Annotated in this window: 43 protein-coding genes; 26 read left to right on the forward strand and 17 right to left on the reverse strand. The window is 40.1% G+C overall.

Annotation, left to right across the window (positions count from 1 at the left end):
• The first annotated feature begins 261 nt into the window (after positions 1–261).
• Together rimO and ACT2CV_RS08530 are read left to right on the forward strand one after the other, a co-directional pair.
• On the forward strand, positions 262–1,593 hold the full coding sequence (gene rimO, locus ACT2CV_RS08525) for a 30S ribosomal protein S12 methylthiotransferase RimO (RefSeq protein WP_464973389.1): 1,332 nt from the start codon (positions 262–264) through the stop codon (positions 1,591–1,593).
• Between the two features lie 20 nt (positions 1,594–1,613).
• Positions 1,614–3,629, forward strand: a complete 2,016-nt coding sequence (locus tag ACT2CV_RS08530) for a UDP-glucose:protein N-beta-glucosyltransferase (protein ID WP_464973390.1) — start codon at positions 1,614–1,616, stop codon at positions 3,627–3,629.
• Between the two features lie 38 nt (positions 3,630–3,667).
• On the opposite strand, the gene ilvY is transcribed toward ACT2CV_RS08530, so the two are convergent.
• Entirely contained in the window at positions 3,668–4,558 is an 891-nt protein-coding gene (ilvY, locus tag ACT2CV_RS08535; protein ID WP_464973391.1) for an HTH-type transcriptional activator IlvY, read from the reverse strand.
• A gap of 146 nt (positions 4,559–4,704) precedes the next feature.
• On the opposite strand from ilvY, the gene ilvC reads away from it, so the two are divergent.
• Complete coding sequence (gene ilvC, locus ACT2CV_RS08540; protein ID WP_464973392.1) at positions 4,705–6,186, forward strand: ketol-acid reductoisomerase; 1,482 nt, start codon at positions 4,705–4,707, stop codon at positions 6,184–6,186.
• 74 nt (positions 6,187–6,260) lie between these two features.
• Here the strand turns inward: ilvC and ACT2CV_RS08545 are convergent, their stop codons facing one another.
• From ACT2CV_RS08545 to mobA, 4 genes are all read right to left on the reverse strand, one after another.
• Positions 6,261–7,913 carry an LTA synthase family protein gene (locus ACT2CV_RS08545; RefSeq protein ID WP_464973393.1) on the reverse strand — a complete coding sequence of 551 codons (1,653 nt, stop codon included), beginning with the start codon at positions 7,911–7,913 and terminating at the stop codon, positions 6,261–6,263.
• 64 nt (positions 7,914–7,977) lie between these two features.
• Positions 7,978–10,338, reverse strand: a complete 2,361-nt coding sequence (gene lptD, locus ACT2CV_RS08550) for an LPS assembly protein LptD (RefSeq protein WP_464973394.1) — start codon at positions 10,336–10,338, stop codon at positions 7,978–7,980.
• 62 nt (positions 10,339–10,400) lie between these two features.
• A complete protein-coding gene (locus ACT2CV_RS08555) occupies positions 10,401–10,955 on the reverse strand; it encodes a DNA-3-methyladenine glycosylase I (RefSeq protein WP_464973395.1) in 555 nt (184 codons plus the stop codon).
• Positions 10,942–11,523, reverse strand: a complete 582-nt coding sequence (mobA, locus tag ACT2CV_RS08560) for a molybdenum cofactor guanylyltransferase MobA (RefSeq protein ID WP_464973396.1) — start codon at positions 11,521–11,523, stop codon at positions 10,942–10,944. The genes ACT2CV_RS08555 and mobA overlap by 14 nt, the downstream gene beginning before the upstream one ends.
• Positions 11,524–11,599: 76 nt before the next feature.
• On the opposite strand from mobA, the gene ACT2CV_RS08565 reads away from it, so the two are divergent.
• The 6 genes from ACT2CV_RS08565 (at position 11,600) to rfaC (ending at position 15,975) form a co-directional block, all read left to right on the forward strand.
• Positions 11,600–11,869, forward strand: coding sequence for a YihD family protein (locus ACT2CV_RS08565; RefSeq protein WP_464973397.1), 270 nt, complete (start codon positions 11,600–11,602; stop codon positions 11,867–11,869).
• A gap of 13 nt (positions 11,870–11,882) precedes the next feature.
• Positions 11,883–12,497, forward strand: coding sequence for a thiol:disulfide interchange protein DsbA (dsbA, locus tag ACT2CV_RS08570; protein WP_464973398.1), 615 nt, complete (start codon positions 11,883–11,885; stop codon positions 12,495–12,497).
• 16 nt (positions 12,498–12,513) lie between these two features.
• The gene (locus ACT2CV_RS08575; protein ID WP_464973399.1) at positions 12,514–12,843 is read left to right on the forward strand and encodes a MaoP family protein; all 330 of its coding nucleotides are present in this window, start codon (positions 12,514–12,516) and stop codon (positions 12,841–12,843) included.
• Positions 12,844–12,957: 114 nt separating this feature from the next.
• Positions 12,958–13,884, forward strand: a complete 927-nt coding sequence (gene rfaD, locus ACT2CV_RS08580) for an ADP-glyceromanno-heptose 6-epimerase (protein ID WP_464973400.1) — start codon at positions 12,958–12,960, stop codon at positions 13,882–13,884.
• A gap of 74 nt (positions 13,885–13,958) precedes the next feature.
• Positions 13,959–15,014, forward strand: coding sequence for a lipopolysaccharide heptosyltransferase II (gene waaF, locus ACT2CV_RS08585; RefSeq protein ID WP_464973401.1), 1,056 nt, complete (start codon positions 13,959–13,961; stop codon positions 15,012–15,014).
• On the forward strand, positions 14,995–15,975 hold the full coding sequence (rfaC, locus tag ACT2CV_RS08590) for a lipopolysaccharide heptosyltransferase RfaC (RefSeq protein WP_464973402.1): 981 nt from the start codon (positions 14,995–14,997) through the stop codon (positions 15,973–15,975). The genes waaF and rfaC overlap by 20 nt, the downstream gene beginning before the upstream one ends.
• Positions 15,976–15,989: 14 nt before the next feature.
• On the opposite strand, the gene murQ is transcribed toward rfaC, so the two are convergent.
• Both murQ and ACT2CV_RS08600 read right to left on the reverse strand, forming a co-directional pair.
• On the reverse strand, positions 15,990–16,910 hold the full coding sequence (murQ, locus tag ACT2CV_RS08595) for an N-acetylmuramic acid 6-phosphate etherase (RefSeq protein WP_464973403.1): 921 nt from the start codon (positions 16,908–16,910) through the stop codon (positions 15,990–15,992).
• 5 nt (positions 16,911–16,915) lie between these two features.
• Positions 16,916–18,022: an anhydro-N-acetylmuramic acid kinase gene (locus tag ACT2CV_RS08600; protein WP_464973404.1), complete on the reverse strand. Its 1,107-nt coding sequence runs from the start codon at positions 18,020–18,022 to the stop codon at positions 16,916–16,918.
• 174 nt (positions 18,023–18,196) lie between these two features.
• Between ACT2CV_RS08600 and ACT2CV_RS08605 the strand changes: the two genes are divergently transcribed.
• From ACT2CV_RS08605 to pckA, 3 genes are all read left to right on the forward strand, one after another.
• Entirely contained in the window at positions 18,197–19,069 is an 873-nt protein-coding gene (locus ACT2CV_RS08605) for an alpha/beta hydrolase fold domain-containing protein (protein WP_464973405.1), read from the forward strand.
• 90 nt (positions 19,070–19,159) lie between these two features.
• A complete protein-coding gene (gene glmU / locus ACT2CV_RS08610) occupies positions 19,160–20,527 on the forward strand; it encodes a bifunctional UDP-N-acetylglucosamine diphosphorylase/glucosamine-1-phosphate N-acetyltransferase GlmU (protein WP_464973406.1) in 1,368 nt (455 codons plus the stop codon).
• A gap of 195 nt (positions 20,528–20,722) precedes the next feature.
• The gene (pckA, locus tag ACT2CV_RS08615; RefSeq protein ID WP_464973407.1) at positions 20,723–22,339 is read left to right on the forward strand and encodes a phosphoenolpyruvate carboxykinase (ATP); all 1,617 of its coding nucleotides are present in this window, start codon (positions 20,723–20,725) and stop codon (positions 22,337–22,339) included.
• Between the two features lie 86 nt (positions 22,340–22,425).
• Here the strand turns inward: pckA and mazG are convergent, their stop codons facing one another.
• Together mazG and glpX are read right to left on the reverse strand one after the other, a co-directional pair.
• Complete coding sequence (mazG, locus tag ACT2CV_RS08620; protein WP_464973408.1) at positions 22,426–23,229, reverse strand: nucleoside triphosphate pyrophosphohydrolase; 804 nt, start codon at positions 23,227–23,229, stop codon at positions 22,426–22,428.
• A 92-nt stretch (positions 23,230–23,321) separates the two neighbouring features.
• Positions 23,322–24,335, reverse strand: coding sequence for a class II fructose-bisphosphatase (glpX, locus tag ACT2CV_RS08625; RefSeq protein WP_464973975.1), 1,014 nt, complete (start codon positions 24,333–24,335; stop codon positions 23,322–23,324).
• Between the two features lie 174 nt (positions 24,336–24,509).
• On the opposite strand from glpX, the gene ACT2CV_RS08630 reads away from it, so the two are divergent.
• Positions 24,510–24,728, forward strand: a complete 219-nt coding sequence (locus tag ACT2CV_RS08630) for a cell division protein ZapB (RefSeq protein WP_464973409.1) — start codon at positions 24,510–24,512, stop codon at positions 24,726–24,728.
• Positions 24,729–24,775: 47 nt separating this feature from the next.
• Here ACT2CV_RS08630 and ACT2CV_RS08635 read toward each other — a convergent pair whose 3' ends face one another.
• Positions 24,776–25,156: a CrcB family protein gene (locus ACT2CV_RS08635; protein WP_464973410.1), complete on the reverse strand. Its 381-nt coding sequence runs from the start codon at positions 25,154–25,156 to the stop codon at positions 24,776–24,778.
• A complete protein-coding gene (locus ACT2CV_RS08640; protein WP_464973411.1) occupies positions 25,156–25,980 on the reverse strand; it encodes a Cof-type HAD-IIB family hydrolase in 825 nt (274 codons plus the stop codon). The genes ACT2CV_RS08635 and ACT2CV_RS08640 overlap by 1 nt, the downstream gene beginning before the upstream one ends.
• Before the next feature lie 157 nt (positions 25,981–26,137).
• Here ACT2CV_RS08640 and ilvG point away from each other — a divergent pair, with 157 nt between their 5' ends.
• The 12 genes from ilvG to dusA all read left to right on the forward strand — a co-directional run bounded on the left by ilvG (position 26,138) and on the right by dusA (position 50,372).
• The gene (gene ilvG, locus ACT2CV_RS08645) at positions 26,138–27,796 is read left to right on the forward strand and encodes an acetolactate synthase 2 catalytic subunit (RefSeq protein ID WP_464973412.1); all 1,659 of its coding nucleotides are present in this window, start codon (positions 26,138–26,140) and stop codon (positions 27,794–27,796) included.
• Between the two features lie 28 nt (positions 27,797–27,824).
• A complete protein-coding gene (gene ilvM, locus ACT2CV_RS08650) occupies positions 27,825–28,061 on the forward strand; it encodes an acetolactate synthase 2 small subunit (RefSeq protein WP_464973413.1) in 237 nt (78 codons plus the stop codon).
• Positions 28,062–28,102: 41 nt separating this feature from the next.
• Positions 28,103–29,938 (forward strand): dihydroxy-acid dehydratase, encoded by a 1,836-nt coding sequence (ilvD, locus tag ACT2CV_RS08655; protein ID WP_464973414.1) that lies wholly within the window; start codon positions 28,103–28,105, stop codon positions 29,936–29,938.
• A 213-nt stretch (positions 29,939–30,151) separates the two neighbouring features.
• Positions 30,152–30,973 carry a ZIP family metal transporter gene (locus ACT2CV_RS08660; protein WP_464973415.1) on the forward strand — a complete coding sequence of 274 codons (822 nt, stop codon included), beginning with the start codon at positions 30,152–30,154 and terminating at the stop codon, positions 30,971–30,973.
• 52 nt (positions 30,974–31,025) lie between these two features.
• Positions 31,026–32,570 (forward strand): threonine ammonia-lyase, biosynthetic, encoded by a 1,545-nt coding sequence (gene ilvA / locus ACT2CV_RS08665; protein ID WP_464973416.1) that lies wholly within the window; start codon positions 31,026–31,028, stop codon positions 32,568–32,570.
• Between the two features lie 555 nt (positions 32,571–33,125).
• Complete coding sequence (locus tag ACT2CV_RS08670) at positions 33,126–38,345, forward strand: YadA-like family protein (protein ID WP_464973417.1); 5,220 nt, start codon at positions 33,126–33,128, stop codon at positions 38,343–38,345.
• A gap of 595 nt (positions 38,346–38,940) precedes the next feature.
• Positions 38,941–44,934, forward strand: coding sequence for an ESPR-type extended signal peptide-containing protein (locus ACT2CV_RS08675; RefSeq protein WP_464973418.1), 5,994 nt, complete (start codon positions 38,941–38,943; stop codon positions 44,932–44,934).
• 370 nt (positions 44,935–45,304) lie between these two features.
• Positions 45,305–46,222 carry an ESPR domain-containing protein gene (locus ACT2CV_RS08680; protein ID WP_464973419.1) on the forward strand — a complete coding sequence of 306 codons (918 nt, stop codon included), beginning with the start codon at positions 45,305–45,307 and terminating at the stop codon, positions 46,220–46,222.
• Positions 46,131–47,087, forward strand: a complete 957-nt coding sequence (locus tag ACT2CV_RS08685; RefSeq protein ID WP_464973420.1) for a hypothetical protein — start codon at positions 46,131–46,133, stop codon at positions 47,085–47,087. Before ACT2CV_RS08680 ends, ACT2CV_RS08685 begins: the two co-directional genes overlap by 92 nt.
• Before the next feature lie 8 nt (positions 47,088–47,095).
• Positions 47,096–47,992, forward strand: a complete 897-nt coding sequence (locus ACT2CV_RS08690) for a hypothetical protein (protein ID WP_464973421.1) — start codon at positions 47,096–47,098, stop codon at positions 47,990–47,992.
• Positions 47,941–49,275, forward strand: coding sequence for a YadA-like family protein (locus ACT2CV_RS08695; RefSeq protein WP_464973976.1), 1,335 nt, complete (start codon positions 47,941–47,943; stop codon positions 49,273–49,275). The genes ACT2CV_RS08690 and ACT2CV_RS08695 overlap by 52 nt, the downstream gene beginning before the upstream one ends.
• A 122-nt stretch (positions 49,276–49,397) precedes the next feature.
• Entirely contained in the window at positions 49,398–50,372 is a 975-nt protein-coding gene (gene dusA, locus ACT2CV_RS08700) for a tRNA dihydrouridine(20/20a) synthase DusA (RefSeq protein ID WP_464973977.1), read from the forward strand.
• A gap of 49 nt (positions 50,373–50,421) precedes the next feature.
• On the opposite strand, the gene ACT2CV_RS08705 is transcribed toward dusA, so the two are convergent.
• The 5 genes from ACT2CV_RS08705 to pssA are packed head-to-tail and all read right to left on the reverse strand — an operon-like array spanning position 50,422 to position 56,221.
• Positions 50,422–51,717, reverse strand: coding sequence for a heme biosynthesis HemY N-terminal domain-containing protein (locus tag ACT2CV_RS08705; protein ID WP_464973422.1), 1,296 nt, complete (start codon positions 51,715–51,717; stop codon positions 50,422–50,424).
• 3 nt (positions 51,718–51,720) lie between these two features.
• The gene (locus tag ACT2CV_RS08710; protein WP_464973423.1) at positions 51,721–53,157 is read right to left on the reverse strand and encodes a uroporphyrinogen-III C-methyltransferase; all 1,437 of its coding nucleotides are present in this window, start codon (positions 53,155–53,157) and stop codon (positions 51,721–51,723) included.
• 20 nt (positions 53,158–53,177) lie between these two features.
• Positions 53,178–53,927 carry a uroporphyrinogen-III synthase gene (locus ACT2CV_RS08715; RefSeq protein ID WP_464973424.1) on the reverse strand — a complete coding sequence of 250 codons (750 nt, stop codon included), beginning with the start codon at positions 53,925–53,927 and terminating at the stop codon, positions 53,178–53,180.
• Between the two features lie 3 nt (positions 53,928–53,930).
• Positions 53,931–54,860 carry a hydroxymethylbilane synthase gene (gene hemC, locus ACT2CV_RS08720; protein ID WP_464973425.1) on the reverse strand — a complete coding sequence of 310 codons (930 nt, stop codon included), beginning with the start codon at positions 54,858–54,860 and terminating at the stop codon, positions 53,931–53,933.
• A gap of 2 nt (positions 54,861–54,862) precedes the next feature.
• Positions 54,863–56,221, reverse strand: coding sequence for a CDP-diacylglycerol--serine O-phosphatidyltransferase (pssA, locus tag ACT2CV_RS08725; protein WP_464973426.1), 1,359 nt, complete (start codon positions 56,219–56,221; stop codon positions 54,863–54,865).
• Between the two features lie 170 nt (positions 56,222–56,391).
• Between pssA and ACT2CV_RS08730 the strand changes: the two genes are divergently transcribed.
• Positions 56,392–57,408, forward strand: coding sequence for a TrmH family RNA methyltransferase (locus ACT2CV_RS08730; RefSeq protein ID WP_464973427.1), 1,017 nt, complete (start codon positions 56,392–56,394; stop codon positions 57,406–57,408).
• Position 57,409: 1 nt separating this feature from the next.
• On the opposite strand, the gene ACT2CV_RS08735 is transcribed toward ACT2CV_RS08730, so the two are convergent.
• A complete protein-coding gene (locus ACT2CV_RS08735) occupies positions 57,410–57,670 on the reverse strand; it encodes a YfhL family 4Fe-4S dicluster ferredoxin (protein ID WP_464973428.1) in 261 nt (86 codons plus the stop codon).
• Between the last annotated feature and the right edge of the window lies 1 nt (position 57,671).

The following is a 57,671-nucleotide window of genomic DNA, read 5'->3' on the forward strand; positions in this document are numbered from 1 at the left end:
ACCATGTTTATCGCAGTTCGCCAATGTCACGCAAAGCTTATCAAGGTCGTATAGGTATTCGTTATTCTTGGTAATAACCACAATTGCAAAAGCCATCATAATTATGATGGCTTTTTTATCGTCTTACAAAAACTGGCTATCACTAAAGTACGGTGTTTTTTATTAGAATTTACCTTTCTTTTACAATCAATTCATCGCCTTTGTTGCATAAATTTTGTAGAATAAGCCATTAATTTTATAGGTGATTATTTGAGATTTTTTATGAGTGCTACCCCAAATATTGGTTTTATCAGCCTTGGCTGCCCTAAGAATTTAGTTGACTCAGAACGCATTTTGACCGAGTTGAGAGCTGACGGTTACAACATTATTCCAAGCTACGAAGGTGCGGATTTAGTGATCGTCAATACCTGTGGTTTTATTGATAGTGCGGTGCAAGAGTCGTTAGAAGCTATTGGCGAAGCGTTGGAAAGTAATGGTAAAGTGATTGTAACTGGTTGTTTGGGGGCAAAAGAGAACCAAATTCGTGAAGTTCACCCAAAAGTATTGGAAATTACCGGTCCACACAGCTATGAAGCGGTGATGAAACACGTTCATAAATATGTGCCGAAGCCTGAGTACAATCCGTATGTCAGCCTTGTGCCAAAACAAGGGGTAAAACTCACGCCAAAACATTATGCCTATTTGAAAATTTCGGAAGGCTGCGATCACCGTTGTACGTTCTGCATTATTCCATCAATGCGTGGCGATTTAGACAGCCGTTCGATTGTGCAAATTTTGGACGAAGCGAAACGCCTTGTGGACGCTGGCGTGAAAGAAATTTTGGTGGTGTCGCAAGATACGTCCGCTTACGGTTTGGATAAAAAGAAAGAAAATGCGACGAAAACTGTGTTCTGGAACGGAATGCCAATTAAAAATGACTTGATGACCTTGTGCGAACAGCTTGGCTCAATGGGTGTTTGGGTGCGTTTGCATTATGTGTATCCGTATCCGCACGTCGATAAACTAATTCCGTTAATGGCGGCAGGCAAAATTTTGCCGTATTTGGATATTCCGCTACAACACGCTAGCCCGAAAATTCTCAAAGCGATGAAACGCCCAGGCTCGATTGATCGCACATTAGAACGGATTAAACAGTGGCGTGAAATTTGTCCTGAGCTGACTTTGCGTTCAACCTTTATTGTCGGCTTCCCGGGCGAAACGGAAGAAGATTTCCAAATGTTGCTCGATTTCTTGCAAGAAGCCCAATTAGATCGCGTGGGTTGTTTTAAGTTCAGTGCTGTTGATGGTGCAGTGGCAACCGATATGCCAGATCAGGTGCCAGAAGACGTGAAAGAAGAACGCTTCCACCGCTTTATGCAAGTGCAACAACAAATTTCCGCCAATCGCCTACAACAAAAGGTGGGCAAAATGCTACAAGTTATCGTCGATGAAATTGACGAAGAAGGCATTATTGGTCGATCTATGGCAGATGCACCAGAGATTGATGGAATGGTTTATATTGAGAATTTATCCAATCAAGATGTAACCGTTGGACAAATTATTTCCGTCACAATTACCCACGCAGATGAATATGATCTGTGGGGAACTTGTTAAGTAAAAATTAAGGAAACATTATGTCAGAAGAAAAGAAAGCAGCTAGTGTTACTCGTTTTGAACAAGCTGTCAAAAATAAAGAATATGAAACTGCTTGTAATGAGTTGCTCGATATCTTGGGAAAATTAGATAGTAATTTTGGTACGCTTGAAAATATCGAATGTGATTTTCCTGCAGCTTTAGATAATTTATATCAGGATAAAATTATCCATTTCTGTACTCGAATGGCAGTAGGGGTAACAGAATTATTCACTGATCCAGGATTAACTATTTCTGATTCCGGTGTTCAGCGGTTCTTGGTACTTCAACGTTGGATGGCAATGATATTTGCTAGCTCACCTTATGTGAATGCTGATCATATTTTGCAAACCTATAATCGTAGTGAAGACAAAAAGAATCCTAATGAGGACTTTTTAGTTGATTCTAAAGAAGATTTGAAAAAATTCTGTATCTTATATTTACCAGAATCTAAAGTAACACTTAATTTAGATGGACTGTGGGGTATAGACCAAAAACTTTGTGCTTCTCTTTGCTTTGCATTGCAATCTGCTCGCTTTATCGGAACAGATGAGGCTTTTTCAAAGCGCGGTACTATTTTGCAATGGTTTCCAGAAAAATTGGCCCAATTAGAAAATTTAGACGGTATTCCATCTAATATTTCGCACGATGTGTATATGCATTGCAGTTATGATGTTGCAGAAAATAAACATGCAGTTAAGCGTCCATTGAACCAAGTAATACGCCGTCATTTAATTGATCTTGGTTGGAAGGACAGAGATGTATCAGAAATTGGTTATAAAAATGGTAAGCCTGTGATGGCCGTCATGCTTGAGCATTTCCATTCGGCGCATTCTATTTACCGCACCCATTCCACATCAATTATTGCTGCGCGCGAGCATTTTTATATCGTGGGTTTAGGGCATCCTAATGTAGATGAAGCAGGACGTAATGTTTTTGATGAGTTCTACAATTTCACAGAAAATAGTGTTTTTGATCGTGTAGTTAAAATTAAAGAGATTTGTGATGAATTCAAACCTGCTGTTTTCTATATGCCAAGTATTGGTATGGATCTCAATACGATTTTTGCAAGTAATACGCGCCTTGCTCCAATTCAAGTTGTGGCATTAGGGCATCCAGGCACCACACATTCTGATTTTATTGAATATGTGATTGTAGAAGATGATTATGTAGGTTCTGAAAGCTGCTTTAGCGAGAAATTACTTCGTTTACCAAAAGATGCGCTGCCTTATGTGCCATCAGCACTTGCACCAGCGAGCGTAGAATATCGTTTACGTGAAAATCCTGAGGTTGTTCAAATCGGTATTGCGTCAACGACAATGAAGCTTAACCCCTATTTCTTAGCAGCTTGTAAAGCGATTCGTGATCGTGCAAAAGTGAATGTGCATTTCCACTTCGCATTAGGGCAATCCACAGGGGTTACACATCCTTATGTGGAACGTTTTATTAAGAGTTATTTGGGCGATTCTGCAACTGCCCACCCACATACGCCTTATGATCAATATCTGCGAATCTTACATCAATGCGATATGATGATTAATCCATTCCCATTCGGCAATACCAACGGTATTATTGATATGGTGACATTAGGTTTAGTGGGTGTGTGTAAGACGGGGCCTGAAGTACACGAGCATATTGATGAAGGCCTATTCAAACGTTTAGGTTTACCTGAGTGGCTAATTGCTAATACGGTTGATGAATATGTAGAACAAGCCATTCGTTTAGCCGAAAATCACCAAGAACGCTTAGCGCTTCGTCGCCATATTATTGAAAATAATGGTTTACAGAGCTTATTTACTGGCGATCCAAGCCCAATGGGTAAGGTGTTATTAGAAAAATTAATCGAATGGGCAAAGAGCAATAAGGTGAAACTGGAGGTTGCTCAAACCAAAAGTGAAGCAAAAACTGCCGCTAAGAAAGTGACGAAGAAACCGGCTAAAAAAGCAGAGGAGAAATCGTCGTCAGACAAAGCGGAGCCAAAAAAACGAGCACCAAGAAAAACAAAAAAAGAAGCATAATTAGGAGGGACCTATAAGGTCCCTTTTTTTAAACTTATTTATTTTTCACCGCACTTTAATGTGTGCCAAAAGGCTTGAATGATCGGCAGATCAAGGAGTCTTCGTTGTACACATACACCTAACTCAAAAGGTTCAATTGGGACATCCAAATCCAAAGAGGATACTTGTGTATTCATTGGACTATTTTTGATGACTACATCTGGCAATAATGCCACTCCACAACCGAGCGCAACCATTGGAACGATGCCTTCATGTCCACTTACTGTGGCGTAAATCTGAGGGTGTTTAATTTTTTTATGCTGAAACCATTGATCAATACGCTGACGTGCAGGTCCTTCTACTGGCAGAATGAAAGGAATTTGTTGCCAATTAATTGGATTCTGTTGCAGTAGTTGTGTTGCTGTACAAGCAATTCTTGGAGCAATTAAGGAAAGAGAAATGCTGTCAATGTATTGAAATTCAATTGAACTTGGTAAGCTGAGTGGGCGACCTGATAAAGCCAAATCGGCCTGCTGACTTTGTATGATCGAAACTGCCATTGCGGGATCGCCTGTGGTAAGTTGAATTTCCACTTTGGGATAACGCAAACGGAATTTTTCTAAGATTTGTGGTAAATGAGAATAAGCGGCGGTTACAGAACAAAATAATTTAATTTCCCCTGATAACTCTTCAGAATTTGACCGCACTTGTTGTTTAAATTGTTGCCAGTCTGTCCAATGTTGTTGGGCAAAACGTAAAAACTTCTCGCCTGTTTCTGTGAGCGCTACTTGTCGATTGTCACGCAGAAATAGCGCTTGTCCAATTTCTTCTTCCATACGTTGCACTTGACGTGAAAGGGTGGAGGCAGACATATGATTTTGTGCGGCACTTTTACTGAAATTTTTGCATTGGCTGAGATGAATAAAAAGTTGTAGGTCTTGAAAGTTCATATTATGGGTTACTTATGTTGCAAATTTTGCAATATTCTATTTCAAAAATATCAATTTACGCAACATAAGAGCGCGGTATAATCAAATACACATACAAAGTATGCAGACACAATATTATTCTTAAACTCATTTAGAAGGAAAATGACATGGCAAATTATTTCAACACCTTAAATTTACGCCAACAATTAGATCAATTAGGTCGTTGTCGTTTTATGGAACGCACTGAATTTGCGGATGGTTGCGCTTATTTAAAAGGTAAAAAGATCGTGATCGTTGGTTGCGGTGCGCAAGGTTTAAACCAAGGTTTAAACATGCGTGATAGCGGTTTAGATATCGCTTATGCTTTACGTCCAGAAGCCATTGCTGAAAAACGCGCTTCTTTTACTCGTGCCACAGAGAATGGATTTAAAGTAGGCACTTACGAAGAATTAATCCCAAGTGCAGATTTAGTGATTAACCTAACACCAGATAAACAGCACAGCAAAGTGGTTGCCGATGTGATGCCATTAATTAAGAAAGGCGCTGCTTTAGGTTATTCTCATGGTTTAAATATTGTTGAAGTGGGTGAACAAATTCGCCCAGATATTACCGTAGTCATGGTGGCACCAAAATGTCCAGGGACAGAAGTGCGTGAAGAATATAAACGTGGTTTTGGTGTACCAACCTTAATTGCGGTTCACCCAGAAAACGATCCACAAGGCGAAGGCTTAGCCATTGCAAAAGCTTGGGCTTCAGCAACAGGTGGTGATCGTGCAGGTGTATTAGAATCTTCTTTCGTTGCCGAAGTGAAATCTGACTTAATGGGTGAACAAACCATTCTTTGTGGTATGTTACAAGCAGGTTCAATTATTTGTTATGACAAATTAATCGCTGATGGCAAGGATCCCGCTTATGCTGGTAAATTAATCCAATATGGTTGGGAAGCCATTACTGAAGCCTTAAAACAAGGTGGTATCACGTTAATGATGGACCGCTTATCTAACTCTGCAAAATTACGTGCTTTTGAATTAGCAGAACAAATTAAAGAAAGCTTGGCATTCTTATTTGTTAAACATATGGATGAAATCATTAATGGCGAATTTTCTCGTGTGATGATTGAAGACTGGAATAATGGCGATAAAAACTTATTAGCATGGCGTGAAGCAACAGGTCAAACAGCCTTTGAAAATGCACCAAAAGCGGATGGTATCAAAATTTCTGAGCAAGAATATTTTGACAACGGTGTATTAATGGTAGCATTAGTGAAAGCGGGTGTTGAGTTAGCTTTTGATACCATGGTTTCAGCAGGTATTTATGAAGAGTCAGCTTATTATGAGTCTTTACATGAATTGCCATTAATTGCGAATACCATTGCACGTAAACGTTTATATGAAATGAACGTGGTGATTTCTGATACAGCAGAATATGGTAACTATTTATTTGCTAATGTGGCGACCCCAATTTTAGCAAAAGAAATTGTTCCACAATTACAGCGTGGTGATTTAGGTGAACCAACACCAACAGCAGAAATTGATAACATTACTTTACGCGATGTTAATGATGCTATTCGAAATCATCCAATTGAGATTATCGGTCAAGAATTACGTGGTTATATGACAGATATGAAACGTATTTCTTCTCAAGGTTAATGATAACTTAATGAAAAGCCAGCTTAATTAAGCTGGCTTTTTTTGTTTTAAAACTTCTTGAAATTACACCGCACTTATTGCGTGATTTTCAGTTTAGCATATAAGTAATGACGATAATTTGCTAATAGCTGAGCATCTTCACAATCTTGCAATTTGCCTCCACTGAGTTTACGCATGGCAATATTAGCTTGCATAAATGCATCTGCTGCTAGTCCTGCGGCTTCTAAAATAACCCCTGATACTTGAGCGAGATCGAGGAAATCTTGTTGTTGTGTAAACTGATGTTTTAAATTACTGCGCAAAGCGAATTGAGTGACGTAATTAGGGTTTACATAATTCCAAACATAGCCCGGTTCTGCACCTGAAATCTGGATTTGGTGATCGCCAAAATAACCCAATACATAGGCATTTTCACGTTGTTTTAAATATTGATTAAATTCTTCAATCACTTCATTTAAGTTAACAATACGCTGGATATAATCATTCAATTCGCTTAGCCCTTTGGCACTAAAGCCATTTTCTGCCAATTGGAAATAATCATCACAATCAGAACGATAAGGACCATGCTCTTTCATAGTGAGCACATAGAGGAAGATCGGTTGATTGACTTGTTCTAGTGCGTTGTGTTTTTTCTCTAAAATCATTTTTGCGTAATGGCTCATTTCATCACTACCAATATGCCATAGATTTTTACCAATTGGCGCCGGGTAACCTAAATCTTGTGGCTGAAGCATAAGATCAAAGCCAAGATGATCATAGGCCGCTTTTGCGTTGTAATTGCCTTTTGTAAAAGGCGATAATGCCACACAAAAATAACCATTTTGTTTTAGATTTTGAATAAAACTCGTTTTGAGATGAGGAACTACCGAATAAAATACCGCACTTGCCATCGCACCGAAATCTGTAGAAGGAACGCCAGATAAAAAGGCAAATTCTGATTTCCAAGTGGCCCCGCCTAAGGTATGTACGCGCAAGGGACTGAGGAATAAGGTATCTTCCTGTTTCTCATACATGGTAATTGGCGGAATTTGATGTTTGGCAATAGCTAAACTGTGCGGATTGAGCGTTGACTCTTGCAACCATACAACAATATCAGGCTTTGTTTGCTCATCAGATAAGAGAGGATAATGTTCAACTTGTTGCATTTGTTGTTTAAATGCCTCGCCGTTTCCTTCATAGGCGGGTGTTTTAAAAAAGACACCACGACAAGACATGGGTAAATTTAAAAAGACATCGCGACCATCATCTGGCAATGAATCTAACCAAACTGCAGTAGCATCAGGGTTTTTACTGTAATGGAACATAATGGCAAAACTGAGTACGGTTAATATTGCTCCCGCAATCTGCCAGCCATAGCCTAAACTGACTTCGTTAGACCAACCGAATATGCCGTAAGCAAGGATGGCTAACAGGGCAAATACAGCGAGAATAGCAGTGCGATAATGCAGTAACGTTTCCCAATTTCGCCAATCGAATACTAAAAAGAAGTCTGAAATGAGTAATGGTTGTTTGTAATAATGAATTTTCAGACGATGGAATAACATCAGCACAACAAATAGCACCGAAGCAAAATTAATACTGCGCTGCCATTGTCCTGTTATTCCTAACATTATGCCAACGAAGAAAAGGAATAATGCGCTCGCAAATAAATATGTCCATTTATAATGCGAATTATAGATGAAGATGAGTGCGGTTAAAAAAAATGCGCCAAGTAAAATATATGCCATATTATTGTCCCTAATGAAAAATTGGCGAAAAATAACCGCACTTTTAAGGTGCGGTTTATCTTATTTATAAATCAAATGGTTTTACATAAGGCAGCATGCCTTTGTTAAGCATTTCTACGATACCACTATGATGATCATTGCGACCTAAACCGCGTAACTCAACGTTAAAGTGGATGCTATTATCATACAGGGTTGATTTTTTATCTGAATATCGACGCTTGTCTGTTTCATTTACTAAATAACGACGAACGCCCACTCCAGCTGCCCAACAGCAAGTGTTGTATTGTAACCCAACATATTGTTCCACTGGTTTGCTGAGTGCAATATCATGGTAGTAACGACCAACCGCCGCCCATTGATCATTGAGTTCCCAAGCAACAGTTGCACCAATTTGCTGAATATCCTGATTGTAGCGATTGACCGCCGCAGTTAAGTTTTGGTCGATATATTCCTTGCTTGCATAACGATAATTCAACTGGATTAGATTGTTACCTGAAGGGTTATATTCTAAGGTTGAATTCACTAACGAAGCAGCATTTAAACGTGTATCATATTGATAACTACCGCGCCAATTCCATTGATCATTAATTTTCCAGCTACTTTCTAATGCCCAAGAAGAAGCGCGCCCTGTGGTACTATTTTGTGAATTGCCATCCACGCGAGAATCATTTAAGTAAATGATTTGTCCTAAGGAAAGATTAAAACGTTCTTCGCCTTTTTCATCGTAGAAACGTGTTGTGCCACCAAGGGTAAATTGGTTTGCGGAAGCAATTCGGTCAAGTCCACTATATCGACGATCTCTAAATAAAGAGAAATAGTCTTGTTGTAATAGCGCAGAGTCATAACCTAAACCAAGGTAATTTGAACTGCGCTTAGAACCGATGTTACTCTGATCTTTATAAGGACGATATAGGTATTGAATTCGTGGTTCAATTGTTTGGGTATAGCCATCTAAGAAAGTTTTTTGTGTTGCTAATAAGCTATGCAAATCAATTTTTAATTGAGGGATGACACGTGTAACAGAAGATTGAGTATCTGCATCAATGCCTTTACCTGCTTTTTGTGAATAATGAGTTGCATAGAGTTTGGTTTCAATATCCAAGCTACCATATTTGTTCGCTAATGGAATATTTAAGGTTGGCTCTAAGTGATAACGCCAAGCAGTTGGCATGTCAGAACTATCATTGTCAAAATGAACGGCTTGCGCAAAGAGTTTAAAGTCCATTAAACCATTGGCTAAGTCGTTTTTATAATAGTTAAAATCAATTTGTGGTAAGGCACGATAAGGTCCAACTTGCAGATCATCAAACACTTGGAACTGTTTCGCTGAAATTGCTAAGTTCCAGTTTGGTTGATAATAAGCTAAACGAGCTGTTTGGTCTGCATAACCATCGGTGCTACTACCATAGCTTGAATCAAAGTCAGAGAAATAATGTTTATCACTCACTTTGGTGTAATTAATATTGAGGCGCCAATCACTGCCTAATCTTGCGTTATGTGCCCAGTAGAATAAATGGCGACTCTTATTGTCGTTGTATTCGCTATAACGATCTTTGCCTAAATATTCATTAGCGATTTTGCCTTCACCTAATACAGTTAAATAGCGGAATTCACTGTTTAACTGCCAGCCACGACGCGACATATATTTCGGTGTGAAAGTGGCATCATAGTTTGGTGCAATATTCCAATAAATCGGTTGAGCATACCAATAACCATCTCGGCCTGATGTACCGAAATCTGGCATTAACAATCCTGAACGGCGACGATCGCCAATTGGCAATTGTAAATAAGGGGTATAGAAAATAGGAACGCCAGCTACTTTAAAGCGTGCATGCCACATTTCTGCATATTCTTCTTTGATATGTTGTTTAATTTCATTGGCTTCAATTTGCCAAGAATTATCATCAGGCAAGCAAGAAGTAAAAGTCGCATTTTTTAATAGACGATAATCGCCACGCATTTCTGAGCTTTGTGCTGAACCATGACCTTGACGACCCACAAATTGATATTGTGCATTTTCAATATCAGTATCTTTACTATTTAAGTGGATTTTTGCATTATCGCCAGATAAATTGATTTGCTCATCTTTGTAATCAAATTGACCACGCGCATAAGCATAACGTTGCGCTTGCTCGCCTGTGCCAGATTGCGTCACTTCAATTTCATTGGCTTTCAAATGACGATTGCCCTGTTTAAGATCGACATCCCCTGCATATAATGCACGCACTGGGTTAATGATATCTGCGCTATCGGCTTCAATATAAACAGGTTGCTGATTCGGATCGCCAGTTACCTGTTCGCCTGAAAATTGAGGTACTCCCGCTAAGCAACGAAGACGTAAGTCTTCAATATTCGCCGCACTATTGGCACTGTAAAGTGCGGTTAAAAGTGATAGCGAAAGTAATGTGTAAGAATGCTTTTTCATGAGTGAACTATTCAGTTGTGGAAATTGGATTGATTATACAAGAAAATTGGCGTAAAGGTCAGCTATTTATGCTTACAAAAACAATCATCAAGATGATCATTCACTAAGCCGGCAGCTTGCATAAATGCATAACAAGTGGTTTCGCCAACAAACTTGAAGCCTTTTTTCTTCAATGCTTTTGACATTTGACTTGAAATTGCAGTTTTAGTTGGCACTGTTGATAGATGAGGAACGGCATTGCATTGCGGTTGATGATTGACGAAAGACCAAATAAAATCACTGAAATTTTCACCGCACTTTTGCATTGCAACATAGGCTTTAGCGTTGTTGACAATGGCTTCCAATTTGGCTCTGTGTCGTATTAAGCCTGCGTTTTGCATGCATAAATCAATGTCTTCTTCTTGCATTTGAGCGATTTTCTCTGGGGCAAAATTGAAAAACGCCTCACGATAGACCGAGCGTTTTTTGAGAACCGTAATCCAAGATAACCCCGCTTGCTGCCCTTCAAGGCAAAGTTGTTCAAATAATTTTTGACTATCAAATTCAGGTACGCCCCATTCATTGTCATGATAGGCAATGTAAATAGGCAGATCGCCAACCCAATCACAGCGTTTCATTCATTTCCTCTAATTCTTGTAAGGTGTTGAAATTACGAAATGCGTGTTTTTGTTCTGCAAAAGGTACAGCAATGGCATTGTGTTGGCGCATAAATTGCAGCATACGGCGCTCGCCTTGAGTCAAGTAATCAGCCAAAGGTTGTGCCAGCTGATGAGAAAGCAAACAAAATGTGGGATGTTCGCGTTCTCCGTCAGTAGCATAAGCGGCTAAAACTGCGTTGTTTTGCACCGCACTTTTTAATTTTTCCAGCAGATCTAAGGGTAAAAAAGGACAGTCGCAAGGCACAAATAACAAATAATCCGTTTCTGCTTGGCTTAAAGCGGTTTGAATACCACTTAATGGTCCTTGAAAATCCGCTAATTGATCCGCAAAAACGGGAAAACCAAATTGGGCATATTCTTCTTGGCTGCGATTCGCATTAATGGAAATATGAGAGGTTTGTTGGGATAAGCGTTCAATAATATGCTGAATTAAAGGCTTTCCTTGTAAAAGTTGTAAGCCTTTATCAGCACCTTGCATACGTCGCGCTAATCCACCTGCTAAAATTACGGCACTAATTGTCATCATTGTTTGTCATTCGTCCTTAATTCAAGTATCATTCTGCCCTAGCTAATTTGTCAGGCTTTATATTAAGGAAAAGATTATGAAATGTCATCGTTTGAATGAGGTTTTGGAACTTTTACAACCATATTGGTCTAAGAAAGACCCTGAAATGAGTTTAATGCAAATTTTGCAATCTATTGCAGATGAAGCAGGATTTGATAAACCCCTTACAGAGTTATCGGATGAAATCATTATTTATCAATTGAAAATGCGTGATGCGGATAAATTTGAACCCATCCCAGGCATTAAAAAAGATTACGAAGATGATTTTAAAACTGCGTTATTAAAAGCGCGTGGTATTTTGAAATAATTTAGGAACACAGATGAAAAAATTTCTTATTACTTTAATTGCGGCTGCCGCTGCAGCAACTTTCCAAGCACAAGCAGCTGATTTAACGGAAGGTAAACAATATATTGTTTTACAACAAGAACGCTCAGCACAACCTGAAGTGGTTGAGTTTTTCTCATTTTATTGCCCACATTGCTATTCCTTTGAAATGCAATACAAAATCCCAGCACAAGTGAAAGAGGGTTTACCAGAAGGGACTGCTTTCCAACAATATCATGTCAATTTCTTAGGTCGTCAGTCTGAAAACTTAACGCGTGCTTGGGCATTAGCCATGGCGTTAGGCGCAGAAGAAAAAGTGAAAGCGGCATTATTTGAAGCGGCTCAAGCAGATAAGCTAGGCTCAATGGACGATATTCGTCAGAAATTTATTGATAATGGCATTACAGCGGAACAATTTGATGGTGGGATCAATAGTTTTGCAGTAAACGCTTTAGTGAAAAAACAAGAGAATTTAGCGCAGCAATTTGCGGTGCGTTCTGTACCTGATTTTTATGTTAATGGCAAATTCCGCGTAAATGCGGAAGGTTTATCACATGATGATTTTATTAATGATTATGTGAATACAGTAAAAGAATTATTGAAAAAATAACTTAAGGAAACAAATTATGGCTGAAAGTTTTAGCGTTGAACGTCGCTTCTTTGACGACAAAAATTACCCGCGTGGCTTTGCGCGTCATGGCGATTACACGATTAAAGAAGCGCAAGCTTTAGAACAATATGGTCAAGCGTTCAAAGCATTAGATTCAGGTGAACGTAAACCAGCAACGGCAGAAGAAAAAGCCTTTGTGGCATTCTGTCGTGGTGAGCGTGCTGCAGAAACTTTTTTTGAAAAAACGTGGAATAAATACCGCACGCGTGTGAATACCACCAAACGAGTTTATACGCTGTCGGGTGTGGTAAGCGATAGCTTAGACGATTTCAACGCAAATGATTAAAAAATAAGGCTTGAATATTCAAGCCTTTTTATTTTAAAGTGCGGTGAAAACTTGGGTAGTTTTGGCAAAAATAGATTACAATAGACAACAATTTCTAACACAAGAGGGCAGATTATGATTATCGTAACAGGTGGTGCAGGATTTATCGGTAGTAATATCGTAAAAGCATTAAATGATTTAGGCCGTAAAGATATTTTAGTGGTGGATAATCTGAAAGATGGCACTAAATTCATTAATTTAGTGGATTTAGATATTGCGGATTATTGTGATAAAGAGGATTTCATTGCACAGATTATTGCCGGCGATGAGTTTGGCGAAATTGATGCAGTTTTCCATGAAGGCGCTTGCTCTGCGACAACGGAATGGGATGGCAAATACATTATGCACAATAACTACGAATATTCGAAAGAGTTGTTGCATTATTGCTTAGATCGTGAAATTCCGTTTTTCTATGCTTCAAGTGCAGCGACCTATGGTGATAAAACCGAATTTGTGGAAGAGCGTCAATTTGAAGGCCCATTAAATGTGTACGGCTATTCAAAATTCTTATTTGATGAATATGTGCGTGCCCTTTTACCTGAAATCAGCTCGCCAGTTTGTGGTTTCAAATATTTCAATGTATATGGCCCGCGTGAGCAGCATAAAGGTTCCATGGCAAGTGTGGCTTTCCATTTGAATAACCAAATTTTAAAAGGCGAAAATCCAAAATTATTTGCCGGTTCAGAGCATTTTTTGCGTGATTTTGTCTATGTTGGTGATGTGGCAAAAGTGAATATCTGGGCATGGCAAGCAGGTATTTCGGGCATTTATAATTTAGGTACAGGCAAAGCGGAAAGCTTCCGCGATGTTGCTGAAGCAGTGATTAAACATCATGGCAAAGGCGAAATTGAAACCATTCCATTCCCAGAACATTTGAAATCACGCTATCAAGAATATACGCAAGCGAATTTAGGCAAATTGCGTGCAGCGGGTTATAGCGATAAGTTTAAATCTGTTGCTGAAGGCGTGGCGGAATATATGGCGTGGTTAAATCGTAAATAATTCCTACCATTGTTATGAAAGTGCGGTTAAAATTAATGAAATTTTGACCGCACTTTATTTTTGTAGGTAGAAAAATGAATATTTTAATTATTGCGCCATCTTGGGTGGGCGATATGATGATGTCGCACAGCTTATATCAAACCCTGAAAGTTCAATATCCTGATTGTGAAATTGACGTGCTAGCACCCAATTGGTGTAAGCCTTTATTGGCGCGTATGCCTGAAGTGCGAAATGCCTTAACAATGCCCATTGGACATGGTGCTTTTGCTTTGGCTGAACGTTATAAAATTGGTAAATCTTTGCGTCATCAATATGATATGGCGATTATTTTGCCAAATTCTTTAAAATCAGCATTTATTCCTTTTTTTGCCAAAATTGCCTTAAGACGAGGCTGGAAAGGGGAAAGTCGCTACTTCTTTTTGAATGATTTGCGTGCCAATAAAAATGACTATCCCATGATGGTGCAACGTTATGTGGCGCTTGGCTACGAAAAAGGGCAAATTCCAACTGCACAGGATTTACCTATTCCAACACCTTACTTGACCATTGAGGAAAGTGCGGTGCAAAAAACGAAAGAAAAATTTGCTGCACAATTTCATCTAGCCGAACATCGTTCAGCGATTGGTTTCTGTCCTGGTGCTGAATTTGGTCCTGCCAAACGTTATCCTCATTATCATTATGCCAAACTTGCAGCGATGTTAATTGAGCAAGGCTATAGTATTCGTTTATTCGGTTCGGCGAAAGATGTTGAAGTGGGCGAGCAAATCCGCCAAAGTTTGCCTGAAAATCTCCAACGCTATTGTGTTAATTTAGCGGGTCAAACAGAACTTAATCAAGCGGTTGATCTCATTAGTGATTGTGTAGCGATGGTGACTAATGACAGCGGTTTAATGCATATTGCCGCTGCATTAGGTCGTCCACTGGTGGCGTTGTATGGTCCAACAAGTCCGCAATATACGCCACCATTGTCAGAAAAAGCCGTCATTATCCGTTTGATTGAGGGTGGATTAATTAAAATTCGCAAGGGCGAGGACAGCAAAGAAGGTTATCATCAAAGCCTGATTGATATTCAGCCTGAAATGGTGATGGAAAAATTGCAGGAATTACTGAATGAGAGTGCTGATCGTTAAAACCTCATCCATGGGCGATGTGCTACATTGTTTACCTACGTTAACGGACGCGCAGCAAGCCATTCCCAATATTCAATTTGATTGGGTGGTGGAAGAAGCTTTTGCGGAAATTCCACGCTGGCATGCAGCGGTGAATCAAGTAATTCCTGTGGCAATTCGTCGCTGGCGTAAGCAATTATTGAATGCAACGACTTGGCAACAATGGAAACAGTATCGACAATTATTGCAGCAAAATCAATATGATGCAGTGATTGATGCACAGGGGTTAATGAAAAGTGCTTTGTTGGTGACGCGTTTAGCTAAGGGCAAAAAGTATGGTTATGATCGTCATTGTGCAAGAGAGCCTTTGGCGGCGTATTTTTATGATCAAACTTATCACATTCCTTATCAGCAACACGCGGTAGAGCGTATTCGCCAACTGTTTGCGCAAAGCCTCGGTTACCCTTTGCCTGATAGGCAAGGTGATTATGGTATCGCCCGTCATTTTATTTCTGCCGAAGTGAATTCAACGCCCTATATGTTATTTATCCATGCGACGACGCGTGCGGATAAACATTGGCTTGATGAGGAATGGGTAAAATTAGCGCAAAAATTAACCGCGCTTTCCCATAGTGAGTTGCAGATTCGTTTGCCTTGGGGCAATGAAAAAGAGCGTCAGCGTGCAGAATGGATTGCTAGCCAAGTGCAAAGTGCGGTGAAAAATGTGATTGTTTTGCCTAAATTAACCTTAACTGAATTAGCACAGCAAATTGCACAGGCAAAAGCAGTGGTTTCAGTGGATACGGGGTTGGCGCATTTAACCGCTGCTTTAGATGTGCCTAACATTACTTTATATGGTGCAACGGACCCTAAACTAATTGGTTGCTATGGCAAGCAACAACTTTATTTATCTGCCTCAGGCATGAAACATATTCAGCATGAACAAGTGTTAGACTTGCTGTCATCTCATGGGCAGATTTAATTCTGCCCTCATTTCTATTTTGCGCCATTGAGCGCGAGCTGTAATTTTCCCTGGTTTTCTGCCAACAATGCCATCGCACTTTGTTTATCTGTATTCGACAAAATCATCATAATCGCTAATTTGGCATTATTATCGGCAATTTTTAGATTATGTTCGGCGATCTCCTTCGAACATTCTGTTGCTTGCATAACAATTCGAATGGCTCTTGCGCGTAATTTTTCGTTACTAGCTTGCACATCCACCATTAAATTTTGATAGCATTTTCCCATTAAAATCATACTGGCGGTGGTAAGCATATTTAACACTAATTTTTGCGCAGTGCCTGATTTCATACGGCTTGAACCTGTTAAAACCTCTGGTCCCACAAGGGTTTCAATGGCGATTTGTGCAATTTGTGCCATGGCGGAATTTGGATTGCTGGCAATCGCTACGGTGGTGGCACCCAATTGATTGGCATATTCTAACGCACCGATGACATAGGGGGTTCGTCCGCTTGCAGCAATGCCTACTAACACATCTTTCTCTGAAAAATCGATAGTTTGTAAATCTTTTTTGCCTTGTTCAATATTATCTTCAGCCCCTTCAATAGGATGACGCAACGCGCGTTCTCCTCCTGCAATGATGCCTACTACCATTTCAGCTGGCACGCCATAGGTTGGCGGACATTCCGAGGCATCAAGCACACCTAAACGTCCGCTGGTACCTGCGCCTACATAGACTAGTCTCCCACCTTGTTTGAAGGATTGCACAATTTTTTCTACTGCTAAGGCAATTTGAGGTAAGCATTTTTCAATGGCAAGTGGCACTTGTTTATCTTCATTGTTGATGATTTTTACCATCTCTAAGGTAGGCAATTGATCAATCTGTTGTGAAGCTGGATTGCGTTGTTCCGTAATCATTTGCCCGAGGGCTTGCAATAAATTTTGTTCTGCCATTTTGCTTATTCCTTTGGAAAAACGACGCCAAGACAGACCGCACTTTTGGCACCTGTGACACTTGGCATATTGCTAGGTAAATTATTCATACGCTGATAAGCCAGCCATGCAAATGCAGCGGCTTCTACATAGTCTAAATCAACGCCATAATCATTGGTGGTTTGCACTTGCCATTGTGGTAGATGATCCTTAAGGGATTGCATAATCAATGGATTTTTTGCGCCACCACCACATACTAATAAGCGGCAAGGATAGCTTGTTTGAAAGTGATTGAGCTCTTGCACAATGCCTTGAACGGTAAATTCCACAAGGGTGCGTTGTATATCTGCGGGCAAAAGTGCGGTGTATTTTGCTAACTTTTTGTCGAGCCAATGCAGATTGAATAACTCGCGTCCTGTACTTTTGGGTGCAGGCTGTTGGAAAAAAGGTTCATCCAATAAATCTTTAAGTAATGCCAGATTAATGTGCCCTGTTTTCGCCCATTGCGCATTTTTGTCGTAACGTTTGCCTTGATGACGCTCAATCCAACTGTCCAACAAGGCATTGCCCACGCCCACATCATAACCAATGGAGTCTTGATTAGGTTGCAAGACGGAAATATTACTGATACCGCCAATATTCAGCACCACAGTAAAATATTGTGGATCTGCAAATAAGGCTTGATGAAAAGCAGGCACCAATGGCGCGCCTTGCCCGCCCATTGCCATATCTTTACGACGAAAATCGGCAATGGTGGTAATCCCTGTTCGAGCTGCGACAAGATTCATATCACCAATTTGCATCGTGAATGGATAAGTTGAATTTGGCGAGTGCCAGATAGTTTGTCCATGACAACCAATGGCTTGGATATGTTCGGGATTGATTTGATGTTTATGCAGAAAATGATTAACGCTATCGGCATAAAGTAGGCCGAGTTGATGATCAATTTCGCCCAAGTTTTGCAAACTGGTTTGTCCGGATTGCAATAATGCGCTGAGCTGCTGACGCAGCGCTTCAGGCATTGGTGTAAAATCAGTGGCAATCATTTTTGGCGTGGATTGGAAATCCAATAAAGCAATATCTACGCCATCTAAGCTCGTTCCCGACATAATGCCAAGATAATATTGTTGCATAAGCTTTCCCAATAAAATTTTTGCTCATTATAACCAAAAGCAGCAAAATTAAGTGATTTTTCACCGCACTTTTTGTGATGAGTTTAGCAAACCTCATTGAAATTGCTTTTTTTCTACTGAGCTTGCGTTTATGATGAAAAGCGTTTTAATCACTTTATGTGCCAGAGAAATCCTATGTCGTTAATGTTGAATATTTATCGAAAATACCTGTCTTATCAAACCCATAGCTTTATTAGCGTTGAGCATATTCAAAAAAAAGTACAGAGTGCAAAACCGCGTGCCGATATTTCAGATAGCCTCAAACAACGTTGTCAGGTTGAGGTGGAATATGTGCAGGAACGACAGGTGATTCGCTTAAAGCCATATCAGCACGCCAGCAATACGACTTTGTTCTATTTGCATGGTGGCGCTTATGTGAATGATTTGGTGCCAGCACATTGGCAAATTATTGAGGAATTGATCAAGCGTACTGGTGCCACAGTGATTGTGCCTATTTATCGTCCAGCTCCTTATGGCAATATTGATACGGAATTACCTTTTGTGCTAGCCACTTATCAACAATATTGCCAACAAGGCTGTTATTTTGTAGGTGATTCAGCTGGCGCAGGATTGGCGTTAGCTTTGGCGATTGAATTGCGAAATCAACATCAACTTTTGCCAAAAGGATTATTTTTGTTTTCCCCTTGGTTAGATGTAACGATGACGCATCCCTATGTGGATGAGATTGCACCAAAAGATCCGATGCTAGGCAAAGACAGTCTGATTTGGTGTGGACAACAATGGGCTGGCAAGCGTTCGACAACCGATCCGCAGGTCAGTCCCATTTATGATGAATTGAGTGATTTGCCTCCAATGCATATTTATCAAGGCACTTGCGATATGTTATTTGGCGATGTAGAAAAGCTTTCACAAAAAATCAAAACTACTAACACGCCTTGTAAAGTGAACATCTTTGATAATGCTTTCCATGTATTTATTGGTATTATTTCTTTACCTGAATCGCAGCAAGTGTTTGATGATGTGGCGAAGCAAATCCGTTTGGCATGAATTTAATAAAGGAGTGATAAATTTCATTCCACATATAGCAAAAATTAAGTGTAAAATAACCGCACTTATCACTAAAGTAGAGAAATGATTATGAATAAATTAAGTGTTGTGATTTTGGCAGCGGGTAAAGGCACTCGTATGTATTCGGCGCTGCCTAAAGTGTTGCACAAAGTGGCGGGTAAGCCTATGGTGAAACATGTGATTGATACCGCTAAGCAATTAAGTGCGGATCAAATTCATTTAATTTATGGGCATGAAGCTGAATTATTAAAAGCGCGTTTAGCGGAAGAACCTGTGAATTGGGTACATCAAGCCGAGCAATTAGGAACAGGTCATGCGATGCAACAAGCAGCACCTTTTTTTAAGGATGATGAAAATATTTTGATGTTGTATGGTGATGCGCCATTAATTACTAAAGAAACCTTAGAGAAACTCATTGCAGCTAAACCGGAAAAAGGGATTGCACTCTTAACGGTTAAATTAGATAACCCAACAGGATATGGTCGTATTATTCGTGAAAATGGTTCTGTGGTGGCAATTGTTGAACAAAAAGATGCTAATCCAGAACAACTGAAAATCCAAGAAGTGAATACTGGGGTGATGGTATCTGATGGTGCTAGCTTTAAAAAATGGTTAGCGCGTTTAGATAATAATAATAATGCGCAAGGCGAATACTATATGACCGATGTGATTGGCTTAGCCAATCAAGATGGTTGTCAGGTTGCGGCGGTGACTGCTGATGATATTATGGAAGTGGAAGGGGCGAACAATCGCTTACAACTTAATGCCTTAGAACGTTATTATCAACGCAAACAAGCACAAAAATTATTATTAGCTGGCGTGAGTTTGGCAGATATAGATCGTTTTGATTTACGTGGTGAATTAAGCCATGGCAAAGATTGTGAAATTGATATTAATGTGATTTTTGAAGGCAAAGTACAATTAGGTAATCAAGTTAAAATCGGCGCAGGTTGTGTACTGAAAAATGTGGTTGTAGCTGATAATGTGGAAATCAAACCTTATTCTGTACTGGAAGACTGCGTGGTTGGTGAAAAAGCAGCAATAGGTCCATTCTCACGTTTGCGTCCAGGTGCAGAGTTAGCGGCAGAAACGCACGTAGGCAACTTTGTGGAAATCAAAAAAGCGCATATTGGTAAAGGGTCTAAAGTCAATCACCTTACCTATGTAGGCGATGCAGAAGTAGGACAAAATTGTAACATTGGCGCAGGTGTGATTACCTGTAACTATGATGGTGCGAATAAATTTAAAACCATTATTGGCGATAATGTTTTCGTGGGTTCAGATAGCCAGTTGGTTGCGCCTGTTACTATTGCTGATGGGGCAACGATTGGAGCTGGTTCAACAGTGACGAAAGATGTAGCACAAGATGAGTTAGTGATTAGCCGCGTGCCACAACGCCATATTCGTGGCTGGCAACGTCCAATGAAGAAAAAGTAACATTTTTGTGAAAAGCACGCGTTAATGCGTGCTTTTTTATTGTGTAGATTGATTTAGGTCAAAAAATATGCAGAAAGATGGTGTTTAATCAAGCTAATGTTCAGAAATATGATCTAGTTAACATTTTTTTTATCGGAAGTGTTTATAATACTCCCATCTAGTTATTTTTTTATTTTTAACGTTATGAGGTAAGCTATGACAGACTTAAACAAAGTAATTAAAGACCTGAACGAATTAGGTATCTATGATATTAAAGAAATCGTATATAACCCTAGTTATGAGCAGTTATTTGAAGAAGAAACCAAACCAGGTTTAGAAGGTTATGAAAAAGGTATCGTAACCACTTCAGGTGCTGTTGCAGTTGATACAGGTATTTTTACTGGTCGTTCACCAAAAGATAAATATATCGTATTAGATGAAACATCAAAAGATACAGTATGGTGGACAAGCGATGCAGCGAAAAATGATAACAAACCAATGAATCAAGCTACATGGCAAAGTCTAAAAGAGTTAGTTACTAACCAACTTTCTCGTAAACGCTTATTTGTTATTGATGCATTCTGTGGTGCGAACGAAGATACTCGTTTATCAGTACGTATTGTAACTGAAGTAGCATGGCAAGCACATTTCGTGAAAAACATGTTTATTCGCCCATCTGATGCAGAATTAGTGAATTTCAAACCTGATTTCACAGTAATGAACGGTTCTAAAGTAACTAATCCAAACTGGAAAGAACAAGGCTTAAATTCTGAAAACTTTATCGCATTTAACTTAACTGAAGGTGTGCAATTAATCGGTGGTACTTGGTACGGCGGCGAAATGAAAAAAGGTATGTTCTCAATGATGAACTACTTCTTACCATTAAAAGGCGTTGCATCAATGCACTGTTCAGCTAACGTAGGTAAAGATGGCGATGTAGCTGTATTCTTCGGTTTATCTGGTACAGGTAAAACAACCCTTTCAACTGATCCAAAACGTCAATTAATCGGTGATGATGAGCATGGTTGGGACGATGATGGTGTATTCAACTACGAAGGTGGTTGCTATGCGAAAACAATCAAACTTTCACCAGAAAATGAGCCAGATATCTACAAAGCAATCAAACGTGATGCATTATTAGAAAACGTAGTTGTGCGTGCTGATGGTTCTGTTGACTATGATGATGGTTCAAAAACAGAAAATACTCGTGTTTCTTACCCAATTTATCATATCGATAATATCGTTACTCCTGTATCAAAAGCGGGTCATGCGAAAAAAGTTATTTTCTTAACTGCTGATGCATTCGGTGTATTACCACCAGTATCTAAATTAACGCCAGAACAAACCAAATACTATTTCTTATCTGGTTTCACTGCGAAATTAGCAGGTACAGAACGTGGTATCACAGAACCAACACCAACATTCTCAGCTTGTTTCGGTGCAGCATTCTTATCACTTCACCCAACTCAATATGCTGAAGTGTTAGTGAAACGTATGGAAGCTGCTGGTGCAGAAGCTTACTTAGTGAACACTGGTTGGAATGGTACAGGTAAACGTATCTCAATCAAAGATACTCGCGGTATCATCGATGCAATCTTAGATGGTTCAATTGAAAATGCTGAAATGGGTAAATTACCAATCTTCGATTTATCAATTCCAAAAGCATTACCAGGTGTTGACCCTGCAATCTTAGATCCTCGTGATACTTATGCAGACAAAGCACAATGGCAAAGCAAAGCTGAAGATCTTGCAGGTCGTTTCGTGAAAAACTTTGAAAAATATACGACAAACGACGAAGGCAAAGCATTAGTTGCTGCAGGTCCTAAAGCTTAATTAGCTTCAAGTGAAAGCAAAACAGCCAGAATTGATTTCTGGCTGTTTTTTTATGATCAGAGAAAGGATAAAAAAGTGCGGTCAATTTATGCCGACTTTTTTCCTTTTTCTTCTTTTTTTACTTCATCCCATAGCAAATCCATTGCCATCAAATTGCTTTGTTGACAGGTTTTGCCTTGCTCATTTAATTTCTGTTCAACAGAGCGGAAACGTCGCTCAAATTTATGATTGGCTTGGCGTAAACTTTCTTCTGCATTGCAATTTAAATGACGGCTTAAATTGACAGTGGCAAATAATAAATCACCAAGTTCTTCATTAATGCGCTCCACATTGCGTTCTGGTTGATTGATTTCTTGTTTTACTTCATCAATTTCTTCATGCAGCTTATTGATCACATCATTAATATTATTCCAATCAAAGCCCACTTTAGCGCATTGCTTTTGCAATTTTTGTGCGCGGAGTAAGGCAGGAAAAGCATGGGGAATATTGTCTAAAATAGAGTGCGGTCCATTTTTTTGTACTTTTTCTTTGGCTTTCATCTCATTCCAATTAGCTAAGGCCTCTTGCTCATTGGTGGCAGATTTATCGCCAAATACATGAGGGTGACGACGCACAATTTTTTCTGCTACATCATTTAACACATCATCAAAAGTAAACAACCCATCTTCAGTGGCGAGTTGGCTAAAAAATACTACTTGTAATAATAAATCACCTAATTCTTCGCGTAAATTGGCGACATTATTTTGCTCAATGGCATCAATGGTTTCGTAGGTTTCTTCCACTAAACAAGGGATCATGGATTGATAGGTTTGTTTTAAATCCCAAGGACAACCACCATTAGGATCGCGCAATTTCGCGATAAGCTGAATAAAATGTTCAATTGGATGCATATAAATTTAGATCTCTATTTTGTAGTGCATATGAGATATGTTTGAGGATAACATATTGATTAAAAGGGACGTTATGAAACGTCCCTATATCATTATTCTTGAATTAATTGGTAAAGTAATTCGTCTTTACGATCAAGATAATGAGTGGATTGGATACGACGAATAGTACGCGATCTGCCACGAATTAATAGGGTTTCAGTGGTGGCAAGATTGCCTTTACGCTGAATACCTTTAAGCAAATCACCATTGGTAATACCTGTTGCCGCAAATACTAAGTTATCATCTCGTACTAAGCTTTCCAAAGGCAGCACTTCGTTGACTGCGACGCCATATTGTTGGCAACGTTCAATTTCTTGTTGAGCAAGTTGTTGATTTTCAGGGGTATCGCCTTTAACTTGATTGCGTGGCAATAAGCGTGCTTGCATATCGCCGCCTAAAGCTCGTACCGCCGCTGCAGTAATCACACCTTCAGGTGCACCACCAATGCCATAAAGCATATCAACGCCACCTTCTGGCAAACAGCATAATAAAGAACCCGCTACATCGCCATCAGGAATGGCAAGTACTCTTGCACCCTGTTGTTGAATACGTTTAATCACTTCATCATGGCGTGGTTTAGCTAATACCATAACAGTAACTTGGCTCATTGATTTGCCTAATTTATGGGCAACACGACGAAGATTTTGTTCAATCGGCAAGTTTAAATCGATCATGCCTTCTAATTCTGGACCTACTACTAATTTTTCCATATACATATCAGGCGCGCGTAAGAAAGTGTCTTTTCCCCCTGCGGCTAACACTGAAATGGCATTAGATTGCCCCATTGCTGTCATGCGAGTACCATCAATAGGATCGACTGCAATTGCAACCTGTTCGCCAGTGCCAGAACCAAGTTTTTCGCCAATATATAGCATAGGTGCTTCATCAATTTCACCTTCGCCAATTACCACTTCTGCGTCCATTTCAACTTGGTTTAGCATATAGCGCATGGCTTTTACCGCAGCATCATCTGCTGCATTTTTATTGCCTCTACCAAACCAAGAATAAGCCGCGAGTGCTGCTGCTTCTGTTACACGTGAAAATTCAATGGATAATAATCGATTCATCATACTGAGCTTCCCTAATAGAGTGATATTTGTTGCTTATTTTATCACTCTTACTGCAACGATGGCGGAAAATTTTTGCGAATATGGATTTTTTCTAACTTGCTACTTTTAAAACAAAGAGGATATAGGTAGAATACTTAAAATTTTACATTTTGTTATCCAAAGGAAGTGATTATGTCATTTGAAATTTTAGATCAACTAGAAAGCAAAGTAAGACAAGCGGTGGAAACTATTCAGTTACTTCAATTAGAAGTGGAAGAGTTAAAAGAAAAAAACAACCAAGCGCAACAGGCTTATGATGCATTGCGTAATGAAAATGAACAATTAAAAGTGGAACATAATAGCTGGCAAGAGCGTTTACGTTCATTATTAGGTCAAATTGACAACGTTTAATTTCATCCAAACAATAAAAAACCTAGACAATTTTGAGTCTAGGTTTTTTATTTGTAGTAGAGTGAAACAAGATAGATACCTAAAAAAGTCGCAGATAAACTACCAATTAAATGACCACTTAATACAAGCAAGCCTAATCCTGCTTTTCCGTTTAGGAAGTTTGTCCAAAATTCTGCAGAAATGGCGGAAATAGTGCTTAAACTGCCGAAGAAACCAGTGATCATAAATAATTTCCATTGTTCACTGATACTTGGAATATACCAACAAAACGCAGTGAACACGCCAATGAAAAAACAGCTAGTGAGATTTGCCACTAAAGGACCAAAGGCAAAACTATGGAATAGCGGATTAAAAAATACATAAAGAAGCCATCGAGTTACCGCGCCCAGTACGGCACCGATACTCACAATACCAATTGATTGCCACATTAATAAACTCCAAAAGTTGCTCTTAAATAACTTGCAACTGCTTCATCTTTATTAAAACCAATTCGTTCAAGTTCTGTTAATCTTGCCGCAAGGCGCGGATCCGCATTTGCCATCACACAGCCTTTGCCTACCACTTTTAACATATCTTCATCATTCAAACCGTCACCAAAGGCAATGCAATGGTTTAGTTCATAATCGCGTTGCGCCACTAAAGCCGAAAGTGCGGTGGCTTTTGACACATTTTTATTCATCACTTCCAAACATTGCGGTGTGGAATACACCAAGGTAACGCGATCGCCATATTTTTGTTGTAAACGCTGTTCTAAAGGCAACAAGTCATCTAAATGACGTGCAATGAAGAAGATTTTTTGTGTATTGCGACCATGATGTTGTGCGAAATCGACCACTTGATAACTAAACCCACTGTCTTTGTGGTATTTCATCAAACTTGGAATGTCCACATTAATAAACCAATCATCGCCTTGATAGCTATTCACACAAATACTGTCGTGATCGAATTCCTCTTGCATAATGGCAAAGGCAAGGTCTTCAGGTAAATAATTACTGTAAATTAAATTGCCTTGTAAATCATGCACTTCCGAACCATTCGAGGTCACCATCGCTGCTCGAGTGGGATCAATCTTTAATTTGTTCAAAATGAAGGCAACGTCAGGATAACTACGCCCAGTGGCAAGCACAATATCCACTTGTTTGTCTGCTATTTTTTCTAAGGTAGAAATAGTGAAATCGCCAATAACATGGTTAGCATTTAATAATGTACCGTCCATATCAGATACAACGGCACGGAAAGGAAAGGTTTTCATTTTGTATCCTTATTGATAAAAACGGCTTATATAATAACAAAATATCCTAAAAATGACCGCACTTTTGTGAATAAAATAGTAGGAATATGATTAAAGATCGATATAATGAAAAACAGTTTTGTAATTTAAAATAACAATAAAATAAGCAAGGACAACAATGAACGGTGCGAGATTAATCACAGAATGTTTAAAAGCGCATGGTGTAACCACTGTATTTGGTTATCCTGGGGGCGCAATTATGCCAACCTATGATGCGCTTTATGATAGTGGAATTGAACATTTCCTTTGTCGTAATGAACAAGGGGCAGCCATGCAAGCCATTGGCTATGCCAGATCAAAAGGTTATGGCACAGTGGGTGTGTGCATTGCCACTTCTGGACCTGGGGCAGCAAACTTAGTGACAGGACTAGGTGATGCCTTTATGGACAGTATTCCCGTTGTGGCATTAACAGGACAGGTGGCGAGCCATTTAATTGGTACTGACGCATTCCAAGAAGCCGATGTATTAGGTTTATCTCTTGCTTGCACTAAACACAGCTTTATTGTGCAAAGCATTGACGAATTACCAGAGGTGATCGCAAAAGCGTTTCAAATCGCACAAAGTGGTCGCCCTGGTCCAGTGTTAGTGGATATTCCGCGTGATATTCAGCTCACTGAAACCAATTTACAACCCGTAGTCTATGCCCCTGAGAAACCAGCTGCAATTAAAGCGCAAGCATTAGAAAGTGCGGTGCAATTATTAAAAGAAGCCAAATGCCCAATCCTTTATATTGGTGGTGGCGTCGGCATGGCAAATGCCGTTCCTGCCTTGCGTGAATTTTTACAAACAACGCAAATTCCAAGTGTTTCTACCCTAAAAGGATTGGGCAGTATTTCGCCTGATAATCCTTATTATATGGGGATGATTGGTATGCATGGCACGCGTGCGGCGAATTTAGCTACACAGGAATCGGATTTATTAGTGGTTCTCGGTGCAAGATTTGACGACCGCGTGACGGGTAAACTAGACACCTTTGCGCCAAATGCAAAAGTGATTCATGCGGATATTGATGCCGCTGAAATTAATAAATTGCGTAAAGCCAATGTGGCATTAAAAGGTGATCTGATTCAAGCGATTCAGGGCATGACCATGCCATTGGATATTCAACCTTGGCGTGAACGCATTGTCGCTCTTAAAAATGAATTAGATTTCACCTATGGCGAATTGCAAGGCGAAGGCGATATTGATCCAACTTGGTTATTGCATAGCTTATCGCAGAAGAAAAATCAGAAAGCGGTTGTCGTCACAGATGTAGGACAACATCAAATGTGGTCTGCGCAACACATTAATCATTACCAACCTGAAAACTTCATCACTTCCGCAGGTTTTGGCACCATGGGATTTGGTTTGCCAGCAGCAATGGGCGCTGCAAAAGCACGTCCGCAAGATGATGTGATTGTGGTAACTGGCGATGGTTCAATTATGATGAATATTCAAGAATTGGGTGCTGTTAAAGCAGGTAAAGTGCCAGTGAAAATTCTGTTATTAGATAACCAACGTTTAGGCATGGTGCGTCAATGGCAATCTTTATTCTTCAATGCACGTCATAGTTCCACAATTTTGGATGAAAACCCTGACTTTGTTACTCTAGCCAAAGCCTTTGATATTAAAGGGGAGCGTATTGAAAAAGCAGGTGAAGTGAATGCGGCGTTAGATCGTTTACTCAATGCCAAAGAGGCATATTTCTTACATGTTTGCATTCCACCTGAAGAAAATGTATGGCCGCTTGTCCCACCTGGTGCGTGCAATGCGGATATGTTGGATGTAATGAGCTAAAAGTGCGGTGTAAAAAGGGAGATTTTTTATGAATAATACAGAATTAACTATTGTTGCTAATCACCGCCCAGAAGTACTTGAACGTATTTTGCGTGTTGTGCGTCATCGTGGCTTTACCATCACCAATCTCAGCATGAAATTAGTAGAAGACAAAGTGTGGTGTGATTTGGTGGTCGCCAGCAAACGTGATGTGAGCTTGCTCGTGAATCAATTAGCCAAATTATATGATGTGGTGGATGTGGCTTGTGAAAGCTGCGAAGAATAATGCTTAAATAAATTAGATTACAGATTTAGTTGGAGAAGATTATGCCAGTTTTACGTTCAGCCACCTCAACTCAGGGGCGAAATATGGCGGGTGCGCGCTCACTATGGCGTGCAACAGGAATGAAAGAAGGCGATTTTGGTAAACCTATTATTGCTGTGGTGAATTCCTTTACACAATTTGTCCCTGGTCATGTGCATTTGCGTGATATGGGAAAATTAGTCGCAGAACAAATTGAAGCTGCGGGTGGGGTAGCGAAAGAGTTTAATACCATTGCTGTTGATGACGGTATTGCGATGGGACATGATGGTATGCTCTATTCTTTACCAAGCCGCGATTTAATTGCCGATAGCGTGGAATATATGGTGAATGCCCATTGTGCCGACGCTATGGTCTGTATTTCAAACTGTGACAAAATCACCCCAGGGATGTTAATGGCAGCCATGCGTTTGAACATTCCTGCGATCTTTGTTTCGGGCGGGCCAATGGAAGCGGGCAAAACCAAACTTTCTGATCAAATCATTAAATTAGATTTAGTGGATGCGATGATGAAAAGTGCGGATAAAACCGTTTGTGATGAAGATGTGGAAGCCATTGAACGTAGCGCTTGCCCAACTTGCGGCTCTTGTTCAGGTATGTTTACGGCAAACTCAATGAACTGCTTAACGGAAGCATTGGGTTTATCTTTACCGGGTAACGGTACCTGCGTAGCAACTCACGCGGATCGCAAATTCTTATTTGAAGAAGCTGGTCGTCAAATCGTTTATTTAGCCAAACGTTTCTATGAACAGGATGATTATTCCGTATTACCTCGCTCAATTGCCAGCTTTGATGCCTTTGAAAATGCCATGAGTTTAGATGTAGCAATGGGTGGCTCAACTAACACTGTATTGCACTTATTAGCGGTGGCACAAGAAGCAGAAGTGGACTTCACCATGGCGGATATTGACCGCATTTCGCGTAAAGTGCCTTGTTTATGCAAAGTCGCACCGAACACCTCAAAATATCATATTGAAGACGTCCATCGTGCAGGCGGCATTATGGCGCTATTGGGCGAATTAAATCGTGCCGGCTTACTGCATACCCATACTAGCACCGTTTTAGGCACCACTTTAGGTGAACAAATTGCCAAATACGATATCATGCACAATCCAAGTGAAGACATTGCGAAATTCTATCGTGCAGGTCCAGCAGGTGTGCGTTCGATTACTGCATTTTCACAAGATTGTCGTTGGGAAACCTTAGATACAGACCGCGAAAATGGTTGTATTCGTTCTAAACAATATGCTTATAGCCAAGACGGTGGCTTAGCGATGTTGACCGGCAATATTGCCCTTGATGGTTGTATTGTGAAAACCGCAGGGGTGGACGAATCGATCTTAAAATTCACTGGCGACGCTATCGTATTTGAAAGCCAAGAAGATGCAGTAAATGGTATTTTAGGTGGCAAAGTGCGAGCTGGTCATGTGGTAGTAATTCGTTATGAAGGACCAAAAGGCGGACCGGGTATGCAAGAAATGCTTTACCCAACCACCTATTTAAAATCCATTGGCTTAGGCAAAGAATGTGCCTTATTAACGGACGGGCGGTTCTCAGGCGGAACTTCAGGACTTTCTATCGGGCACTGCTCGCCAGAAGCTGCTTCAGGTGGCACCATTGCTTTAGTGCGTGATGGCGACCAAATCGTCATTGACATTCCAAACCGTTCTATCCAACTTTTAGTGTCAGAAGGCGAATTGGCGCAACGTCGAGCAGAGCAAGACCGAAAAGGCTGGCAGCCGGTTAATCGTCAGCGTAATGTTTCAACAGCATTAAAAATCTTTGGTCATTTCGCTTTATCTGCAGACAAAGGTGCCGCGCGCGACAAATCGAAATTATAAAATAAGGCACAAAAGTGCGGTGTAAAAATCCAGAATTATGTAGAAATAGTGCATTTGATACATAACGTCAATCCGTAGGGACGCGACGCTCGCGTCCAGTGATGTTAAATCTGTTTTGAATGTTATTTATGGACACCAGCGTGGTGTCCCTACTGAATAGGTCATAACAAAAAACGCGGTGGAATTCACCGCACTTTTATTTGAATAGAAAATATGGACGTGTTTTTTTCCTTACATCCCATCACACAAGCCTTTATTGCAGGCTTGTTTACTTGGGGTTGTACAATTTTCGGTTCTTCTTTCGTGTATTTCTTCCGCACTGTAAACCGAAAATTATTAGATGTTATGATGGGGTCGGCTGCTGGAGTGATGATTGCGGCGTCCTTTTGGTCTTTGTTGGCGCCCGCAATTGAATATGCGGAACCAAATTATGGCAAATGGTCGTGGTTGCCCGTTGCCATTGGTTTTTTATTGGGTGGTGGTTTTATCCGCACCATTGATTTTGTCGTACCACATTTACATTTAGACAAACCCTTAGAAGAAGCAGAAGGAAAAGGCTTACATCGCCGTCTGTCTAAATCGGCACTGTTATTTCTTGCCATTACCATTCATAACATCCCCGAAGGATTGGCAATCGGCGTGACTTTCGGTGCGTTATCAAGCGTAGCAGATTACCATGCGGCATTAGCCAGTGCGATTGGTTTGGCCATTGGTATTGGCTTACAAAATATCCCGGAGGGTTCTTCTTTAAGCTTGCCGATTCGCGCTGAGGGACATAGCCGTTGGAAAGCCTTTTGGTATGGTTCAATGTCGGCGGTGGTAGAGCCTATTGCTGCGGTTATTGGTGCTGCTTTTGTGCTATCTATGACGGCTATCTTGCCTTATGCCCTGTCTTTTGCTGCAGGCGCAATGATTTTCGTGGTGGTGGAAGAATTAATCCCCGAATCACAAAGCAATGGCAATACTGACAGTGCTACTTTAGGCTTAATGATCGGTTTTACCGTTATGATGATTTTAGATGTGGCCTTAGGCTAATACACAAATTGCAAAACCGCATAAAAGTGCGGTGTAAAATGGAATACTTTTTATGAGAACAACCCTTTCAGAACAACCAACTGGTGCAGAATATTTAAAAGCAGTGCTAAGTTCAACAGTTTATGAGCTAGCAACGGTCACGCCATTGCAGGCAATGTCTCGCTTATCCGCAAGTCTCGACAACGAGGTTTGGGTCAAACGTGAAGATCGCCAGCCTGTGCATAGTTTCAAATTGCGTGGCGCTTACAATATGATTGCCAGCCTTACCGAAGAACAAAAAGCGCGCGGAGTGATTACCGCTTCCGCGGGCAATCACGCACAAGGTGTCGCCCTTTCCGCTAAAAATATGGGCTTAAAAGCCATTATTGTTATGCCACAAAACACCCCGACTATTAAAGTGGAAGCAGTGCGTGGTTTCGGTGGCGATGTGTTATTACATGGCATTAATTTTGATGAAGCCAAGGCAAAAGCTATTGAACTGTCCAAAAGCAAACAAATGACCTTTATTCCGCCTTTCGATCATCCTGCTGTGATTGCAGGGCAAGGCACTTTGGCGATGGAATTATTGCAACAACATAGCCATATTGACCGCATTTTTGTGCCAGTGGGCGGTGGCGGTTTAGCTGCAGGTGTGGCAGTGCTGATCAAACAATTATTGCCTGAAATTAAAGTAATCGGCGTAGAAAGCAAAGACAGCGCTTGTTTATATGCAGCGTTACAAGCAGGCAAACCTGTTGAACTTGATCGTGTGGGCTTATTTGCCGATGGTGTGGCAGTAAAACGCATTGGTGATGAAACCTTCCGAGTGTGTCAACAATATTTAGACGACGTGGTACTAGTGGACGGTGATGAAATCTGTGCTGCCATGAAAGATATGTTTGAAAATGTACGCGCAGTGTCTGAGCCATCAGGCGCTTTAGCCTTAGCTGGATTGAAAAAATACGTCAAACAATTAGGGATTAAAAATGAGAATTTGGTCACCGTTTTGTCAGGGGCAAATCTCAACTTCCACACCTTACGTTATGTGTCCGAACGCTGTGAAATTGGTGAAAAACACGAAGTGTTGTTAGTGGTGAAAATTCCTGAACAACGGGGCAGTTTCTTAAGATTTTGTCGTATTTTACAACAATATGTGGTAACAGAATTTAATTACCGTTATTCCGATGATGAAGAAGCCTGTATTTTCGTGGGTTTACGCATTAATGGTGAACAAGAAAAAGAAATCATCATCAACACTTTACGTCAAGATGGTTATCATTTACAGGATTTATCCAATGACGAAATCGCCAAAACCCACATTCGTTATATGATCGGCGGCAAAGCGACCAGTCCATTGAATGAATGTCTATATAGTTTTGAATTCCCAGAACAAAAAGGCGCCTTGTTAAACTTCTTAGAAAAACTCGGCACCATTAATACCAATATTTCCCTTTTCCACTATCGTGGTCATGGCGCAGATTACGGTAACGTGCTAGCAGGCTTCCAAGTGGAAAAAGAAAATATGGCGGAATTTATTCAGCGTTTAGATGAGATTGGTTACGCCTACCAAGATGTCAGTGAAAGCGTGGCATATCGTTATTTCTTAGCGAAAAAATAATGGCAGAACCGATATGATGGTGAAAATGTACCAATCGTAAATATGTAGGGACACCACTCAGGTGTCCGTAAACAATATTCAAAACAAGTTTAATATCGCAGGACGCGAGCGTCGCGTCCCTACAAAGACGTCGATATTTAAATATAACGTTTGCAAAAAATCGATTTCAAATACCACATGATTGTAGAGACACCAGGTTGGTGTCCGTAAATCGCATTCAAAATAGATAAAAAGTGCGGTGAATTTCACCGCACTTTTGTTTTTTATTTCAAGAAAATCTTGTAAGTTATTCTTTCCTAACGTAAAAGTTAATTGAAAATTTTGGGGATTTTTTGTGATTTTTTGTAGCCAGTCTATTTTTAATCAATTAAACTACGAGGTCAGTTTATTAGTGAAATAAGCTGTTCTATTTTTTATGGAAATATTTTCTGGCTGGACTGCTAGTCAAATGTGTAATTTTTCGTTATTTGTAAAGAAATGTAATGTACATTGAATGGTAGTGGTGTTACCTATAAAATAGGCATAATTTTTTTAACAACATAAAAGGGTAATTTTATGAACAAAATTTTCCGAGTGATTTGGAATCACGCAACACAAAGTTGGGTGGCAGTTTCTGAACTTCAATCAGCAAAAGGCAAAACAAAATCAACAGTGTCTAAAGTGGCAGTTGCTTTAGCAGCTATGGGGATTAATGGCGTAGCAACGGCGGAAACGCTTCATGAGGTTGGTCCTGCGACAACAGATGCAAATGTATTAATGAATATGGATGTAGATAATGGTCGTTACATCATTATCGGTAAAGACGCTCAAGCAAATGACAACTCTGATGAAAGTGGTTCAGGTAACTTGGCAATTGGTACAGGTGCAAAAGCGTTAGGTATCACATCTATTGCGATTGGTACAGGCGCTCAAACTGTATATCAATCAAACGCAGATAGCAATTATCAACCTAATGGTAATGGTGCAATTGCGATTGGTGCTAATACGTTTGGTGGCGGTCAACATGCTATCGCAATGGGAACCAATGCGAAAGCGTATGAGGGCGCATCTTATGGTATGGCATTTGGTCTTAACTCTCATGCTAAAAAAGGTTACGACGTTGCGTTTGGTCCTTATGCAGTAGCTGAAGGTGGTCAAAGTACGGCTTTCGGTTATAACACAACTTCTGCTGGACCTGTTTCAATTGCACTTGCTACAGATGCTAAAGCGTATGCGCCAGCTTCCGTTGCATTGGGTTTAAAAGCTAGAACAGAAGCCAGTGCGGTTACAGGGGTTGCAATTGGTCAAACATCAAAAGTGAGTGGTTTTAGAGCGATTGCAATTGGCCGTTCAACCATTGTTGATGGTGCTCAAGCGGGTGCGTTGGGTGAAGGCTCAAATGTAGCGGGTGGCTTCTCTTATGCAGTAGGTAGTACCAATAATGTGCCAGTTGAACGCACAATGGTGATGGGTAACAATGTTGTTGCTACCCAAGCAAATAGCGTGGTTTTAGGTAACAACTCAACAGACCGTGCTGCAACTACTGAAAGCAGTGCGACTGTAGGTGGTATCACTTACGGCAACTTTGCGGGTCAAGGTGCACCTGAAAAAGGTGTGGTGAGCGTGGGTAAAGCGGGCGAAGAACGCCAAATTATCAATGTGGCTGCTGGTAAGATTTCTTCTGATTCAACTGACGCAATCAACGGTTCACAACTTTATTTAACCCAAAAAGCATTGGGTAATGTGGCGAACAGTACAGCAAATCACTTAGGTGGTGGTTCAACAGTGAGTGCTGATGGTAACTTAACTGCACCAACCTATAATTTATACACTGGTATAGATACACCTGCGACTGCTGGCAACAGTGGTACGCAAATCAATGGCGCGCCAGTTACAAATGTTGGCGATGCATTGACTGCATTGAATACTTACATTAACAAAGGTTTCAATGTTAAAGATAACGCTGGCACAACTAAAGGTGTGGTTACACCAGGCGAAAGCGTTCAATTTGTAAATGGTAAAAATACTACAGCGAATGTATCTACAGAAGAAAACAGTGTAACTAAAATTACTTTTGATGTGGATTTACCAAAAACTGGTACTTTCGATCTAAACACAACAACTAATACTTTCTCACCAGCGCCAGTTGATGCTGCTAATCCGCAAGGTGATAACCAAGGCGATAACTTAGTTAATGTATCAACTTTAGTATCAGGTTTAAATAAAACCGGTTTCTTCTTAGGTGGTGATACAGAAGGTACAGGTACGTTTACAGATCAAGCAGGCGACAAGAAAATCGCCAATGGCGAAACGTTCTTATTGAAAGCTGGTGATGACATCAACGTTACTCAAATTGACAATGGTTATAAATTAGACGTAGCTGTTAAAACAGGTGAGGTAAAAGATAAAAAGACCGCTCCTAATGATAATGGTTTAGTAGAACCAAAAACATCGGATGACGGCAAGAAATTAGTCAACATTACTACGTTGGCAAATGCGGTAAACAACTCAGGTTGGAGAGTGACTTCAGATCTTGATGGTGGTTCATATGCAGAAATTGGTCATAACAAAACTAATGAGTTAGTGAGACCAAGTGAATTTGTTGTATTCAAAGCAGGTAAAAACTTGACTATTAAACAAAATGGTCAGAACTTTACTTATGCAACGGCTGATGATGTAACTTTCGATTCAGTGCAAGTGGGTGATATCACTATCAACAACGACGGTACGATCAGTAATGTGGCGAGCAACTTGCCAGATACTTGGAACCAAGATGAAGCAAATACAGCAAACCAACCTGTTACCAAGGATAAACAAGAATTAACTGTTAACATCACCAATGCGTTTAACAATGTGGCAACGGTGAAAGATATTATTAATTCAGGTTGGAATTTACAAGCAAATGGTACGAATAAAGACTTCGTGAAACCTTATGATATCGTTAACTTCACAGATGGTGTCGGAACTAAAGTCAATATCACAAATACAGATGGTGTAACCAGTATTGTAAAAATTGATATTGATCCAACAACATTAAATAACAATCTTGCAGGCAATATCACTAACAATGCAAATGGCACAGTAAAACTGGGCGATACAAATGGTAATAATGCTGATGGTAATAAATTGGCAACCACTGGCGATGTGATGAATGCGATTAACAACGCAGGTTGGAACATTACTACTACAGATGATGCTGGCAAGCCAACAACTAAATTAGTGAAAACGGGTGCAACGGTTACTTTCGCTAATGGTACGAACACTGTCGCTGAAACAACGGTTGACGCGGACGGCAACCCAACTGTAAAAATCCATGTTGATGGTGATGCTATCACTAACGCGGCGAAAGGTAATGTAACTGTTGCTGGTGGTAAAACAACTGTTGCTGATGCTGATAAAGGCAAATTAGCAACTACAGATACAGTTTCAAATGCAATTAACGAATCTGGCTGGACAGCGACAATTGGCACTGACACTACTGACTTTGCAAACCAAGATGGCAAGGATGACGCGTTAATCAATCCAGCGGATAAAGTGATCTTCCAAGCAGGTAAAAACTTGAAAGTGAAACAAGAACAGCCTGATGCAACCACGACTAAGTTTACTTATGCGTTAGACGATACAGTTACCCTTGGTGAAGCAAGCGAACCAGCGAAACCAGGTGAAAATGGTCAACCAGGCACACCAGGTAAAGATGGTAAAGATGGTTCTATTACGGTAACAGGTAAAGACGGTGCCGCAGTTGCAATCAACGGTAAAGACGGTTCTATCGGCTTGACAGGTCCAAAAGGTGCAGATGGCAAAGATGGCGTAAGTGCAACAATGAAAGTTGGCGCAGGTCCTGCAGGTGTTGATGGTAAAGATGCGGCAGGCAAAGACGCTGAAAGCAAACCACGTATCGTTTATGTTCCAGTTGATCCAGAAACAGGTAAACCAGCAGTAGATGAAAACGGTAATCCAGTTGAAGAGAAAGTAGCAACTTTAAATGATGGATTGAAGTTTGCAGGTAACCAAGGTGAAACGATCATTAAGAAATTGAATGAGACGTTAAACGTTGAAGGTAAATTAGCGAATGATGCACCAGCTTCTGCGAGCAACGTTCGTGTGGACAGCGATGGCGATAAATTAATCGTTAAAATTGCTGAAAATCCAGAGTTTAACAGCTTAACAATTAATACGGCAGATCCTGATAATCCAGTTGCGCCGACTAACCCAGTGACTATTGTGACTAACCCGAAAGCACCAAATACAGTGACTTTCGCAGGTCGAGATCCAGCTGATAAAAACGAGCCAGTGCCAGTTCAAATCAACAATATTACAAGTGGTTTGAAACCTTATACTAAGGATGATGCACCAACGAAAGCGGCGGAAGGTTTAATTAACTTAAACAATCCAAACGTACCAGACAGCAATGTTGTTACTGCTGGCGACTTACGTAATATGGGGTGGGTGGTTGCAACGCCTGATAACAATTACGAAAGTGCGGTTAAGAATGCACAGAAAGTGAACTTTATCGGCTCTGCTGGTATTGAGGTTAAAGGCGAAAACAACGCAACAACAGGCGTTTATGACGTGAAATTAAAACTTTCTGGCGCAGGTAACTTAGTGTTAGAAGACAACGTTAACATTGGTGAACAACCTGCTCCAACTGGTAGAATTAAATTAGCACCAGATAGCAGCACGAATGGTTTCGTTGGTGCAACTAACGTGATGAACATGGTTAATAGCGCAGGTTTCAAAGCAACAATTGGTAAAGATGCCAAAGACTTTGAAAACGAAGCAGGTAAAACTGATGAGCTAATCAACGCGGGTGATAAAGTTGTGTTCCAAGCAGGTAAAAACTTGAAAGTGAAACAAGAACAGCCTGATGCAACCACGACTAAGTTTACTTATGCGTTAGAAGATCAAGTTACCCTTGGTGAGAAAGGTGAGCCAGGTCAAAATGGTCAACCAGGCAAACCAGGTAAAGATGGTTTCATTGGTGTCAACGGTAAAGATGGTTCAGCAGTAGCAATCAACGGTAAAGATGGTTCTATTGGCTTAACTGGTTCGAAAGGTAAAGACGGTAAAGACGGCGCTTCTGCGAAAATCAGCGTAGGCGAAGGTCCTTCTGATTTAGCGAATGCAAAAGGTCGTGATGGTCGTGACGGTACAGAGAAAAAACCACGTATCGTTTATCAACCAGTTGATAAAAACGGTACACCGAAAGGCGAGCCAGAACAAGTAGCAACCTTAAACGATGGTTTACGCTTTACTGGTGATGATGGTAAAGAAGTGAAACGCCCATTAAATTCACTATTAAGTGTGAAAGGTGGTGCGAAAGGTCAATTAACCGAAGGTAACATTGGTGTAACTTCTGATCCAAATACTGGCGCATTAAATGTGAAATTGGCAAAAGACATTGATCTTGGTCCAAGCGGTAGCATTAAAGCAGGCGGTGTAACCATTAACAACAATGGTATCAACTCAGGTGGTAAACGAATCACTAACGTTGCACCAGGTAAAGCACCAACTGACGCAGTGAACGTAAGCCAATTAAAAGGCGAAATGAAAAACGTACACAAAGGCTATCGTGCTGGTGTCGCAGGTGCGAACGCAGCTGCAGGCTTACCACAAGTTTACTTACCAGGTAAATCAATGGTAGCAGCCTCTGCGGGTACTTTCAAAGGACAAGCAGCTCTTGCGGTTGGTTACTCACGCGCAAGCGATAACGGCAAATTATTGCTGAAAATCCAAGGTAACACCAACAGCCAAGGTGATATTGGTGGTTCTGTGGGTCTAGGTTACCAATGGTAATTTAATCTAGCTTAATGAAAAGGCTTAACCTGAAGGGTTAAGCCTTTTTTGTTCTGTAAATAAAGAAAAACTGCGGTGAAATTTACCGCACTTTTCTTGTTATGACTTATTTAAGTAGGAACACCGTACTGGTGTCCATAAACAACATTCAAAGTGCATTCAAAATCACAGGACGCGAGCGTCGCGTCCCTACGGGTTCTCAATCTGCTCGTTCGCAATTCCCCCAATCCAAAAAAGCGCTGTGAAATTTACCTCAGTTTTGTTGTCTATCTTAATAAAAATATTGTAAGTTTTTTATTTTTTAAGGGAAAATCATTGAAACTTAAGTAAGTTTGTACAAACTTAGTAGCCAGCTAATTTTTAATCAGTTACAACGTCAGATCAGTTTGCGAAAAGTAAGCTGGTTTGTTTTTTGGGGATGAACGTAGGGAATACAGTCACCAAGCAAAAACGCACGAATATTATCGTAATAAGATGAGCGACTGCATAAAAAATAAAACACACTAATTTTGTAAAGATATGTAATTTTTATTGTGGGTTTGTACTGCAACAGATAATATTGCATAACTATTTTGACAATCCAATAAGGTAATTTATGAACAATATTTTTAAAGTTATTTGGAATCACGCAACACAAACGTGGGTTGCTGTTTCAGAATTACAATCAGCTAAAGGGAAAACTAAATCAAGTACAAAAGCCGTTATAGCTGCCGTGGCAAGTTTAGTAGTTGTTGATGCTTTAGCAGTAACTGGTGGTACCGTTGGAACGGCAACCACTTCTTTAACTGCTAAACCAATTGAATATGATAGCAATACAAATAAAGTATATTCAGGAAACGCTGCTAAAGGTCCTTTACAGGTAGGGGGTGATGTTTCAGCTATTGAACGTCCAAATGAGGTTTATATTTCTACCCCCGTATCGACTGATCAGAATCTATCTCCTTCAGAGCGTACTGCGATTTTAATTGGTAAAGGTGCTTCATTCAAATCTAATATTGAAAATTCAGCACTTGCATCTTATGGTGCAATTATTATTGGTACAAATGCTACGGTAGAAAGTTCATCAGCCACTGCTAGAAAGGACTCTTCTAAAGTAGGTGGATATAGTATTATGAATGTCGGACCTAGTATTGCGATCGGTTCTGAAGCGAAAACAATAGTACCAACCGCTGCTGATGTTGTTAGCTATAAAACACCAGGTAATGAGCAGTTCTATTCCGATAAAATTTCAAAAAGAACATTAGATCCAGCCTTAAATAGCAAAATTGATACTGCTGTGACTAATGTACAGATTGACAGTAATGGTTACTTAAGCCAAGCAGTGAAAACTTCTGCATCTTCAGTTCCTATATATAATGGCTTAGGTGGTAATGTTCAACATCACGGTTATGGTACTGCTATTGCTCTAGGTAATGAAGCAAGAGCTAAAAGTTCTGCTGTGGCTATCGGTAGTGTTGCAACTGCAGATTTAGGGGTTGCTGTAGGTGCTTTTACTACAGCAAGAGGTTCAGGTACTGCGGTTGGTATGGCTGCTGCAGCGGTAGGGGCTAACAGTATGGCTTTAGGTCGCCAAGCAGCTGGTGCGGGTGATTATGCTCAAGCCATTGGTGCAGCTTCATCAGCAACAGGTAAAGGAAGTATTGCACTTGGTGTTATTTCAACGGCAAAAGGTAAAGGTTCTATTGCAATTGGTAATGGTTTAGGTGATGTAGCTGATACAAATGAAGGATTTGATAAAATCATCTCACGTCAAACAGCAACGCTTGCTGGTGGTGAGAATGCTATTGTTATTGGTACACAAGCACTTTCTAAATCAAGCAACGCAAATAGCACAGTCGTAATTGGTAATAAAGCGATAGCTGGTGATAATAGTGAAACTAAAGCAGCAGACAATGCTATTGCAGTGGGTAACACTACGGTTGCTAAAGAAGCAAATTCAATTGCAATGGGTAACCAAGCACGAGCTGAAGCAGTAAGCTCAACTGCAATTGGTGATAATGCAGTAGTAACTCACAAAGATGCAGTGTCATTAGGTAGTAATTCAGTTTCCGCAGCAGGTACTTCTGAAAATAGTGCAACAGTAAATGGTGTTACTTATCAAGGTTTTGCGGGTAAAGATGGCGTTGCTACGAACTCTGGTTTAACTGTTTCTGTTGGTGACGTAGGTAAAGAACGCCAAATTAAAAATGTTGCAGCAGGTAAAATTTCTGCAACTTCAACTGATGCAATCAATGGTTCACAACTTTACTTAGCCCTGAATAAAGCTGGCTGGAACTTAGATATCGGTAAAACTATTGGTACAAATGATAGTGATGTAACAGCAGATAATGGTGTGGAACACATTGCACCGGGTGAGACTGTGAAATTTATCGCAGGTAAAAACATTGATATTTCACAGAAAAATGGCGAAATTACCATTACTGCTAATATCACCCCTGCAACACCTACCTCAGTAAATGTAGATGGCACAACCATTAAGAAAGATGGCGATGTGATAAAAGCAAACACTAGCCCAATTACCGTAACTTCAACAACACAAGATGGTAATAAACCAACATTTACGACTACTAATCCTGATTCATTAGCGAAAGCTGGTGATGTGCAAAATGTTGCTGAGAAATTAGTGGCTGAAGGTTTAGATTTCACAGGTAATAACAACGGTGTGACTGTTCACCGTGATTTAGGGACTAAATTGACCATCAAAGGTGGTAACAATGGTGCAGATGTTTCTGATAAAAACGTTTATGTACAAGCAGACGCTGCTAATAATGCATTAGTAGTTAAAATTGCTGAAAAACCGCAATTTAAAGGCATTAACTTAAATGATGGAACTAACGCGACCAATCCAAATGGCGTGAATATCACTTCAAGTGCTCCAAATACAGTGAATTTCGCTGGAGATAACAATACACCTGTTACGTTAACTAACTTAAAAGATAATTTACCAAAAACAGACAATACAACACCAAATCAAGCAGCACCGACTACCCTTACAGAGGGTGATAAGAAAAATGCTGCGACAGTAAATGATGTGTTAAATGCAGGCTGGAACTTAAAAGGTGACAACAAAAATGTTGATTTCGTTAAACCTTACGATACAGTAAACTTTATTGATGGAATTGCCACCGATGTAACCGTAACAAAAAATGCAAAAACAGGTGAAAATGATATTAAAGTCGATGTAAAAGTTGATGGTACAACAATCAAAGTTGAAGGTGATAAACTAACCGCAAATACAAGCCCGATTACAGTGACCTCAACAGCACAAGATGATACAGCACCAACATTTACTACTGATAATCCAGATTCATTAGCGAAAGCTGGTGATGTGCAAAAGGTTGCTGAGAAATTAGTGGCTGAAGGTTTAGATTTCACAGGTAATAACAACGGTGTGACTGTTCACCGTGATTTAGGGACTAAATTGACCATCAAAGGTGGTAACAATGGTGCAGATGTTTCTGATAAAAACGTTTATGTAGAAGCAGACGCTGCTAATAATGCATTAGTAGTTAAAATTGCTGAAAAACCGCAATTTAAAGGCATTAATTTAAATGATGGTACAGATCCACAAAACAATCCTAATGGCGTGAATATCACTTCAAGTGCTCCAAACACAGTGAATTTCGCTGGAGATAACAATGCGCCTGTTACGTTAACTAATATAAAAGATAACTTGACGCCTACGGATGATGCAACTAAGAAACAAGCAGCTCCAACTAATCTTACAGAGGGTGATAAGAAAAATGCGGCAACTGTTAATGATGTATTAAATGCGGGCTTTAACTTGCAAAATAATGGCAAGGAGAAAGATTTTGTTAAAGCATACGACACATTAAATTTTGTTGACGGTACAAATAGCAAAGTTGTTATTGAAAATACTGATGGTAAAGTCAGCACAATTAAAGTAAATGTAGATGTTGATTCACTTAAAGGTGATTTAACTGGTAATGTAAGCGTTAATGAAGATGAAGGAACTACATCAACAACGAATCAGCCTGCGGATAATAAATATGCCACAACAAATCAAGTGGTAGAAGCTATCAATAAATCTGGTTGGAAAGCGACTATTGGTCGTGATGACAACGATTTTACAGATGAAGCAGGTAAAAAAGTTGAAGTGATTAACCCTGGCGACAAAGTTACCTATCAAGCAGGTAAAAACTTGAAAATTAAGCAAGATGTTGATTCTGCAACTAAAGAAGTTAAATTCACTTATGCAACTAAAGATGATGTTCAATTCAAGTCAGTTAATATCAATGGAGATAATAACCCGAATGGTGTGAATATGACTTCAACAGCACCAAATACCTTAAATTTAGGTGGTGATGTGACAGATGGTAAAGCATCACCTGTGACTATCACTGGTGTAGCAGGTAACTTGCCCAATACTTACAACACAGATGCGATTAATAACACCAATCAACCAGTTACAAAATCTCAAAATTTACCAGTAGGTGTTGAAAATAAAGTCAATAACGCTGCTACAGTGGGTGATATCCTCAATGTTGGTTGGAACTTGAAAGAAAACAACAATGTGCGTGACTTTGTGAAAGCCTATGATACTGTGAACTTCGTCAATGGTACCAGCACTATTGCAAACGTAACCACTGCTGATGATGGTAAATCAAGCAATGTGACTTTCCATATTGATAAAGGTGATATTAACGTTAATGAAGCAACTGGTGCAGTGTCTGGTCCAGTAACCTCTGAAGAAGCGAAGAAATTAGGTGACGCAATTACCAATGCAGAAAATGCATTAAAAGCTGCCCCTGATAATCTAGATTTGAAAAATGCATTAGAGGATGCGAAAAAAGCAGCTGATGAAGCTGGCTTGAATAAAGTTGCAACAGTACAAAATGTTGCCGATGCAATCAGCAAATCTGGTTGGCAAGCGACTATTGGTCGTGATGACAACGATTTTACAGATGAAGCAGGTAAAAAAGTTGAAGTGATTAACCCTGGCGACAAAGTTACCTATCAAGCAGGTAAAAACTTGAAAATTAAGCAAGATGTTGATCCTGCAACTAAAGAAGTTAAATTCACTTATGCAACCAAAGATGATGTCACTTTCACTAACGTAAACACTAATACCTTAACCGTTGGTGGACCAAAAGCAGATCCTGCAAAACCGGATCAACCTGGCACACCTGCGGCGAACATCAATGTTGTGGAAGGTCCTGCAACGCTTGATGGTACAAAACCTGATGATAAATTGGTGCGTATCCAATATCAGCCAGTGGATAAAAATGGTAACCCTGTTGGTAATCCAGAACAACTTGCAACCCTAAATGATGGCTTGAAGTTTGAAGGCAATAAAGGTGATATCATCAAGAAAAAACTAAATGATACCGTAGCAGTAAAAGGTTCATTGGCTAATGATGCAGATGCTTCTGCGAAAAATGTTCGTGTTGATAGTAAAGACGGTGAGTTAATTGTTAAAATTGCAGAAAAACCTGAATTTAAAGGTGTAAATTTGAATGATGGTAAGGATCCAAATAACCAAAATGGTGTCAATATCACATCCTCTGCACCAAATACCTTAAATTTAGGCGGTGACGTTAAAGATGGAAACATTTCACCTGTTACTATAACAGGCGTTGCAAGTAACTTACCTGATACTTACAACCAAAATGCGTTAAACCCTGACAATAAGAAACCTGTAACTAAATCACAAGATTTACCTACTGGTGTTGAAGATAAAGTAAACAATGCTGCAACTGTTGGAGATGTACTCAACACGGGCTGGAACTTGAAAAATAACGGTGACGCTAAAGATTTCGTTAAACCTTATGACACTGTAAACTTTATCAATGGACAAAGTACTATTGCGAAAGTAACGACTAAGCCAGACGGTCTATCAAGTGATGTTACCTTTGATGTTGATTTGGTCGATTTAGAAATGGAAAAACAACCCGTTGATCCAACTAAGCCAAATGGTCCGCAACAAGAAACAGGTAAAGTTGTTGTGCCAGTCGATCAAAATGGTAAACCATCTAAAGCGATTGCGACAGCTTCTGATGTAGCAAATGCAATTAACAATGCTGGCTGGAAAGCAACTATTGGTCGTGATGATACAGACTTCAATGATCAAACAGGTAAAGCAACGAAGCTTATCAAGGCTGGTGAAACCGTCACTTACAAATCTGGTAAAAATTTAAGAGTGAAACAAGATGGAAATAATATCACTTATGCTTTATCTAACGATGTTGATTTAGGTCCAAATGGTAGCTTAAAAGCTGGTCCTGTTACTATCAATAACAAAGGCATTAACGCTGGTGGTACGCGTATCACTAATGTTGCACCGGGTAAAGCTCCAACTGATGCGGTAAATGTGAGTCAATTAAAAGGTGTTGATAAAGGCTTACGTGCAGGTATCGCAAGTGCAATGGCTGGCGCGAACCTATATCACGCAACATTACCAGGTAAATCAATGGTTGCAGCAGGTGTGGGTACCTATAAAGGTCAGTCTGGCTTTGCAGTAGGTTACTCTCGCTTATCAGACAACGGTAAAATTGGTGTGAAAGTGATGCTTAACTCCAACACCCAAGGCGACGTGGGTGCTGCGGCAACAGTAGGTTACCAATGGTAATTTAACTTAGTTTAATGAAAAGGTTTAACCTTAATGGTTAAGCCTTTTTTATTGTATTAAACATAGCTTGGCATTATAAAAGTGCGGTGAATTTCACCGCACTTTTTCTATCAGCTGAATGGAATTAAAATCATAGTAATCATTTTTTCAAAGAAACTTTCCTAATTTTATGTTTGCTCTGGAAAATAATTTCGGCGTGCAGTTGATGGTTATATATTTGATTCGTATTGATATTGTTTGATAATTCTGCCAAATAAATAAATAAATAAATAAATAAATAAATAAATCTATATATAAAGGATTGTCTTATGGTCTTACCAGTAATGTAATCCAAACGTTTACGTCCCTAATTTAGCAAAAGGAAAAAACTATGAATAATATTTTTAAAGTGATTTGGAACCACGCAACGCAAAGTTGGGTGGCTGTGTCGGAGTTATCCCGTGCAAAAGGGAAAACTAAATCAAAAGTGACCGCAGTTGCGACGGTTGTTTCTTTGGGATTGTTGAGTGGAGAGGCTATTGCTGCAGCCATAGATACCAATCCAAACGGTGATTCTGTACTAACAACAGATCGCAGTACTATTTTAATTGGTAAGGGCTTTACATCAGTAAATGCGATACCTCAAGTAGCTCCTAAGCCTCCCATAGAGAAAGGGTATAAGAACACTGTAATTGGTGAAAACGCTGTTGTGGTGGGTAATGAAACCGTTGTGATTGGTACGGATGCACAAGGCGGAGCAAAAGAAGGAAATAATAGCAGTAAAATGCCACGTAATGCCGATCAATCGGTTGTTATTGGGAATAAAGCGAGCACTAGCATTAATTCAAATCAATACCTTAAAGATATTGTGGTGATTGGTTATAACGCTTCTTCTGCAGGTGGAGCTAACACATTCCGTACTGGGTCTGTGGCTATCGGTGCGAATGCACAAGCTGAAGGTACATCGGGTCAGATTTTCCGTGACAATCCATATCAACCTTTTAGTGTGGCTAACGGTGTGGCTTCAGGCAGCTATGCTCACTCTGTTATTGGTGATATTGGGTTAGTAAAAAGTTCATCGGGGTCATTTCTTGTCGATGCCGATGGCAATGGTAGCTACATTAATAATGCGACTACGACGGATACCACAGCAGGTACAGCAGTGGGTTACAACGCCTATGCGGCAGGGGGTGGTGCGGCACTAGGTTCTTTGGCAGTTGCTAAAACATCCGCAACAGCCATTGGTTCTTTTGCCATTGCTGGGGACATCGTCTACAGCAACTGGTCTGGACACTTATGCGAAAGGTAATACAGCAATTGCAATTGGTCGTGGTTCTGCCGCAGCTGAAGATTATGGTATTGCAATGGGCAGTTCTGCAGCGGCAGGTAAAGTCGGGGGCATTGCACTAGGTCACTCAGCTCACGCCAAAGAGTATCGTTCTGTTGCTATTGGTTCTTCCGATATTTTTGGTGGTGATCCGACTTTTTCTGCAACTGGTGCAGGACGAGCTTTGCAGTTAGGGTCTGCTTATAATGACACCTTGCAAACATTGGCTGAAGATGTGGATGCAACGGCAGTGGGTGGTTTAGCCAAAGCAGTGGGGGTTCACTCCACAGCCTTAGGGGCAAGTTCAAAAACCAAAGCGAAAGACGCAACAGCGGTGGGCTATAGTGCTTTTGCTGAAAATTTAAGAGCCTCTGCGATTGGTGCAGGTTCGCGTGCAAGTGGCGATTCTGCGGCTGCTGTGGCAGATAGCTCTCTTGCTTTTGGGGATCGCTCATTATCAGTCGGTAAAAACTCAAGAGCTTTTGCTAATGATACTATTGCCATTGGTTCAAATGCGAGAGCTGGGGTAGGGATTGCGGATCCAGCAGTGTTAGCTGAATTAGAACAAATGCAAGAGCTATTGGAAGAAGCAAAACAAAACCTTTCTGATGCTGAATTAGCGATGAAAGAAAAAGGGCAAGAGCTTAAAGATGCAGGGCGTGGTGTTACGAATGACCAAGTTGCTGACTATAAGAAAAAAATCAGTGAATATAAAAATGCATTAAATGCATTTAATTCGGCAAATAATTTATTTATTAAAACTGTACGTAAATTAGCTGATGATGGCTCAGCAGTTGACGCAATTGCTATTGGTAATAATTCATTAGCGGGGGCAGCAAGGCGTTAGCAGTTGGTGTGGATAGTACGGTTTATAGTGAAGGTGCTGGTGTATTTGGTGCAAATAATACCGTTGACCCAAATGCGGGTACATCTTATGCAGTGGGTACTAATAATACTTTAAATGCCGAAAATACTTATGTGTTTGGTCAAAATGTAGAAACTAAGTATGCAAATGGCGTAATTCTAGGTACGGATTCCACGGATGAAAATAAAACACGTGAATATGGTGCAACAGTAAATGGTATTACTTATGGTGAACAAGCTGAAGGCGATGCGAATGCATTTGCAGGCAATAACCCAACTGGCGTTATTTCTGTGGGCGCAGCAGGCAAAGAACGCCAAATCAAAAATGTTGCGGCAGGCAAAATTGCAGCAGAATCAACTGACGCTATCAATGGTTCTCAACTTTACTTAACGCAAAATGCGCTTGATAATTTAGCAAGTAGTACAGCAAATCATCTTGGTGGTAATTCAGCAGTTAATTCTGATGGTAGCTTGACGGCACCAACTTATAATTTAACTGTGGAAAATCCAACAGCAGGAAATAATGATGCTTTAACCACAACAGCAAATAATGTTGGTGATGCATTAACTAACCTAAATACTTATGTGAATCAAGGTTTCCGTGTATTAGATAATGGCGGAGTATTGAAAGGCACAGTAACCCCAGGCGAAGCGGTGCAATTTGTCAATGGTAAAAATACCGTTGCCAATGTAACAACGGAGGCTAATGGGGTAACGAAAGTGACTTTTGATCTTGATATTACTGCAGGCGAAGTAGTGTCAAGTAATGAATACAATGTTAAAGACGATCCAAATACCTATGTGAAGATAGGCGATCAATACTACACAAGAATGATATTGATCCGACAACTGGTCAGCCAAAAGACAATGTGCAGCCAGAAGATATGACCAACAAGGCACCTGAAAACAAAGGGGCTGGTTTTGTAACAGGTAACAAAGTGGCTGAAGCAATCCAAAAATCAGGCTTTACTATTGGTAAACAAGATAATGTTGCTGAATTGAAATTTGAGAATAAAGACGAGAAAGTCAATCCAAATGACCATGTGCGTTTTGCCGATGGCGCTAATACCAAAGTGAGATTGGATACGCAAAAGAAACTGGATGAAAATAGTGAAGTGGTTACAACCACAACAATTCAAGCCAAGGTGGTAGGATTACCTATCAGCTACACAACAACAGATGGTAAACCTATCACTAAAGTTGGGGATAATTATTATTTAACTAATAAAGATGGTTATCCTGTTGGTAATCCTATTCCTGCGAATCAGCTTACCACTAACTTAGTGAATCCATCGGTAAAAGGTGACCAAATTGGCGCAGCAACACAGTTAGGTAATGTTGCTGCTGGTACAGAAACTTTAGCAGGACCTATTGATGAAAATGGCGTTGCCTTAGTGAAAGTTGGTGACAAATTCTATAATGCTGGAGATATCAATAATCAGGGTCAACCAAATGCTAATGCAAAACCTATTAATGTGAAAGCAAATACGGTGAATGCGTATGCAGGGTTAGCTGATTTATCTAAATCCAAGCCGACAAATGCAATAACAGTTGCTGATGCGAAAAAACTAGGTTGGGTTGTTTCCGCAAGTGATAATGACTATGCAGATGATGTGCGTAATGCAAACCAAGTGGATTTCACGAGTGGTAATGATCTTGCTAAAGTAGAAGGTAGAACAAGAGCAAACGGTATCAGAGAAATCAAAGTCACTGTGAGTAAAGATCCTACATTTAATACTGTTCAAGTGGGTGGCAGCACAGGACCTAAACTCAGTGCTGATGGCGATACACTTAAAGTCGCAAAAGCCGATGGTAGCCCAGTACGTATTACCAATGTTGCAGCAGGGAAAAATCCTAATGATGCGGTAAACGTGAGCCAATTAAAACAAACGAATGCCGCAGTAAATCACTTGGGTGATCGTATTGATGCTGTGGATAAAAACCTCAGAGCTGGTATTGCAGGTTCGTTAGCAGCGGCTAGCATATATCATGCAACTATTCCTGGGAAATCAATGATATCTGCGGGAGCAGGTACCTATTTTGGACAAAGTGCAGTAGCGGTAGGTTACTCTCGTTTATCTGACAATGGTAAAGTCGGTGTGAAAGTATTGCTAAATGCTAATTCTCGTGGCAAGACGGGAGCTGCGGCAGCTATTGGCTACCAGTTCTAATATAATCTAAATTTAAAAGGCTTAACATGAAAGTGTTAAGCCTTTATTTTTTCTCTAAAAAACACCGCACTTTTATAGTATGATGTGGCAAATTTTTGCTGTATTGAGATAAATCACAAATGATGAACACCAATTATTATCGAGGGCGTTTTTCCGTTGCCCCAATGCTAGATTGGACAACTCGCCACTGTCGCTATTTTCACCGCCAATTCACTCGCCACAGTTTGCTGTATAGCGAGATGATTACTGCTCCAGCCATTTTGCATGCCAAATATGATTTGTTGGACTTTGATCCTGCTGAGAATCCAGTGGCGTTACAGCTTGGTGGCAGCGATCCAAAGCAGCTTGCAGAATGTGCAAAATTAGTAGAAGAACGAGGCTATGCAGAAATCAATTTGAATGTGGGTTGTCCCTCCGATCGCGTGCAAAATGGAATGTTCGGGGCCTGCTTAATGGGCAAAGCGGATTTGGTGGCTGAATGTGTGGATGCAATGCAACAGCAAGTGCAAATTCCTGTAACAGTAAAACATCGCATTGGTATTGATGATCTTGATAGCTATGAATTTTTATGCGATTTCATCGAAAAAATCCAGCCATTTTGCAATGATTTTATCGTACACGCTCGTAAAGCTTGGCTTTCTGGGTTAAGCCCAAAAGAGAACCGCGAAATTCCACCACTGGATTATGAACGAGTCTATCAACTCAAACGGGATTTTCAGCACTTAAAAATTAGCATTAATGGTGGAATCAAAACCCTTGATGAAATCCAGCACCACTTGCAGTTTGTAGATGGCGTAATGGTGGGACGAGAAGCCTACCAAAATCCCTCTTTGCTCGGGCAGATCGATCAAGCGTTGTTCGACCAAAGCGCACCAATCATTACACCAAAACAAGCAGTGGAAAAAATGTTCCCTTACATTGAACAACAACTCAGCCAAGGGGTTTATCTCAACCACATTGTTCGCCATATGTTAGGCGCATTCCAAAATTGCAAAGGCGCAAGACAATGGCGACGCCATTTAAGCGAAAACGCCTGCAAACAGGGAGCAGGCGTAGAAGTATTGGAACAAGCGTTACGGTTTGTTGAGGCGATTTGATATAAAAAGCGCGGTGAAAAATAATGAAATTTTCACCGCGCTTTTTTATTTAGGATTGCTGAGAAGATGTGGTTTGTTCCAATAGTAAAACGTCTTCTTGTTTTTCTTCTACTGCTTGTTCGCCAGCTAATTCATCCACTGCCATTGCAGATTTTAAGCTGTCATTGCGGATTTGCTTAGCGAGTGCTTCTTCACCAACTTGCTCTAGCACGTAGCTTGCCATAGTAATATCGTTTGGTTCAAGCTGTGTTTGATGTTGAAGTAATTTTTTGAAGGCATCTGCAGCTTTGGCAAAGTTTGCATTACGCACATTCAAGTAGCCAAGAGCTCTGTTAATGCAACATTCTGCTTCGTTATGAGCCGATTTCGCACGTTTTTCCAATAATTTAATCAGTTTATGACTATCACTTGGTTGTAGGCGTGTAATCTGAGCGAGTAACGAATGGCAAATTTGATCATCGTTTTCTAATTTTTTCAACGTTTCTAAGGTCAGTTCATAAGCTGATTCATGATCGTTACAATCAATTAAACGTTGAATAAGACCTACGCGAACATAGTGATTGTGACGACGTTTGCGTGGTTGATCTTTCCACCAAGCTAATAAACCATCAGCACCTTGCTCGTTCATTGTTTCATCCAGTAATCCATCCTCTACTTCGTGTTGAAGTGCGGTGAATTCTGCTGAAGTATATAAAGCACGTTGTTCAACTAAGCCTAAAATGCCATCTAATGCTTGGTAAGCCTTTGATTTCTTATAGATTTCTACCGCTAAGCGTAACACTTCAGAATTTTTGTTAGCCATAACTAACAAGCTATCGACAGAACTTCTTGCGGCTGGTAATTTGTTTTGTTGCAATAAAATACGGGTGCGCGCAAGTTCAACAGCTAGGTTATCTGTGCCAGCTAACTCAGTTGCTTCCATTAAATATTTATTCGCATTAAATTCATCACCACGCTGTTGTGCAGCTTCGGCAGCTTTGATGAAATTCAAAATTGGTTCATCAGAATGTTTCGCATTCTTACTAATTAATTTTTCCGCTTTTGAATAGTTGCCTTCGTCCATACGCATTAAACCTTCTAAGGTTTGTTTTTGCGCTTTCACACGTTTGCGGCGTGCGAACCAGCCATAAGTATTTTTACTTAAACGAGATAATTTAAGTAGTACCCATTCAATGCCATAGACCACCGCCATTGCGATGACAAATAGCACTACTAAAGTCACAATGGATAATTCATAGTTATGGTTAGCAGTTTGAATTAAAACATACCCTTGTTTACCCGCCAAATAAGGACCTGCAATTAAGCCTGCGAGTAACACAAGCATCAGAAATAAAATTCTAAACATGGGTTACTCCTTATTTTGTGGTGCGGTAGCCGCTTCTGCTGGTGCACTATTTTGTTGTGCATCTTCAGCTTGCTTAATTTCTTGTGCCGCTGCTTCATTGGCTTCTGTTAGGGTTTTATCCGCAGAAATTTCGATTTTCTTCACATCTTCTGGCGTTTTATTTAATAATTTATCCAACGCATTCAAACTTGCCAGTTGATTTGGCACTTCGATGTAAATAGATTGTTCTGCTAATTCATCTAAAGATTTTAAGAAATTCATTGCCGTTTCAGAATTAGTGTCAAAATAGCTTCTGATCCAAGCTGCAACAGTTTCTAAGGATTGTTTATACAATTCATTTTGTTTACGAGGCACCGCTAAAATCGCAATTTGTAAACGTAAACGGATATTTTCACGTAAATAAATATCTTGATTTGGTGCTAATAATGCCTGTGTCGCATTTTCTGAACGAGGTGTAATGCGAATGAAATGATTTAAGAATGACGTAGCACTTTTTTCTAAATTGGTCTGCCAATCTGTCACATCATCAGAAATTTTTTCATTGGTTTTTGCTTCTTCGCCAAAGTTGACGTTAAGCACCATTAATTCATCCACGTTATTTGCCAGTTGAGATAAACGTTGCATGATGGCATTTTGGTCAACGCTATTTACTGACAATAATTGTTTTAAATCTTGATTGATTGCCGCTCTAACAGTTTTTGCTTCCGCTAAGTTGACCTGTGATAACACTTCGTCAGCTACTTTTAATAAAGAAATACTGGTGTCAACATCGTTGTCCAACACTAATTTGCGTAATGCATTGGTTAATAAGAAATCCGCTTCGCTAAGTAACCAATCACTTGGTTGAGCATTGGCGTTACTTGCCAATTTGTTGACTTGATTTTTTAATGCATTATAAGCTTGCTCTTTTTCTGCAAAGGCTTTTTCGATTTCTGCTAATTTATTATCGCTCGTTTGCATATTGGCGAGCAATTTTTCAATTTGAGCACGTTCTTGTTCAAAGTTAACGCTTGCTTGCTCTGCTTGAATTGGTGCAGCAAGGGTTGAAACTGAACTCAATGATGAAGTGAATTTGTCTTCAAGTGCGGTGACTTTTTGATTAATTTTGTCCACTTCCATTTGTCCAAAATAATAACCTGCACCACCAACGCCAAGGGCAACTAAAAGAGCCAGCAAGGCAATAGCTGTACCACCGCCTTTTTTCACAATCACTGTTTCTTTGGCTGGTGTTTCTGCTTGAGTCATTGTTTCTTCCTGTGTTTTTTCCAAGGTTTCAGAAGTGTTTTTTACTTCTTCAATCGCCTCTTCTTTCAGGTTGTCGTTTTGATTTACTGGAGGAACAGGTTTGTCATTCCCTTTCTTTGTGTTTTTTTCTGGCGTAGTTACTACGCTTTTTTCCGTTTCAATCGCATTGGATTGATTTTCTTTTTTGTCACTCATACCCACATTCTCTTTGTAAATTAAAGCGTTAATAATGTGTTTACCAAAGTGGCATTATCTGCTTTTGGTGAAACAATGATATTCCCTTTATCCCAACCTGCCTGTTGAGCAAGATTGGCAAGGCGATCACTACTTGTGATTAATTGACAACTTTTTAACCAATTTTGTTCTTCTCTTGGTATAAAGTCAATCAATGCGTGCAAAATTTCCTCACTAGTAAACAAAATTTGTTGAATATTCGCACGTTTAAACAGATCGACCTGTTCCTCTGCATTATAGTCAATTGGAATTCGTTGATAGATTTCTAACTTGGTAATTTTTGCGCCTCTTAATTCTGCTTGTTGCGCAAAATACTCGCGTCCGCCATTACCTTTTAAGATCAAGATTTGTTTATTTTCAAGCTGTTGAAGTTGTGGTAAATCCAATAAACCTTCGCTTGTTTCCTGCGTGATCGGATAATTGACATTGACTTGCGCAGTACTGGCAAAATATTGCGCAGAACTTTTTCCGACAGCTAAATAATTCAAATCTTGGCGCCAATGTAAACCCACTGCGGTTAGGCTGTCATGAGCGTATTTCACTGCATTTTTAGATACGCAAAAAACGTAGTCGCCCGCACTGAGTTGGCTGATTTTGTTGGGTAATTCATTTAATTCATGACCAGCGGACACAGAGAAAAAAGGAAAATGAAGATTGGCAATGCCTGCTTTATTTAGCATCGTAACCAATTCTTTTCCTGTGTCATCTGGACGTGTAATTAAAATTGCCATGATTTATTCCTGATAAACCTCTGCCAGAATTTTATCGGCACCTAAAGCCAGTAATTGCTCCGCGATTTGAACACCTAAAACTTCGGCATTTTCCACCGCACTTTTGCCTTCCGCGCGGATGATTTGCGAACCATCTAAAGCACCGACTAAAGCACGTAGATAAATTTCGCCATTTTGTTGAATGGCAAAACCACCAATTGGCACTTGGCAGCCACCTTGTAAGCGATTATTCATTGCGCGTTCGGCTAACACACAAGCCGTAGTTTCTGCATCTGCTAACGGCGCTAATAATAATTGTGTTTGTTGGTCAGCAACGCGACATTCAATACCGACCGCGCCTTGTCCCGCTGCAGGTAAGGAGGTTTCGACTTCAATGTAAGATTTAATGCGTTCTGCCAATCCTAAACGAATTAAACCCGCAGCAGCTAAAATGATGGCATCATATTCGCCATTATCTAATTTACTTAAGCGTGTGCCAACATTGCCGCGTAATGAATGAATTTGTAAATCAGGGCGTAATTTTTTTAATTGGCATTGGCGGCGTAAGCTGGATGTACCCACTACTGCACCTTGCGGTAATTCCGCTAAGCTATGGTATTTGTTAGATACAAAGGCATCACGCGGATCTTCACGTTTACAAATCACGCTTAGCCCCAATCCTTCTGGAAATTGCATAGGCACATCTTTCATTGAATGAACTGCAATATCCGCTTCTCCATTCAGTAACGCGTTTTCCAATTCTTTCACAAACAAACCTTTGCCACCAATTTTGGCTAAAGGCGTATCTAAAATAATATCGCCCTTTGTCACCATTTTGACTAGCTCAATCTGTAAATCGGGGTAAAGCGCTTGTAAGCGATCTTTTACATAATTAGCTTGCCATAATGCTAATGGACTTTGGCGTGTGGCAATTTTTAATCTGTTTTTCATCATAGTTATAAAATCATTTTGACGATACGATCTGCTTTTAGTCGTGCAAAACGCTTGAGTAAACGTTGCGCTGGCGCAGGGTATTGTTCCATTTCTTCTAATTCTGAATAATGGCTTAATATTTTGGTGTGTTGGCGAATTTCATTTAATTCTTGTTCCACTTTGTCTTTTAATTGCTGATTTGGATCGGAAATTAATAAGCCATTTTCCGCGTCTAAACGCCAAGCGCGTGGATTAAGATTGTTGCCCGTTAATAAAATATATTGGTCATCCACCCAAACACCTTTTAAGTGATAGCTGTGATCTTCATCTTTCCACAAACGAACAATGAGGTTGCCTTGCGCCATTTCATATTCAAATTTTTGGCAAAATGCGCGTAAGTTCTTTTCATAAAGATAAGGCAAAGCGCCAGCTAATTTAAATTGCTCTGTGGGTGGAATGTAAAAATCATTGGCGGTTTTATCACCCACGATGATTTCTACTTGTTTTCCATCAGTTAAAAGTTCTTTAATTTTAACTTGTAAACTGCGTGGGAAATTAAAATAAGGGGTACAAATGGTGAGCTTTTGTTGTACCAATACGAACAAATCTTGGATCGTTCGGTTTAATACGTTGTTTCTTGCACCTAAACCAAAAATTGGGGTGATTAATAAATCTTGGCTAAATTGCACCGCACTTTTCAGATCATAATGGGCCTGCTTCATTAAATGTTTACGAAATAATTTAATGTGCGCTTTGATTTCTTTGGTTCTAGGGCGATTTGGGTCATCCAACGCAAATACTGCATTAGGATCGTTTAAATATTGCTGCATAAATTGCACAAAGCTATCTGCTAAAGCAGCATTTTTGATTGTTTGATAGCGATCGTAACGGTATTTTTCTTTTTGATATAAATACACATTATTTATGCTCGCGCCGCTATACAGCACTGTATCATCAAAGACGAACCCTTTTATATGCAGGACACCGAAGACTTCTCGAGTATTAATGGGCACACCAAAAAACATGGCATCGTTACCTTGTTTTTGACGTTGTTCTGAATACCAATCCGCGTTGGTGGTGCCTTTGGCTGCGCCCAATAAATTGCGCTGTGCGCGGTGCCAATCCACAAAAATTTTAATATCTAACTGCGGATTATTGGCTTTAGCTTGATAGATCTCTGCCAGTATTTCTTCGCCAGCTTCATCTAACTGCCAATAAAGTGCAGTGAAATAAATGCGAGTTTTTGCTTGCCGAATTAATTGAATGATGGCTTGTTTAAAAGCAACGGGACCTGAAAGAAATTCAATGTCTTCAGCCTGTTGAGGAAAATAACTCAGCTTGGCTAAATGTTGCGTTGCTCTTTTATTTCGATTAATAAACATAATTTTTCTTCTTTTAGTTCGGTAATAGCGGTGCCATTATCAATAGGTTAGTTTACAATATTTATGTTGTAACTGGGTAGAAAAAAGCATTTTTTTGCTATAATAGTCACAAATTTTTAGGCGAAATGCTTAAAATTCACACTATTTCTTATTTTATTGATGATTAAATTATGAACAATTCAAAATCCTCCCGCCATTCGAAACCGACCTTTCAAACTGCGTCGGATAATAAACGTTTCCAAGAACGCAGCGTTTCAGCGCGTACAGAATTCGCTAAACAGGCTGCGCCGCAGAAAAAACGCAGTAAAAATGGACCGCAGTTTTCCTTTCAAAAAGCAGAGCAACCTAAGACGTTGATAAAGGAAGGCAATTTTAATGGGGTTCAAGTGCGAGTGAAATCGCAAGCTGAAAGTGCAAAAGTGAAAAAAACAGGGCCTTTATCTCCGCGTGCGCCTGAGAAAATTAAGAAAAATCGTGCCGAAGAAATGAAGGTGTTTGGAGAAAATGCTTGCTTAACGCTGTTCGCTCAGCGTCCCGAATCTATTGTGCGCGTGTGGGCAACGGTGGAAATGTCTCATAAAATTGGCGATGTATTCAGTTATTTAGCGGCGAATAAAAAAGCGTATCATGTGGTTGATCGCGAAGAATTGGAATTGGTGAGCGGTTCTGAACATCATAATGGCATTTGTATGTTGGTAAAAAAACAACGACCATTTAGTTTGGCAGGTTACTTAGATGTGCCCAAATTATCCGATTGTTTGTTGATGTTGGATGGCGTGGCAAATAATCCGCAAAATATCGGCGGCATTGTGCGTACTTGCGCATTTTATGGCGTAAAAGGCATTGTTACTAGCTCGCCAGATTTGTTGTTTTCAGCAAATGCAGCGCGTGTAGCAGAAGGCGGATTGGAATATATCAATGTCTTACAAACGGAAGCCATGGACAGCGCCTTGAGCCAACTGCGTAAAGCAGGTTATCAAATCGTGCATTTGACCAGTGCAAAAAATGCGAAGAATATCCATTCTGTGCGCTTTAACGATAAGGTTGTTTTTGTATTAGCGCATGAAGGGGAAATGGCAGAAAAGCAAGACGAAGTAGTGAATTTGAGCTTAGCTAATCCATTAAAAATAGGCTTGAATGTGGCGGTTGCCACAGGCATTTTATTGGCAAAATGGGTGGCGCGTTAAATTAGAGTTTGTCTGCGTGGTGAATGAGTACAAAACGTTCCCATAATTCCTCTTGGCTTTCTCGATGCTCAGGATCATCAATAATACATTTGGAAATTGGGCAAACTTTTTGGCAAGTTGGGGTGTCATAATGACCAACACATTCAGTACAAAGTGCAGGATCGATCACATAGATGTCATCGCCAATGGAGATGGCTTCATTGGGACATTCTGGTAAGCACATATCGCAATTAGTGCATTTGTCAGTAATAAGTAATGCCATG

The organism is Reella acinonychis, from assembly GCF_052384575.1.
GTDB lineage: Bacteria > Pseudomonadota > Gammaproteobacteria > Enterobacterales > Pasteurellaceae > JBQSUQ01.

What these genes read in the sequence shown, in the direction of transcription:
- waaF (WP_464973401.1), top strand. Translation starts at nt 13,959, where the DNA reads ATGAATATTTTAATTATTGCGCCATCTTGGGTGGGCGATATGATGATG.
- ACT2CV_RS08605 (WP_464973405.1), top strand. Translation starts at nt 18,197, where the DNA reads ATGTCGTTAATGTTGAATATTTATCGAAAATACCTGTCTTATCAAACC.
- ACT2CV_RS08555 (WP_464973395.1), bottom strand. Translation starts at nt 10,955, where the DNA reads ATGAAACGCTGTGATTGGGTTGGCGATCTGCCTATTTACATTGCCTAT.
- ACT2CV_RS08670 (WP_464973417.1), top strand. Translation starts at nt 33,126, where the DNA reads ATGAACAAAATTTTCCGAGTGATTTGGAATCACGCAACACAAAGTTGG.
- murQ (WP_464973403.1), bottom strand. Translation starts at nt 16,910, where the DNA reads ATGGCAGAACAAAATTTATTGCAAGCCCTCGGGCAAATGATTACGGAA.
- lptD (WP_464973394.1), bottom strand. Translation starts at nt 10,338, where the DNA reads ATGAAAAAGCATTCTTACACATTACTTTCGCTATCACTTTTAACCGCA.
- ACT2CV_RS08710 (WP_464973423.1), bottom strand. Translation starts at nt 53,157, where the DNA reads ATGAGTGACAAAAAAGAAAATCAATCCAATGCGATTGAAACGGAAAAA.
- ACT2CV_RS08680 (WP_464973419.1), top strand. Translation starts at nt 45,305, where the DNA reads ATGAATAATATTTTTAAAGTGATTTGGAACCACGCAACGCAAAGTTGG.
- ilvD (WP_464973414.1), top strand. Translation starts at nt 28,103, where the DNA reads ATGCCAGTTTTACGTTCAGCCACCTCAACTCAGGGGCGAAATATGGCG.
- ACT2CV_RS08730 (WP_464973427.1), top strand. Translation starts at nt 56,392, where the DNA reads ATGAACAATTCAAAATCCTCCCGCCATTCGAAACCGACCTTTCAAACT.
- ACT2CV_RS08575 (WP_464973399.1), top strand. Translation starts at nt 12,514, where the DNA reads ATGGCTGAAAGTTTTAGCGTTGAACGTCGCTTCTTTGACGACAAAAAT.
- ACT2CV_RS08660 (WP_464973415.1), top strand. Translation starts at nt 30,152, where the DNA reads ATGGACGTGTTTTTTTCCTTACATCCCATCACACAAGCCTTTATTGCA.
- ilvG (WP_464973412.1), top strand. Translation starts at nt 26,138, where the DNA reads ATGAACGGTGCGAGATTAATCACAGAATGTTTAAAAGCGCATGGTGTA.
- pckA (WP_464973407.1), top strand. Translation starts at nt 20,723, where the DNA reads ATGACAGACTTAAACAAAGTAATTAAAGACCTGAACGAATTAGGTATC.
- dsbA (WP_464973398.1), top strand. Translation starts at nt 11,883, where the DNA reads ATGAAAAAATTTCTTATTACTTTAATTGCGGCTGCCGCTGCAGCAACT.
- pssA (WP_464973426.1), bottom strand. Translation starts at nt 56,221, where the DNA reads ATGTTTATTAATCGAAATAAAAGAGCAACGCAACATTTAGCCAAGCTG.
- hemC (WP_464973425.1), bottom strand. Translation starts at nt 54,860, where the DNA reads ATGATGAAAAACAGATTAAAAATTGCCACACGCCAAAGTCCATTAGCA.
- mazG (WP_464973408.1), bottom strand. Translation starts at nt 23,229, where the DNA reads ATGCATCCAATTGAACATTTTATTCAGCTTATCGCGAAATTGCGCGAT.
- ACT2CV_RS08545 (WP_464973393.1), bottom strand. Translation starts at nt 7,913, where the DNA reads ATGGCATATATTTTACTTGGCGCATTTTTTTTAACCGCACTCATCTTC.
- ilvC (WP_464973392.1), top strand. Translation starts at nt 4,705, where the DNA reads ATGGCAAATTATTTCAACACCTTAAATTTACGCCAACAATTAGATCAA.
- rfaD (WP_464973400.1), top strand. Translation starts at nt 12,958, where the DNA reads ATGATTATCGTAACAGGTGGTGCAGGATTTATCGGTAGTAATATCGTA.
- ACT2CV_RS08600 (WP_464973404.1), bottom strand. Translation starts at nt 18,022, where the DNA reads ATGCAACAATATTATCTTGGCATTATGTCGGGAACGAGCTTAGATGGC.
- ilvM (WP_464973413.1), top strand. Translation starts at nt 27,825, where the DNA reads ATGAATAATACAGAATTAACTATTGTTGCTAATCACCGCCCAGAAGTA.
- ACT2CV_RS08735 (WP_464973428.1), bottom strand. Translation starts at nt 57,670, where the DNA reads ATGGCATTACTTATTACTGACAAATGCACTAATTGCGATATGTGCTTA.
- ACT2CV_RS08715 (WP_464973424.1), bottom strand. Translation starts at nt 53,927, where the DNA reads ATGGCAATTTTAATTACACGTCCAGATGACACAGGAAAAGAATTGGTT.
- rimO (WP_464973389.1), top strand. Translation starts at nt 262, where the DNA reads ATGAGTGCTACCCCAAATATTGGTTTTATCAGCCTTGGCTGCCCTAAG.
- ACT2CV_RS08565 (WP_464973397.1), top strand. Translation starts at nt 11,600, where the DNA reads ATGAAATGTCATCGTTTGAATGAGGTTTTGGAACTTTTACAACCATAT.
- glpX (WP_464973975.1), bottom strand. Translation starts at nt 24,335, where the DNA reads ATGAATCGATTATTATCCATTGAATTTTCACGTGTAACAGAAGCAGCA.
- rfaC (WP_464973402.1), top strand. Translation starts at nt 14,995, where the DNA reads ATGAGAGTGCTGATCGTTAAAACCTCATCCATGGGCGATGTGCTACAT.
- ACT2CV_RS08530 (WP_464973390.1), top strand. Translation starts at nt 1,614, where the DNA reads ATGTCAGAAGAAAAGAAAGCAGCTAGTGTTACTCGTTTTGAACAAGCT.
- ilvA (WP_464973416.1), top strand. Translation starts at nt 31,026, where the DNA reads ATGAGAACAACCCTTTCAGAACAACCAACTGGTGCAGAATATTTAAAA.
- mobA (WP_464973396.1), bottom strand. Translation starts at nt 11,523, where the DNA reads ATGATGACAATTAGTGCCGTAATTTTAGCAGGTGGATTAGCGCGACGT.
- glmU (WP_464973406.1), top strand. Translation starts at nt 19,160, where the DNA reads ATGAATAAATTAAGTGTTGTGATTTTGGCAGCGGGTAAAGGCACTCGT.
- ACT2CV_RS08640 (WP_464973411.1), bottom strand. Translation starts at nt 25,980, where the DNA reads ATGAAAACCTTTCCTTTCCGTGCCGTTGTATCTGATATGGACGGTACA.
- ACT2CV_RS08635 (WP_464973410.1), bottom strand. Translation starts at nt 25,156, where the DNA reads ATGTGGCAATCAATTGGTATTGTGAGTATCGGTGCCGTACTGGGCGCG.
- ilvY (WP_464973391.1), bottom strand. Translation starts at nt 4,558, where the DNA reads ATGAACTTTCAAGACCTACAACTTTTTATTCATCTCAGCCAATGCAAA.
- ACT2CV_RS08630 (WP_464973409.1), top strand. Translation starts at nt 24,510, where the DNA reads ATGTCATTTGAAATTTTAGATCAACTAGAAAGCAAAGTAAGACAAGCG.
- ACT2CV_RS08705 (WP_464973422.1), bottom strand. Translation starts at nt 51,717, where the DNA reads ATGTTTAGAATTTTATTTCTGATGCTTGTGTTACTCGCAGGCTTAATT.
- ACT2CV_RS08675 (WP_464973418.1), top strand. Translation starts at nt 38,941, where the DNA reads ATGAACAATATTTTTAAAGTTATTTGGAATCACGCAACACAAACGTGG.
- dusA (WP_464973977.1), top strand. Translation starts at nt 49,398, where the DNA reads ATGAACACCAATTATTATCGAGGGCGTTTTTCCGTTGCCCCAATGCTA.